Source organism: Parashewanella sp. 2210YD4-3, assembly GCF_056591735.1.
On record NZ_JBWQOG010000003.1, the window covers coordinates 230460 to 288130 of the forward strand.

The 57671-nt window shown below is 38.2% G+C and carries 51 protein-coding genes (2 of these 51 cut by a window edge); 17 read left to right on the top strand and 34 right to left on the bottom strand.

The window, feature by feature from the left end:
• The 8 genes from ccoP to ttcA all read left to right on the top strand — a co-directional run.
• A protein-coding gene (gene ccoP / locus AC1EU0_RS06315; RefSeq protein WP_480301563.1) for a cytochrome-c oxidase, cbb3-type subunit III crosses the window boundary here: on the top strand, nucleotides 1-105 show its 3' portion. The gene continues 873 nt to the left of window position 1, outside the view; the window shows 105 of its 978 coding nt (coding positions 874-978); its start codon lies beyond the left edge, outside the window; the stop codon is at nucleotides 103-105.
• A 186-nt stretch (nucleotides 106-291) separates the two neighbouring features.
• Nucleotides 292-771, top strand: a complete 480-nt coding sequence (locus AC1EU0_RS06320) for a FixH family protein (RefSeq protein WP_480301285.1) — start codon at nucleotides 292-294, stop codon at nucleotides 769-771.
• Nucleotides 772-781: 10 nt separating this feature from the next.
• On the top strand, nucleotides 782-3178 hold the full coding sequence (locus AC1EU0_RS06325; protein ID WP_480301287.1) for a heavy metal translocating P-type ATPase: 2397 nt from the start codon (nucleotides 782-784) through the stop codon (nucleotides 3176-3178).
• On the top strand, nucleotides 3175-3357 hold the full coding sequence (ccoS, locus tag AC1EU0_RS06330) for a cbb3-type cytochrome oxidase assembly protein CcoS (RefSeq protein WP_480301289.1): 183 nt from the start codon (nucleotides 3175-3177) through the stop codon (nucleotides 3355-3357). Before AC1EU0_RS06325 ends, ccoS begins: the two co-directional genes overlap by 4 nt.
• Nucleotides 3350-4045 carry a sulfite exporter TauE/SafE family protein gene (locus AC1EU0_RS06335; RefSeq protein ID WP_480301291.1) on the top strand — a complete coding sequence of 232 codons (696 nt, stop codon included), beginning with the start codon at nucleotides 3350-3352 and terminating at the stop codon, nucleotides 4043-4045. The genes ccoS and AC1EU0_RS06335 overlap by 8 nt, the downstream gene beginning before the upstream one ends.
• Nucleotides 4046-4155: 110 nt before the next feature.
• Nucleotides 4156-4902, top strand: coding sequence for an FNR family transcription factor (locus AC1EU0_RS06340; protein WP_480301292.1), 747 nt, complete (start codon nucleotides 4156-4158; stop codon nucleotides 4900-4902).
• 123 nt (nucleotides 4903-5025) lie between these two features.
• Entirely contained in the window at nucleotides 5026-5955 is a 930-nt protein-coding gene (gene uspE / locus AC1EU0_RS06345; RefSeq protein WP_480301293.1) for a universal stress protein UspE, read from the top strand.
• Between the two features lie 84 nt (nucleotides 5956-6039).
• A complete protein-coding gene (ttcA, locus tag AC1EU0_RS06350) occupies nucleotides 6040-6990 on the top strand; it encodes a tRNA 2-thiocytidine(32) synthetase TtcA (protein WP_480301295.1) in 951 nt (316 codons plus the stop codon).
• A 33-nt stretch (nucleotides 6991-7023) separates the two neighbouring features.
• Here ttcA and AC1EU0_RS06355 read toward each other — a convergent pair whose 3' ends face one another.
• The 5 genes from AC1EU0_RS06355 to AC1EU0_RS06375 form a co-directional block, all read right to left on the bottom strand.
• Nucleotides 7024-8055: a tyrosine-type recombinase/integrase gene (locus AC1EU0_RS06355; protein WP_480301296.1), complete on the bottom strand. Its 1032-nt coding sequence runs from the start codon at nucleotides 8053-8055 to the stop codon at nucleotides 7024-7026.
• Between the two features lie 178 nt (nucleotides 8056-8233).
• Nucleotides 8234-8734, bottom strand: a complete 501-nt coding sequence (locus tag AC1EU0_RS06360; protein ID WP_480301298.1) for a hypothetical protein — start codon at nucleotides 8732-8734, stop codon at nucleotides 8234-8236.
• Nucleotides 8735-8843: 109 nt separating this feature from the next.
• Nucleotides 8844-9464 (bottom strand): DUF2987 domain-containing protein, encoded by a 621-nt coding sequence (locus tag AC1EU0_RS06365; protein ID WP_480301299.1) that lies wholly within the window; start codon nucleotides 9462-9464, stop codon nucleotides 8844-8846.
• Nucleotides 9439-10278, bottom strand: a complete 840-nt coding sequence (locus AC1EU0_RS06370; protein WP_480301300.1) for a glucosaminidase domain-containing protein — start codon at nucleotides 10276-10278, stop codon at nucleotides 9439-9441. Before AC1EU0_RS06370 ends, AC1EU0_RS06365 begins: the two co-directional genes overlap by 26 nt.
• 175 nt (nucleotides 10279-10453) lie before the next feature.
• Nucleotides 10454-13249 (bottom strand): TonB-dependent receptor plug domain-containing protein, encoded by a 2796-nt coding sequence (locus AC1EU0_RS06375; protein ID WP_480301302.1) that lies wholly within the window; start codon nucleotides 13247-13249, stop codon nucleotides 10454-10456.
• 525 nt (nucleotides 13250-13774) lie between these two features.
• Between AC1EU0_RS06375 and AC1EU0_RS06380 the strand changes: the two genes are divergently transcribed.
• From AC1EU0_RS06380 to AC1EU0_RS06390, 3 genes are all read left to right on the top strand, one after another.
• A complete protein-coding gene (locus AC1EU0_RS06380; RefSeq protein ID WP_480301303.1) occupies nucleotides 13775-14644 on the top strand; it encodes a gluconeogenesis factor YvcK family protein in 870 nt (289 codons plus the stop codon).
• A gap of 104 nt (nucleotides 14645-14748) precedes the next feature.
• Complete coding sequence (locus AC1EU0_RS06385; RefSeq protein WP_480301305.1) at nucleotides 14749-16329, top strand: S41 family peptidase; 1581 nt, start codon at nucleotides 14749-14751, stop codon at nucleotides 16327-16329.
• Between the two features lies 1 nt (nucleotide 16330).
• Complete coding sequence (locus tag AC1EU0_RS06390) at nucleotides 16331-16708, top strand: hypothetical protein (protein WP_480301306.1); 378 nt, start codon at nucleotides 16331-16333, stop codon at nucleotides 16706-16708.
• Nucleotides 16709-16729: 21 nt separating this feature from the next.
• Here AC1EU0_RS06390 and AC1EU0_RS06395 read toward each other — a convergent pair whose 3' ends face one another.
• The 6 genes from AC1EU0_RS06395 to fadR form a co-directional block, all read right to left on the bottom strand.
• Nucleotides 16730-18298, bottom strand: coding sequence for a methyl-accepting chemotaxis protein (locus AC1EU0_RS06395; RefSeq protein WP_480301308.1), 1569 nt, complete (start codon nucleotides 18296-18298; stop codon nucleotides 16730-16732).
• Nucleotides 18299-18521: 223 nt separating this feature from the next.
• Nucleotides 18522-19907 (bottom strand): Na+/H+ antiporter NhaC family protein, encoded by a 1386-nt coding sequence (locus AC1EU0_RS06400; RefSeq protein ID WP_480301310.1) that lies wholly within the window; start codon nucleotides 19905-19907, stop codon nucleotides 18522-18524.
• Between the two features lie 117 nt (nucleotides 19908-20024).
• Nucleotides 20025-21779, bottom strand: a complete 1755-nt coding sequence (locus AC1EU0_RS06405) for an acyl-CoA dehydrogenase family protein (protein WP_480301311.1) — start codon at nucleotides 21777-21779, stop codon at nucleotides 20025-20027.
• Nucleotides 21780-21946: 167 nt separating this feature from the next.
• Entirely contained in the window at nucleotides 21947-22657 is a 711-nt protein-coding gene (gene hda / locus AC1EU0_RS06410) for a DnaA inactivator Hda (protein ID WP_480301313.1), read from the bottom strand.
• 65 nt (nucleotides 22658-22722) lie between these two features.
• A complete protein-coding gene (locus AC1EU0_RS06415) occupies nucleotides 22723-23799 on the bottom strand; it encodes a DUF2066 domain-containing protein (protein WP_480301314.1) in 1077 nt (358 codons plus the stop codon).
• Nucleotides 23800-24003: 204 nt separating this feature from the next.
• On the bottom strand, nucleotides 24004-24723 hold the full coding sequence (gene fadR, locus AC1EU0_RS06420) for a fatty acid metabolism transcriptional regulator FadR (protein ID WP_480301564.1): 720 nt from the start codon (nucleotides 24721-24723) through the stop codon (nucleotides 24004-24006).
• A gap of 310 nt (nucleotides 24724-25033) precedes the next feature.
• Here fadR and nhaB point away from each other — a divergent pair, with 310 nt between their 5' ends.
• Both nhaB and dsbB read left to right on the top strand, forming a co-directional pair.
• The gene (gene nhaB / locus AC1EU0_RS06425) at nucleotides 25034-26620 is read left to right on the top strand and encodes a sodium/proton antiporter NhaB (protein ID WP_480301315.1); all 1587 of its coding nucleotides are present in this window, start codon (nucleotides 25034-25036) and stop codon (nucleotides 26618-26620) included.
• 85 nt (nucleotides 26621-26705) lie between these two features.
• Entirely contained in the window at nucleotides 26706-27236 is a 531-nt protein-coding gene (gene dsbB / locus AC1EU0_RS06430; RefSeq protein WP_480301317.1) for a disulfide bond formation protein DsbB, read from the top strand.
• 4 nt (nucleotides 27237-27240) lie between these two features.
• Here the strand turns inward: dsbB and AC1EU0_RS06435 are convergent, their stop codons facing one another.
• From AC1EU0_RS06435 to AC1EU0_RS06445, 3 genes are all read right to left on the bottom strand, one after another.
• Nucleotides 27241-27681, bottom strand: coding sequence for a YcgN family cysteine cluster protein (locus tag AC1EU0_RS06435; RefSeq protein ID WP_480301318.1), 441 nt, complete (start codon nucleotides 27679-27681; stop codon nucleotides 27241-27243).
• A 74-nt stretch (nucleotides 27682-27755) separates the two neighbouring features.
• The gene (locus tag AC1EU0_RS06440; RefSeq protein ID WP_480301320.1) at nucleotides 27756-28736 is read right to left on the bottom strand and encodes a lytic murein transglycosylase; all 981 of its coding nucleotides are present in this window, start codon (nucleotides 28734-28736) and stop codon (nucleotides 27756-27758) included.
• 189 nt (nucleotides 28737-28925) lie between these two features.
• Nucleotides 28926-29204, bottom strand: coding sequence for a YcgL domain-containing protein (locus AC1EU0_RS06445; protein ID WP_480301322.1), 279 nt, complete (start codon nucleotides 29202-29204; stop codon nucleotides 28926-28928).
• Between the two features lie 111 nt (nucleotides 29205-29315).
• On the opposite strand from AC1EU0_RS06445, the gene minC reads away from it, so the two are divergent.
• The 3 genes from minC to minE are packed head-to-tail and all read left to right on the top strand — an operon-like array spanning nucleotide 29316 to nucleotide 31079.
• Nucleotides 29316-29984, top strand: a complete 669-nt coding sequence (minC, locus tag AC1EU0_RS06450) for a septum site-determining protein MinC (protein ID WP_480301566.1) — start codon at nucleotides 29316-29318, stop codon at nucleotides 29982-29984.
• Between the two features lie 21 nt (nucleotides 29985-30005).
• A complete protein-coding gene (gene minD / locus AC1EU0_RS06455) occupies nucleotides 30006-30815 on the top strand; it encodes a septum site-determining protein MinD (RefSeq protein WP_480301324.1) in 810 nt (269 codons plus the stop codon).
• Between the two features lie 3 nt (nucleotides 30816-30818).
• Nucleotides 30819-31079 (top strand): cell division topological specificity factor MinE, encoded by a 261-nt coding sequence (minE, locus tag AC1EU0_RS06460; RefSeq protein WP_480301325.1) that lies wholly within the window; start codon nucleotides 30819-30821, stop codon nucleotides 31077-31079.
• A gap of 46 nt (nucleotides 31080-31125) precedes the next feature.
• Here minE and rnd read toward each other — a convergent pair whose 3' ends face one another.
• The 20 genes from rnd to AC1EU0_RS06560 form a co-directional block, all read right to left on the bottom strand.
• Nucleotides 31126-32259: a ribonuclease D gene (gene rnd, locus AC1EU0_RS06465; protein ID WP_480301326.1), complete on the bottom strand. Its 1134-nt coding sequence runs from the start codon at nucleotides 32257-32259 to the stop codon at nucleotides 31126-31128.
• The gene (fadD, locus tag AC1EU0_RS06470) at nucleotides 32259-33938 is read right to left on the bottom strand and encodes a long-chain-fatty-acid--CoA ligase FadD (RefSeq protein ID WP_480301328.1); all 1680 of its coding nucleotides are present in this window, start codon (nucleotides 33936-33938) and stop codon (nucleotides 32259-32261) included. Before fadD ends, rnd begins: the two co-directional genes overlap by 1 nt.
• A gap of 146 nt (nucleotides 33939-34084) precedes the next feature.
• Nucleotides 34085-34963, bottom strand: a complete 879-nt coding sequence (locus tag AC1EU0_RS06475; RefSeq protein WP_480301330.1) for an alpha/beta hydrolase — start codon at nucleotides 34961-34963, stop codon at nucleotides 34085-34087.
• Nucleotides 34964-34981: 18 nt separating this feature from the next.
• A complete protein-coding gene (locus AC1EU0_RS06480) occupies nucleotides 34982-35638 on the bottom strand; it encodes a M50 family metallopeptidase (protein ID WP_480301332.1) in 657 nt (218 codons plus the stop codon).
• A gap of 21 nt (nucleotides 35639-35659) precedes the next feature.
• Entirely contained in the window at nucleotides 35660-36289 is a 630-nt protein-coding gene (locus tag AC1EU0_RS06485) for a protein kinase domain-containing protein (RefSeq protein WP_480301333.1), read from the bottom strand.
• A 23-nt stretch (nucleotides 36290-36312) separates the two neighbouring features.
• Nucleotides 36313-39771 (bottom strand): type VI secretion system membrane subunit TssM, encoded by a 3459-nt coding sequence (gene tssM / locus AC1EU0_RS06490; protein ID WP_480301335.1) that lies wholly within the window; start codon nucleotides 39769-39771, stop codon nucleotides 36313-36315.
• Nucleotides 39772-39774: 3 nt separating this feature from the next.
• Nucleotides 39775-40884 (bottom strand): type IVB secretion system protein IcmH/DotU, encoded by a 1110-nt coding sequence (icmH, locus tag AC1EU0_RS06495; RefSeq protein WP_480301337.1) that lies wholly within the window; start codon nucleotides 40882-40884, stop codon nucleotides 39775-39777.
• A 5-nt stretch (nucleotides 40885-40889) separates the two neighbouring features.
• Nucleotides 40890-42206 carry a type VI secretion system baseplate subunit TssK gene (gene tssK / locus AC1EU0_RS06500; RefSeq protein ID WP_480301339.1) on the bottom strand — a complete coding sequence of 439 codons (1317 nt, stop codon included), beginning with the start codon at nucleotides 42204-42206 and terminating at the stop codon, nucleotides 40890-40892.
• A 74-nt stretch (nucleotides 42207-42280) separates the two neighbouring features.
• Nucleotides 42281-42775 carry a type VI secretion system lipoprotein TssJ gene (gene tssJ / locus AC1EU0_RS06505; RefSeq protein WP_480301340.1) on the bottom strand — a complete coding sequence of 165 codons (495 nt, stop codon included), beginning with the start codon at nucleotides 42773-42775 and terminating at the stop codon, nucleotides 42281-42283.
• A 1-nt stretch (nucleotide 42776) separates the two neighbouring features.
• Nucleotides 42777-43754 (bottom strand): type VI secretion system-associated FHA domain protein, encoded by a 978-nt coding sequence (locus tag AC1EU0_RS06510; RefSeq protein ID WP_480301342.1) that lies wholly within the window; start codon nucleotides 43752-43754, stop codon nucleotides 42777-42779.
• Nucleotides 43755-43787: 33 nt separating this feature from the next.
• A complete protein-coding gene (gene tssH, locus AC1EU0_RS06515) occupies nucleotides 43788-46400 on the bottom strand; it encodes a type VI secretion system ATPase TssH (RefSeq protein WP_480301343.1) in 2613 nt (870 codons plus the stop codon).
• A gap of 12 nt (nucleotides 46401-46412) precedes the next feature.
• Nucleotides 46413-47408 (bottom strand): type VI secretion system baseplate subunit TssG, encoded by a 996-nt coding sequence (locus tag AC1EU0_RS06520; RefSeq protein ID WP_480301345.1) that lies wholly within the window; start codon nucleotides 47406-47408, stop codon nucleotides 46413-46415.
• Entirely contained in the window at nucleotides 47390-49171 is a 1782-nt protein-coding gene (gene tssF / locus AC1EU0_RS06525; RefSeq protein ID WP_480301347.1) for a type VI secretion system baseplate subunit TssF, read from the bottom strand. The genes AC1EU0_RS06520 and tssF overlap by 19 nt, the downstream gene beginning before the upstream one ends.
• The gene (gene tssE, locus AC1EU0_RS06530; RefSeq protein ID WP_480301349.1) at nucleotides 49164-49580 is read right to left on the bottom strand and encodes a type VI secretion system baseplate subunit TssE; all 417 of its coding nucleotides are present in this window, start codon (nucleotides 49578-49580) and stop codon (nucleotides 49164-49166) included. The genes tssF and tssE overlap by 8 nt, the downstream gene beginning before the upstream one ends.
• Nucleotides 49581-49582: 2 nt before the next feature.
• Nucleotides 49583-50950: a type VI secretion system contractile sheath domain-containing protein gene (locus tag AC1EU0_RS06535; RefSeq protein WP_480301351.1), complete on the bottom strand. Its 1368-nt coding sequence runs from the start codon at nucleotides 50948-50950 to the stop codon at nucleotides 49583-49585.
• Nucleotides 50951-50958: 8 nt separating this feature from the next.
• Entirely contained in the window at nucleotides 50959-52437 is a 1479-nt protein-coding gene (gene tssC, locus AC1EU0_RS06540) for a type VI secretion system contractile sheath large subunit (RefSeq protein WP_480301353.1), read from the bottom strand.
• On the bottom strand, nucleotides 52437-52949 hold the full coding sequence (gene tssB / locus AC1EU0_RS06545; RefSeq protein WP_480301354.1) for a type VI secretion system contractile sheath small subunit: 513 nt from the start codon (nucleotides 52947-52949) through the stop codon (nucleotides 52437-52439). Before tssB ends, tssC begins: the two co-directional genes overlap by 1 nt.
• A gap of 80 nt (nucleotides 52950-53029) precedes the next feature.
• Entirely contained in the window at nucleotides 53030-53545 is a 516-nt protein-coding gene (locus AC1EU0_RS06550) for an Hcp family type VI secretion system effector (RefSeq protein WP_480301356.1), read from the bottom strand.
• A 35-nt stretch (nucleotides 53546-53580) separates the two neighbouring features.
• Complete coding sequence (locus AC1EU0_RS06555) at nucleotides 53581-54981, bottom strand: type VI secretion system protein TssA (RefSeq protein ID WP_480301358.1); 1401 nt, start codon at nucleotides 54979-54981, stop codon at nucleotides 53581-53583.
• Nucleotides 54982-55002: 21 nt separating this feature from the next.
• Entirely contained in the window at nucleotides 55003-56262 is a 1260-nt protein-coding gene (locus AC1EU0_RS06560; protein ID WP_480301360.1) for a hypothetical protein, read from the bottom strand.
• Between the two features lie 398 nt (nucleotides 56263-56660).
• Between AC1EU0_RS06560 and AC1EU0_RS06565 the strand changes: the two genes are divergently transcribed.
• On the top strand, nucleotides 56661-57671 hold the beginning of the coding sequence (locus tag AC1EU0_RS06565; protein WP_480301362.1) for a type VI secretion system Vgr family protein. It continues 1029 nt past the right edge of the window; only the first 1011 of its 2040 coding nucleotides appear in the window; it begins with the start codon at nucleotides 56661-56663; its stop codon lies beyond the right edge, outside the window.

Below are 57671 nucleotides of genomic sequence, written 5' to 3' on the forward strand. Positions count from 1 at the left end.
GGCCGTAGTGGTGTTATGCCTGCTTGGAAAGATATTCTAGGCGAGGAAAAAGTCCACGTTATTACTGCATACGTTTATAGCTTATCTCACCAAGATAAGAAGTAACGTAGTTGAAGAGGCCTCGATTTTTCGAGGCCTTTTTTAAGCCTTTTCACAAATTAGAGTTCAGTTTTAATATCAAAAAAGACTAAATTGTGAGAGTATTTTTTGGTATTAAATCTCCCTCTAGGGATTTGTTGTATAAAGCTGTTGTTTATAAAGCTTTAAAGATTACGAGTTAAGAGTATAGAAATGGAAACACCTACAGCTTGGTACAAGCAATTTTGGCCTTGGTTTTTAATTATTCTCCCGCTAACAGTGGTTATTGCTAGCATCACTACTTTGTTCATTGCTGCAAAATACTCTGATACAGTCGTTGTTGATGATTACTATAAAAAAGGTAAAGGCATCAACCAAGATAAACATAGAGAACAAAAAGCACGTGCGATGGGGCTTCAGTTTTCAATTGAAGTTAAAAAGAATGAAATTCTCATTCAACAACATGGTGGCACAGCTTATAAAGCGGCGTTAATTGTTGATTTTTATCATCCAACCATTGAAGAAAGAGACTTCAATGCCCTCGCCTCTGCTGATGGTAACTCTGTTTACCGAATCGATCCTAAACAACCACTTAATGGCGATTGGGTTGTTCAAATTGAAGGCTTTGATAAATCTTGGCGCTTAAAGAAACGCATTACTCTAAAAGACGGCGTTGAAAGCTGGCTAAACTAGCTGAATTACTATGAGCCAAGATAAGCAATGCTATCACTGCGGGGAATCAGTCCCCGCTTCTGTCGATCTAACGACTGAAATAAATAACTGCTCTCAACCAATGTGCTGCATTGGTTGCCAAGCGGTTTCTCAAGCGATTATGGATGCCGGGCTTAAGAATTATTATAAGTTCCGCACTGAGCCTGGTACTAAGCAATCAGAACTCGTACCCGATGAACTCAATAGCTTTAGCGCTTATGATTTAGACGAAGTGCAGCAAGAGTTTGTACATTCTGATGATGCTGATATTCAAACAGTTTCTCTTTCTATTGATGGTATCACTTGCGCTGCTTGTGCTTGGTTGATTGAACACAAACTAAAGCAACTCAATGGCTTGCAAAAAGTCATGGTTAATTCAACCACGCAACGAGCCCTAATTTCTTGGGACAAAAATCAACTTAAACTCAGTGATATTCTGCAGCAAATTAGTGCGATTGGTTATGTCGCAGCGCCTTATCAAGTCGATGAACAGGAAGATAAATCTAAAAAATCAAGTAAACAGTTTTTATTAAGGCTTGGTCTAGCGGGCTTTTCGACCATGCAAGTGATGATGTTCGCACTTGCATTGTATACTGGTTACTTTACTGATTTAGATACCGAATTTCGTGACTACTTCCGTTGGGTAAGTATGATTTTCGCGGCGCCTGTTGCACTGTATTCTGCCCAGCCTTTTTATTTTAGTGCTGTTCGCTCTTTGCTTTCTGGTCGAATCAATATGGATGTGCCAGTATCCATTGCTATTGGCGGTGCTTTTATTGCTAGCTGCTTTGCCACCTATCATGGCGTTGGCGAAGTGTATTTTGAATCTGTTTCAATGTTTACTTTTTTCTTATTGCTTGGGCGATATTTCGAACAAAAAGCAAAACAAAAAGCGTCGGTTAGCTCTAGCAATTTGCATAAGTTAGTGCCATTAACTGCGGTTTTAGTAAAAGACAATGAACATGTCGAAATAGCGGCGAAACAGTTAAAAATTGGCGATATCATTCTGGTCAAACCCGGTGAAGTGGTTGCTGCTGATGGAGTTATCGTCGATGGTAATTCTAGTTTTAACGAGTCAATGTTAACTGGTGAGCACCTTCCTTTTGATAAAGGTCTTGAGCAGCAAGTGTATGCCGGCACGATTAACGTTGAACAGCCTGTAAAAGTTAAAGTTAATGCAATTGGAAACGAACAGTTCGTATCTGAAATCATTCGTTTACAAGAATTTGCATCGAATAATCGCCCTGCTATCGCATTGATCGTTGACAAATTATCACGCTATTTCTCTGCAGCTGTTTTAAGTTTGAGCTTAGTCACGTACCTTGTTTGGCATTTCTTTATCTCTGCTGATGATGCATTCTGGGTCACGCTATCGGTTCTTGTTGCCACCTGCCCTTGCGCTCTCGCATTGGCAACACCGACGGCCGTCACTTGTGCCACCGCGATGTTTACTAAACTCGGCATAATCACCCGCAAGTCAGGTGTATTTGAAACGCTGCCTAAGATTAAGCATGTTGTATTTGATAAGACTGGCACCCTGACCTATGGTCGCTTACAAATACATAGTGTTAAGATTCTTGATAATTCCGTAACTAAAGAGACCGTTCTCAATTATATTGCGGCGCTAGAGCAAGGATCTGAGCACCCTATCGCTAAAGCATTTAGAGAACACTTAGATCTAAAACGACATTCTGTGACTGATATTGAGCATCATGTTGGCAAAGGTATTAGCGGAAGCATAGATGGAAACCTTTTCTTTGTTGGCAAGTCTGTATCAGCACAAGATAAAACGTCGACTAAGCAAACGATCTCATTATTAAAAAATGAACAATTAATCGCTGAAGTTACTTTGTCTGATGAAATACGTGAAGATGCAAAATTAAGTATCGATCAGTTGAAGCAACACAAATTGAGTTTATCGATTGCAAGTGGTGATCAATCGGGTCATGTCCAAACTGTTGCGTCAACGTTGGGAATAACTGATGTGCATTCAGGCCTGACACCAAGTGAAAAGTTGAGCCTAGTAAAAGAGTTTCAATCAAATAAGCATAAAGTCGCTATGTTTGGTGATGGCATCAATGATGCCCCTGTATTATCTGGAGCCGACTTGTCGGTGGCCATGGGAAGCGGTACTGCAATCGCTAAAAATAGTGCTGATTTAATTCTACTTGGCGATAAGTTGTCTCGTTTTGTCGATGCGATTGAAGTTGCAAGTAGAACAACTCGTATCATCAAACAAAACCTTATGTGGGCGTTAGGTTACAACTTAGTTGTCCTTCCATTAGCAATGAGTGGTAATATTGCACCCTATGTTGCGGCCATTGGTATGTCTGCAAGTTCACTTATTGTAGTTAGCAACAGCCTAAGACTTTTGAAGGACTCAAAATGAGCATCATTTATTTACTTATTCCTATAGCAATGATCTTCGTGGCCATCGCTGTTGCTATTTTTTTCTGGGCTGTGAAATCTGAGCAATTTGATGATTTAGACAGGCAAGGTTCTTCCATCTTGTTTGAAGATGACGATACTCAATCTACTAATTCTAAAACAGACAAATCTAATGACTGACTATGATTTTGTTGCGGCTTTCATTGTTGGCTTAATGGGAGCTGCACACTGCTTTGGCATGTGTGGTGGATTGATGGCTGCACTTTCAAGTAATACTCCACAAAAAATTCAGGTCGGTGAAAATCTTCTACTAAAACAATTGAAACTGCTATTTAGTTATAACATTGGCCGTGTCTTGAGTTACACTACGGCAGGAGTCATATTAGGTGGCGCAGCGGCAAGTCTCAAAGGACTGTTCTCAATAGATCACTACTTGATTATTCTTAGGATTTTTGCTGGAATAATGATGCTCGTTACAGGCTTATATCTATCTTCGATTTGGCAAGGTCTAACAAAGGTGGAGAAAATAGGGAATTATTTTTGGCGATATTTAAAGCCAATGGCAACTAAGTTGCTCCCTATTGAAACAGTGCCGAAGGCCTTAATAGCCGGAATAGTTTGGGGTTGGCTGCCATGTGGGTTAGTATATTCGACACTGACATGGTCAGTTGCTAGTGGTTCAGCCATTAATGGTGGACTCATTATGTTTGCTTTTGGCCTAGGAACCATGCCCGCACTGTTAAGTATCGGGGTTGCATCCAGAACAATTTCCAGCTGGGTGCAGAAAAGAAAAGTTAGGTTGTTAAGTGGGTTGTTAGTAGCAAGCTTTGGTGTTCACACACTTTGGATTGCATTTAATCAACTTTAACCGCTACCTAACTGATTTGTATATTAGTAAAAATGTAATCCCTACCATTGCATTTTTAGTGTTACGTTTACATAACTATTAAAAGATTACAGAGAAGAATTGGAACAGCCATGGCTATAGAACTAAAGAAAAATCAAAAAGCTCACGTTGGTTGCACCATTCATTGCCATGATTGCAGCATGAGTGAATTATGCATCCCAGTTGCGCTTAATAGCAATGAGCTAGATCAACTAGATAGCATTATTGAAAGAAAAAAACCCATTCAAAAAGGCGAACAGGTTTTTAAATCAGGTGATGAACTTAAGTGTTTGTATGCCATTCGCTCAGGTACCATCAAAAGTTTTACTATTACAGAGCAAGGTGAAGAGCAAATTACTGGCTTTCATCTTCCTGGTGATGTCATTGGTTTTGACGGAATCAACCAAAACCAACATCAAAGTTTTGCGCAGGCTCTAGAAACATCTATGGTCTGTGAAATCCCCTACACGACCCTTGATGATCTTGCCGCTAAAATGCCAAAGCTTCGTCAACAAATCTTCAAGCTAATGAGCAGCGAAATCATGAATGATCAAGATATGATTTTATTGCTTAGTAAAAAAAGTGCAGACGAAAAGCTTGCAGCTTTCATTAGTACACTTGCCAATCGTTTTGGCAGCCGTGGCTTCTCGCAAAAAGAGTTTCGTTTGACTATGACGCGAACGGATATTGGTAACTACCTTGGCTTAACCGTTGAAACAATAAGTCGTATTTTGGGGCGTTTCCAAAAATCAGGTTTGATTGAAGTTAATGGAAAATACATCACTATTTTAAATTTCGATGAACTCAAAAAAATGGCGGGTACAGCAAGAATTGTTTAAATAGGATATTTTTGATTTAAGACAATAAGTTACCCTCCATTTAAGCGACAATATCATTAGGGCGTGCCCTTGCGAAATGATTTGTCGCTTAACTTTAATAATCTATTTGATATGGAGGGAATAATGCAAAAATTTAACAATTTACTAGTAGTCATCGACCCTACCTCAGAGCATCAAGTTGCGCTTGAACGTGCAATTGAACTCAGCCAGAAAAATAATTCAAAAATGACAATCTTTCATTCGGTGTTTGATTTGTCTTATGAAATGACCTCTATTCTTTCCATTGAAGAGCGTGATGCAATGCGCAATGGTGTACTGGACCAGCGTCGTGCTTGGTTAGATGATCTAGTTGATTCATATTCTACCGATGGCATTGAAATTTCAAAGCGAGTGATTTGGCATAACCGCCCTTTTGAAAGCATTATTGAACTCGCTATCGAAGAAGATTTCGATGTTATTATCAAAGGCACGCATGAACACGATAAATTAAAATCGGTCATCTTTACTCCAACAGATTGGCATTTAATGCGTAAAGCACCAGAGCCAGTACTACTTGTTAAAGAAAAAAATTGGTTTAGCGGTGGAAAGATACTGTGTGCAATCAACTTAGAAGAAGATGATAATCATCGCCACTTATCCCACTCTATTATTGAACACGCTCAATTTATAGCAAAACAATTTAACGCTGAAGTGCACCTTGTCAACGCCTTTCCCGGTACGCCAGTTAATATTGCTATTGAGTTACCTGACTTTGATATGGTTAATTATAATGAGTCAATGCGTGAGCAGCATCATGATGCACTTCTTAAAGTTGCTGAACAATTTGATATCGCAAAAGAGCACTGTCATGTACTAGAAGGTTTACCTGAAGATGTTATCCCAGAGTTAACCGAAGAACTTAGCGCTGAATTAGTGATACTTGGAACCATAGGAAGAACCGGCATTTCAGCAGCTTTGATTGGCAATACTGCAGAGCACGTTATCGATAATATTAATTGTGACCTGCTTACTCTAAAGCCAGATGGATTTGTTTCGCCATTATCACCAAAATAAATTAATTAAGTGACTCCTACACTTTACCAGCAATAGCTTTACTGGAATAATACGCGCCTTATGTTAAGCAAGGCGCGTTTTTTTATGTCACAAGAATCACAATCAATGACTGAATTATCAAAGAAGCAACAAACACGACAAAATAAACTTCAGAAAAAGTTACGTCGTGAAGTCGGAAGTGCTATTGCTGATTACAATATGATTGAAGATGGTGATCGCGTCATGTGTTGCTTGTCTGGAGGAAAAGACAGTTATGCAATGCTTGATATTTTGCTTAATTTGCAGCAACGTGCTCCAATTAGCTTTGAAATTGTTGCTGTAAATTTAGATCAAAAGCAACCCGGCTTTCCTGAAGATATTTTGCCTGCATACCTTGATGGCTTAGGCATTGCCTATCACATTCTTGAAAAAGATACTTATTCTATCGTTAAAGAAAAAATTCCTGAAGGTAAAACGACTTGTTCACTTTGTTCACGTTTAAGACGTGGAACTTTGTATGGTTTTGCTCAACATATTAATGCTACAAAAATAGCACTGGGTCATCATCGTGATGATATTATTGAAACTCTATTTTTAAATATGTTTTACGGTGGCAAGATGAAAGCTATGCCTCCTAAATTATTATCAGATGACGGAGCTAACGTAGTCATACGTCCTCTTGCGTACTGCCGAGAAAAAGACATTGCCGAATATGCTGAGCTAAAGAAGTTCCCAATTATTCCATGCAACTTGTGTGGCTCACAAGAAAACTTAAAACGCCAAGCAGTTAAAGATATGCTCAAACAATGGGATAAACAACACCCTGGTCGTATTGAAACGATATTTACTGCAATGCAAAACACTGCACCATCCCAAGGTGTTGATAGGGAACAGTTTGATTTTGTTTCTTTAAAACGTGATCCTAATGCTAAGAATACTGGCTCAGTTTCCGAAGCAGATCTCCCAGCATTTGACTTTACAGATGTGAGTAACAGTGGACATATTAATTTAGATATGACTCAGCGTATTGATGTAGTTAATACGTTTAAACCATAATTGCTTTTATAATATGCCCGATTTTTTCGGGCATTATTTATTATAAGTGGCCAGCATTCTTAAGTCCTTATGACCTGTTCGAGATTGTATTTTCATAATGCCTACGTTATCAATTCCTAACTGAGTAACAATGCCACTTCTTGCACTATGAGCTCCGAATTGGTGTGGGTCTATCCCTGCTCTTTTAAGATATTTTTTTAATATCCGATTTACATCAGGCGCACTGATCGACGGGAATTCAGTTTTTTTATTTTGCTTAAGACTTAGGCCATTCGTTGATAGACTTCTAAATATTGGTCCAGATGTTAAACCACTAATTTTCAACCAATCCATAACGTATTGATAAGGTGAAAAATCCTCATCATTAGGCAAGATTTTAGTTTCAGCTTTTCCTGCTTGATTAGCCTTTGTAAAACGTAAAGTAACGACTAAAGCATCATCTCTGAAAAACAAACTATCAGTAGTCAGCTTTACGATTTCACTTCTTCGAAATCCCCCTGCTCTAAGCAAAGTAATTAATGCTAGATCTCGAATTTTTACCAGGTGACGAGGTTCTTGTTTAATTGTCTTTATCAGTCGCTCTAGTTCAGAGTTTAGTAGTGGTTTTTTTTCATCGTACATCAAATTTCGATAATGATTACGTCTAAACCCTTCTAGTGATTTGATTATTTCAGGGTGCGTAGTTGGAGAACTAAATCCATGTTCAATATGAAAATGTCGAATCGCTGCGACGCGAATCGCAATAGCACTGTTACTCAATTGTCTAGCTGATGATTCACCGTTGAATGTACCAATATGATATCGAGTCATCTCTTGACCGAGATAAGCAAGAACTACTTCAGGTATTGCAGGTAAAGGAGCAAAACCATGGAGATCGCAGAACTCAGTAAAGCTTCTCCATGCCGATGAGTAGGATTTTATAGTGTTTTCTGCACGACGAAACACTTGTTGCGCAGAAGCTTTTTTTGCATTTTCTAACAGTGCCGTTGGCAGTTTATTCAGTTGAAGATCTGAATGCTCATTTTTGTTGGAATTTTTAACAGTTTTGGGTAGAAATTGCTGCATTTATACACACACCCAATGTTACGATCGATAATTGCAGTTATAGTATCTAAATACAGATCAACGATCAAACACTATATAGAATGGTTTAACCATTGTTTAATTCTAATTGGAATTTAGGGTTAAGTTACCTAATAAATGTTTAGGGAGTTAGTTATTTTGAAACCAAGATGAGTTGTAGTTACGAATCTGATACCGATTTGGCTAGCACAAGTAACTCATCTATGGTCTGCCCATAATCAGAGAATCCATTTTGTTGTTGGTAATCTTTTAATCGAGCAAGAATGTCATTTGGAATTTCAATGTGAGATTTTTTATTTCGTTTAAGAATTTGCTGATATTCTTTCCTAATATGTCTCCAGCCATCATCACTAAAGAATTGGTTAATATCTTCATTCACAGCAACAAGTTGTGGTATGTACTCCTCATTATTTTCAACACGTTGCAGAATATTTTTTAATAGCTTAGATAATGTTATAAAAGCAGTGCTTCTAATTTTATAGCTTGAGTTAGCATCAAAATATAAATGTTGCTTATCTGCATCAAGATAAACTTGGGCAACCTTTAGAACTAAAGGAATCATTACGCTTACTTCATTGGGTTTAATTAGCCATAGTTTTCGGCCTGCTCTAGGCGCACCAAAATGATACTGCCAAGGTTGTGGTTCATAGATTACTGACATTATTAACTCTCAACAAAATGGTATAACCATATTATTCACAATGAAGATTATTTGAGGTTTAGGCTTGCTAAGGCAAACCCTTAGCAAGTTGGACGAAAAGATAAAGGCTTTAGTGATTAAACCAAGGACTAATTCGCACTGGGTTGTTACTGAAATCTAACTGTTTCAATTTTTTTAACTCTGACTCAGTTAATACGAATTTATCCTCAACTTGTTGAGGCGCACCATTTATTTTTACTTGAGTAACCGATTGAAAATTGAAACTGATCCCAGAAATTCCCTTACTAAAGTACTTCATAGGGAATCCTTGGAGGTCGGTATAAACCGCATCCATCTCCGTAAACATTTGTTGCAGACTTTTTGCATCATAATGCTTTTGCTTGGTTTTTGAAGCAATTTGAACTTGAATGCCACAATTTGATGTATCACCAGCTAACTCTAGTTGAATCAAAGCCCTAGCTGATCTTAGCCTTTCGTCATAAGGAAGAAGTAATTGTTGATCTTTATTATAAATTAAAGGGTAAGACTTTCTTTCTGTAGTAATTTTTCCTGAAATGATTTTACAGTTTTTACTATCCGGAACATAAAAAGCCATTGTAATGAGGCTATAGTCTTCCTTATTTACTCGCTTTAATCTATCGTAAAATCCTTTGTAGTCTAATGAAACTTCGCCAGCGTAGGCGCCGATACTCGAAAGTAGCAAACTACTTACTAATAGTTTTTTCAACATTTTTTACATCCAAATATTGCTTATTGTGACGAAGCATACTTAATAATTCGTCTATGTAATCTTCTTGACGTTCAGAATAATTAATTAGGCCATACACTAATTTAGCGGCTGTAGGCTTATCACCTTGTGAACGCAAATCTGCTCGTATTCGTCTAAATAAGTCATAGGCTGAATTCGTATTTAAATTATTCATATATGATGCAATAGAAGCATCAACTGATTTAAAAACAGCAACTTCATGAGTTAAGCCTTCTTGTCGGGAATTAGGAACTAAACCACATCCTTTAACGAAGCACCATTGCCCAAAAAAGTTGAATCCTTCTTTTGCAAATCGAGATGTCCCCCACCCTGATTCGTTGGCGGCTTGAACTAAAACTAACGATTCAGGAATAGTGTCAACTCGACTTAACAAATCAGAAAAAGCTTGTTCATTAAAACGCTGAAAGCTGAAATTATATTTATTGGCGATTTGGGTTAATTTACTTTGAGTTCCACTATCTAAGTTATCACCAGTATCTAACTGCTTCTTAACTCTGAACAAAAAGTTTCTATCTGAGCGTATAAGCTGATTCTGTTTACGAACGGCTGGACGAATAAAGTTAAAAAAAGCTTCTTTGCGTTTAGAGACTTCTTGAATTGATGCGAAATCAGGAAATGGCTGTACTTGAGGTTGTATCTGATTTTTCTTGATAAGATCAGGTTCTTGATTTGTACCTGTGTTTTGAGTAGAAATTAAGACTACTCTTAACCCATAAAGGAGCACCACACTTGTACCCAATGCAAGAATATACTTCCCGACCTTTCCTGTTCTCAAGCATAACCCCTTAATTTTCTTATAACATGATTGCACATATTATATTTAATTTTATGCTATCCATAAAGCTAGTTACAATAGATTTAACTAAAGTAACCTACATCATATTGCTTTTGACTTGGCACAAAATATAAAAAGAGCCGCATAAAGCGGCTCATGTTCTATAAAATTGAAACTAAAATTTGCTGTCTAATTGCAAGTAGATGAATCGACCAACATTAGCGTAAACACCTTGATCATAGAAAGGCCAATCATTTGGTTCACTGAATACTGGTTGACGGTTAAATATGTTTCTAATACCGAAGGTTACAGAGTTATCGGCCATGAAGTGATAAGTGCTGCTCACATCAAATTGAAGATATGATGCAATACGTTGAGGTTTGCCAGGATCTTTGACAACTGTTTTGTCATCTTTATCTTTTTCAGTTTGTACTCCATAGTAGCCTAACAATTGACATGTACCCTCTAGAGTATTTCGTTGCTCATAGCTATTAAAACTCGGTAAGAAGCGCATATTCAAGGATACATCAATATCATCCATGCCATAGGAAACATTCCCATTCACTCGATATTTTCTCGCGGCATTGTCCTTAATGCTGTCACACAAAGGCTGAGTTGCTGATGATTGTGACTCTCGTTTTAAGTATTGTTCAATATTTAGGTTTGCGCTGATGTCGCCTGTTTCAATTTCTGAGCGCCAATTAACGTTATAACTGAGGCCTGTAGTGTTATTTTCACTTAAATTTTGTAAGTTACTTAACACATAATAATCATTAGAAACGCCACTGACTTTTCCATTGGGAGCACGTCTAACTAGTTTTATGGCTGTTTCATTACCATTTGCCTCCTCATTTAAAATTTCTTGAGTACTTAGGGAGTCAATAATATCCTCAACTTTCAAATTCCAATAATCGAGAGAGGCAGATAGTTCATCTGTAATTTGATATACAGCACCAAGGTTATAGGTATTTGATGTCTCAGGTTTTAAATTTGGGTTTCCGCCACTACGAGAATTGATTTCCTCTAATGGACAATCGGCGAATGAAATATTTCTGTCGTTACAATACTTGGTATCCTTTGCACGATTGACACCTTGCGATACTGAAGTAAATAAATCTGCTAGATTCGGTGCTTTGAACCCTGTGCCATACGATGCTCTTAAAAGTAAGTCATCGATAGGTCGATAGGATACTTTGGCTGAGAATGTTGCTTTATTCGCGTCATTTACTTGCCAGTCCGCTTTATCATACCTTGCAGCTAAATTGACATCCATTTTTTCAATCACAGGCAATGATAACTCAACAAATGCGGCCTTGTTTTCGTATTGGCCACCACCATTAGACCCAGCGCCACCAACGACTTGCCCTGCAACAGTTGCAGGATCTGATCTGTCTTGATAATCCTCTTTCCGCATATCAAGACCCAATGCAACGCCAACTTCACCGCCTGGTAATTCCAATCCAGTGTGGCCACTCACCGTCAAGGTTGAGAAATCAATGGTGTAATCGCCTTTACGGAAAATGGATGCTTGAAGATTGGAACATATAGATTTTAATGCACTGGAGTTGCAATCATTTTGAATGAAGGGATTTAGTTTTGAATCAGGTGCATTAAAGGCATTTTCCAATTGCTCTCTTAGTAATTGACCGCCCGCACCAACCTGTTCATTACTTAACCTAGAATGACCTATTGTCCAGTCTGCCCCCCAATTGTCGTTTATGTCGTAATTTGCAGTTAATACGGCTTCAAAAGTTTGATTGGTATTATCTTTCTGCCTGTTAGGAAAATCCAAGTAACGGCGACCAACTTGGAAAGTCGCATCTCCAGCTCTCATTGCATTGATGAGAGCATCGGCTTTGGCAGCGGCATCAGCATCTCCTTTAAACCTATCATTTATTAAAAAATCCCTGAGAAATGGATTAGTTGCAGTAATGCCTATAATTCCGGGAGCCGGTGCATTAGATGTGAGTGTATAAGCTCGAGTAAATCGGAACTCCCCAGTGAGCGAAAGGTTATCTGTGGCTTGATGCGTAATTTGGGTATAAATGGATTGACGATTTGACTTAGGTTGGAGTTGATAATAAGGAGCAAAATCAAATCTACAAACCCCTCTTATTTGATTTGCAGGGTCGCAATTTGACCAAGGAGCTGCACCGAGATCATCGTCAGTTAAACCGGGAATCGTCGCATCTTCTTTTTTGTTTATCCGAGTGAATCCTGGGATACCAAAACTTGAACGCCCTTCTCCACCTTCTTTTCCAGGTATGAAAGCCGTTTTGCCCATTTCCCTATCAGAAGCTTCGATAGGATCGCGCTTTAATGTTTCTGCTGCAAAGAGGATATTAGTATCATCGTTACTGGCACCGGCAACAATCGATGCATTCAGTTCGTTACCGTCGAAGTGATCACTGGCTGCACCATATTTAATCGATGTTTTAACCCCTTCCATATCTTTTTTAGTAATGATATTAATCACACCTGCAACAGCATCTGAGCCATATATTGCAGACGCACCATCAGGGAGCACATCAATACGCTGTACAGCTGCTATCGGTATTTGGTTGACATCAGTGAATATTCCACCTGCAGTATTTTTCGGCAAACGGTGCCCGTTTAAAAGTATCAGAGTATAGTCAGAGCTAAGTCCACGGAGGCCTACAGATGAAGCGCCAGCAGCCTGACTAAGTGTTGAAGATTCATTAAAACCTCCAGCTGCAGCATTAGTTCGTAAGAACTCTGATACGGTTGACACCCCTGTTCTTTCTATATCTGCGGCTGAAAATTCTTTAATTGGGTTAGCTGTTTCTAAATCTGTTCTTTGGATTCTAGAGCCTGTGACTTGGATTCGTTCGACATTATCACTGCCGTCATCTGCGGCATTAGCTGAAATAGTAATTATTGATGTAGCAATGGCTGCGCTAGATATTAAAGCAAGGTGCACAGCTTTGGCTAATTTGGAATTAGCTTGCATTTTGTTTCTCCCAGATACTACTTAATTAGGATTATCCTTTTGACTAATTACAAAAGTTATAAACGATGCATTCAGTCAAAAGCTTTAAGTGGTTTGGAGTCACAAACATTCGGCCAACTGTGACAGCAACCACAGAGAAGCGCAATATAATCACATTGTTGGAGCAGATTCAACAATGAAAAATCAAACAGAACAACAACAAAAACAGTAACTTGTGATATCAAGTTGTGAGAGTAAGTTTAAATAAATTAAGTTAAAGTTTGAACTTTGAAAACAGAAATATTCATTATTAAAAAAATTTTTGGTCTATTCGAAAGAATCATTTAGATTGCAAGTCTAGTTATGTGCAAAATGGTTTATAGAGTTAAAGTTTTGAAAAATTATAATCCTAGTAGTAAAAATAAATTAGCTGATTTGTTCAATATTAAATATGGAAATAAGTGATAGTGACCATTATAATCTTTTTCTTAGACGTATTAACTATTGGTATATAGTTAGTCAATGACCAAGGAAAGGCGGTTAGATTTGAAGTTGCCCAGTGAATATAAAGTTGTTGCTATTGGTGGTGGACATGGGCTTGCACAACTTTTAAAAGCTTTATCTTATCTTGAAAGCAACCTTACAGCTGTTGTTACGACTACAGATAATGGTGGTTCGAGCGGTCTAATTCGAAATTCATTTTCGACCATTGCTTGGGGAGATATACGAAACTGTCTTGTCAGCTTAGCGGATCCTAAATCCAATGAGGCACAGTTTTTTTCTTATCGCTTCCCAAAAACAGAATCTCTTAATGGTCATGTAATTGGCAATTTATTATTGCAACAGTATTCTCAGCTTACCAACCCACTTCATGCAATTGATTACTTTAGACAAAAATTGAATATCAAAGCGAATGTTTTTCCGATGCTAACTTCAGATAACGATTTAGTAGCGGTTTATCCTAACGGGGAAACGACAACCGGTGAAGTTCAGATTGACAATAACAACATGCTCCCTTCAGCAATAGCTCTATTAAAGCCTGCTAGTGGCCTCGAAGAAGTAACACAAAAAATAGCCGATGCTGATTTAATTGTCTTTTCTCCTGGAAGCTTTTTTACTAGTGTAATGCCAAGTATCTTGGTCGACGATTATTCTAGGGCAATTTCAGTTTCAAAGGCTAAACTGGTTTTGGTTAATAATGTAGTTCAAGAGAAAAGCGCTGCCGGCTACCTAACTTTTAAGCAAAAAAAGCAGTACCTTGAACGTTATTTGCATCAAAGAAAAATTGATGTTTTGGTTGAAAACTCACCATTACATTCGATATCTCCGGATACCATTTTACAACCGCTAACGGATATTGAAACTGGGCTACACTGCCCTTCATCATTAAACTTAGCTATCAGCAGTATTCATTAAGCAAGTATCAAAACTTTAATGAAACCGATGCAATCATCAAACTAAATGTTTTAAATAGTTTTTAAATATGTAGAATTGTTGTAAATAAAAGGAGAGTATTTACAATGAAACTATGCCATTTCAGTTTAATTTCAATTTTGACATTAAGTGTTTCTGCATGTGGTGGGGGTGGAAGCTCTGAATCCCAAAGTGAATCAAATAACGACACTTCCCCTTTAACTTGGCAGCAAGGGCAATTCTTAGCAGCATCAACTTTCAAAGATTATTGTGCTAAACCAAGAACGGGTAACTTTCCAGACAAACAAGGTACTGAGCAGCATGAAAAAATGTGGCTTCGTTCTTGGAACGATAACACTTACCTTTGGTATAAAGAAGTCACCGATAAAAATCCTGCCCCCTTTTCGGTAAAAGATTATTTTGCTCAACTAAAAACTACTGCACAAACACCAAGCGGTAATCCAAAAGATAATTTTCATTTTTCTAGATCAACTGAAGAATGGAAACGATTGAGTCAAGGTGGTGTATCTTTGGGATATGGAGCAGAAATCACATTGATTCGCCGTAGCCCTCCACGTAAAGCTGTTGTGGCATTTACAGAGCCAAATACACCTGCATCTAACAAAGGTTTAGCCAGAGGAGATGAAATTGTCGCTATCAATGGCGTTGATTTTGCTACTTCAGATAACCTTAACTTGCTTAACTCTGCTCTATTTCCAAGCAAAGATGATACGGCTTACAATTTCACATTACGGCGAGTGAATGGTAGTGAATACACAGTGTCTATGACGCCAACCCAAATCACTAGTGCGCCTGTGCAGAATGTTAAAACCATTGAAACAGAGTCAGGAAAAGTGGGTTATTTCACTTTTAACGGCCATATTCAGCCCGCTGAATCACAATTGAAATCTGCAATAGATCAACTTGCTAATGAAAATGTATCAGACTTAGTTGTTGATTTACGCTATAACGGTGGAGGATTTTTAATCCTCGCCAGTCAACTTGCTTATATGGTAGCAGGAAGTGAAAATACGCAGAATAAGACTTTTGAATTAAATACATTTAACGATAAACACCCCACAGTAAACCCTGTTACAGGTGACCCGATTAGACCTCTTGGTTTTGCCAATGCTGGTGTAGGTTTAACACTTGATAGAGGCACACCACTGCCTTCTCTTAACCTCGATCGAGTTTTTGTTTTAACAACAGACTCAACCTGCTCTGCGAGTGAGGCCTTCATAAATGGCCTGAGAGGTATCGATATTGAAGTGGTGCAAATCGGTGGTAAAACTTGTGGTAAACCTTATGGTTTTTATGCTCAGGACAATTGTGGTGAAACCTATTTTACCATTCAATTTAAAGGTTCAAACCATAAAGGGTTTGGGGACTATGCTGACGGTTTTGAACCTAAACAATCTCCCGTGCAAAATGGTACTCAAATAGCTGGTTGTTTAGTTGATGATGATTACAGTCATGCTCTTGGTGATAAAAATGAAGCGATGTTGAAAGCAGCTTTAAATTATCGCGCTGATAAATCATGCCCGAGTTTGCCAAGTAGTTTCGGTTATGCAAATCAAGGAATCCAGCTAGATGAAAGCGATGAAAAACGAGCAGTAAAAAATCCTAATAAAGATTTTTTAAGATTAGTCCTTCAAAATAAAATAATCACAACACCGATGGCTAACTAAAATGAAACTTAATATTACTTTAATAGTAATAATTTCAGTTCTGTGTTTATCCTCTTGCTTGCTAGCGCAAGAGGATAAGATGGTACCGGCAATGCTTGAACACGATCAGCAAAATCATGACCAACTTGAAATCGTATTAGCAAAACTACTTAACAGATCTGAAGTTAAATTAAACGTTGATGCATTTACCTCTTCTAATCGTATCAAGCTTTCAAGGCCCTTTTTTAGAAGAGAAAATGGTCAAATTATTGATGGTAGAAGTACAGAGTTGCCTATCGACATTCACTTATACAAAAAAGCAGAAAAGTGTTTGGTAAAAATAGAGGAATCATTTTATCCTCTTTCCAACATTTTATGTAAGGCCATACAGCCACAATAAATTGTGGCTGTATACTCTTGTTTATCTTACTAAAAAACGATTTATCAAGGATCGAACCTCGTTTGTTGTTTGTTCCAATTTAGTTGAGGCCTCTTTAGATGCATCAGATGATTTCTGAGTTTCTTCAGCGCTATTTGATATTTCTTGGATACGTTGATTGATATGCCCGACAACTTGACTCTGCTCTTCAACTGCTGCTGACATTTGCATTGACATATCAGTAATATTTTTAACTTCAGAAGAAATTTCCGCCAATGACTTCGAGGTATGCTGAACAACTTCGACCCCATCTTTGGCAACTTTCTCTCCTTCAATTGCAGCAGATACAGCACTATTTGCGTTTACTGATAACTCTTCAACTACCGCATGGATGTGCTGCGTAGACTCACGAGTTTTTGCCGCTAAGGCGCGAACTTCATCTGCAACGACACTAAAGCCTCTTCCATGCTCGCCAGCTCTAGCCGCTTCGATGGCTGCATTAAGTGCTAATAAGTTTGTTTGCTCAGCAATTGAGTTAATTAAATTTGCAGCTTGGCTTATTTGGCTTGTAGATTGCGCCAATTTATTAATCGTATTTGAGATTGAGGAAACTGATTGGCTTAATTCAGTGATCACTTTTAAAGATTGCTCAGCTAATTGCTCTCCTTCATTAACATTGCTTAAAGCTTGATTAGCACTTGAAGCGTTTTGGATGATCTTATCCGAAACTTCGTTAATTGCGTGGGTCATTTGATCAATTGCAGACGCAATTTCTTCTGTAACTTGTCTTTGTTCGTAAGCTTCTTTAGCTGTTGTGGTAGCTTTAGTCGCTGTAACAGAAGTCAGTTCATCAAGCTTAATAACAGAGTCGTTGATGCGAGTAAGTGCCGTTCGATTGCGAGCAAACTCGCAAGCAAGCACTAATTTGCCAGCGGAACTTGAAGGATCCCCTCCAAAATAGCTCTGAGAAACAATAGTATTAGCGTAAACACCAGGTACTAATTTTGTCAGCTGTAGCCATTCTTGTTGACGTTGATAGGCGACCCATATCAAAGACATCACTCCAGTAGCTAAAACCAAAGCGGATAATTTTAGATCATACTGCAGACCAGAGAATACAGTTGCTATACCAAACGGTATTGTGATCCCCATGGTACGTTTAGCAAATCTTTTACTTTGCTTAAAAATACTAACTGGGGTCTTATTGGTACTTAATCGATTGTATACTTCTGTTGCCCTAGCTTTTTCTTCAGGTGTTGCATTGACCCTTACTGATTCAAACCCTACGACACTCTTATTTTCGAAAATTGGGGTCACAAATGCGCTAACCCAGTAGTAATCTCCATTTTTTCTTCTGTTCTTTACGAGTCCCATCCATACATTACCGCTCTTTAAGGTAGTCCACATTTCTTTAAAAACCGATTCAGGCATGTGGGGATGACGAATGATGTTATGGGGCTGTCCAATTAATTCGTCTCTGGTAAAACCACTGACGTCTATGAAGGATTGATTACAATGTATTATGTTTCCATGCGTGTCCGTTGAAGAGATTAAACGTTCGTTTTCATTTATTAAATATTCATTATCCGTAATAGGCTGATTCGCTCTCATTTATTCCATCACTTCTTGTTGTTATTCACACACTGTCCTTTAGACAGTTATCGGCGTTATTTTAGAGAACTTTAAAATAATACCTTTACCCTGTCATAAAAGTGTAACACTTGACGCTTTTATCATACAAATAATAAAAGAAAGGAGATTGTCCAAATGACTAGAAAAGAGGCGCTAACTTAAATTAATCAGCCAAAGGTGGCAAAGTTAGCGCCTTAAGAGTTTAAGCAATAATCAAAAAACCAATACATGCTAAGGTAGCCGCTATCAAAGCATATGGTAATTGGGTGATAGCATGGCTTACTAGATTACAACCACAACCTTGTGCTGCAAGAACCGTTGAATCAGAATAAAAACAAGCTTGGCTACCAAAAGATGATGCAGATAAGAGAGCTCCTATTACTAATGGAATATTCGCATCCAATGAATAAGCTAAAGGCATGACAATTGGAATAGTAACTGCGAATATTCCCCAACTTGAGCCTGTAGCAAATGCGAGTACAGCCATTGAGACGAATACCACTGCAGGCAACAAATCGGCACTCATGTAATCACTTAGCGATTCAATTATAAATTGTGGTAATAACAATTGATCACAAACATCTTTAAATATAAATGCAGCAACTACTGTTCCGATGGCTGGCAACATGCTCTTAAAACCATCAAACATTTGATCCAACATTTCAGATAGTGTCATCAACTTTTGAAATGCATAATATGGTAGTGTCACACACAATGTGGCAAGCAAGCCTTTCCAAACATCAATATCAAAATAAATAGTGAAACCAATCAATAATAAAATCGGTACTAAGAAGTTGTGAAGCTTGCCTTTAGGTTGGGCATTTTTAAACTCATCTTCAATTGCTTTTACAGCATAATCATCAGAAGTATGAACATCTTCATTAGGATCAACTTCAATACTCTTACCTTGCTTTGCCATAAGCTCAGCTTTCTTCATCGGACCAAATGCTGGAATAACACCTAGAATAACCAAAAGAACAACTACGACTGATAACCATGCATAAAGCATATAGGGTATAGCAGAAACATAAACGGCGATCCCCTGCCCTGATTCTGCTACCCCATTATCAACAAGAAGACCACCAAAAAATACAGCCCAAGTTGATAATGGCACTAGCACGCAGATTGGAGCGGCAGTTGAATCAACCACATAGGCAAGCATTTCACGACTTACTTTAAACTTATCGGTGACCCTTTTCATTGACTCGCCAACCGTAAGCGCGTTCAAATAGTCATCTATAAAAATGACCACTCCTAATATAAATGCCATAAATAAAGAGCTTTTCGGACCTTTTGCAAGCTTTAAAGCTGAATAGCCAAAGGCGCTTGCGCCGCCAGTTCGGACTAATAGCGCTATCAAAGCACCGAACGAACCACAAACTAGAATTAACCATCCTATGGTTTCATCTTGCATCACTTTTAATGAAATATCAGAAAACGACGTTAAAATAGTTTCAATATCTGGATTAAGAATTATCAGGCCTGAAATAGCACCAATAATAAGCGCCAGAATTGGCATTCTTAACCAAATCGCTAAAACCAAAACTACCAGCGGTGGAATTAAGCTCAAAGCTGATGGCTCTGTCATTAATTTTATTCCTCTATTTTTGTTCTTTCATATTTAAAAGTCGAAAAATAAATGTGATGCAGGACAGAGTCAATAAAAATTTAAAAGCCGGTTATATTTAGTCACCGGCTCGTTCACTTAGAAGTAGTCTTCGGGAATATTTAGCATAGAAGAATCTAGGTTTTCCAATTGTTGAAAGTGGAAATTAGCTTTTGGGAATAACTGATCGAAATAGAAATCACAAAAATACGCTTTCTTTATACGGAAATCTTCTGAAACCTCATCGGAGTGATGAAGCATTTTTAACCAAAGGTAGCCATAAATACAATAACCAAACGCATCTAGATAATTGACAGAACAAGAACTCATTGCCGCAGGCTGGATAGCTACACGTTGTTGAATTGACTTTGCAGTATTAATCAACTGATCAAAACCTGTATTTAATTGTGAAACATAAGGGTTTGGAACATTAGTGAATGATGACATGTTAGTCCTTAACTCCCCTATGAATTCTTTTAAACAGGAAAGGTCATCAGCTAATATTTTTCGGCTTAAAAAATCGTTGGCTTGAATACCATTAGTACCTTCATATATTTGTGCAATACGCGAATCTCTGACTAATTGCTCAGCTCCTGTCTCCCAAATATAGCCATGACCACCGAAAACTTGTTGCCCTAAAATGCTACACTCTAACCCTCGATCGCTAAAGAATGCTTTGGTAACTGGCGTTAATAGTTGAGAAAACCTAGCAGATTGTTTACCTGATTGCTCATCGAGGTAATGAGCACGATCAAGTTGAAGACCAGTAAATAGTGCCAAAGATCTACCAGCGTCAGTTAATGTTTTAATAGTGAGTAACATCCTTCGAATGTCACCGTGCTGGAGAATCATACAAGATGGTACTTTTTCTCCTGTTGCCGATACGGTGCTACCCTGCTCTCTTTCTTTTGCATATTGACTGGCCAGTTGATAAGCCATCTCACCATTTGCAAGACCTTGTATACCAATTGACAAACGCTCATAATTCATCATGGTGAACATGCAAGCTAAGCCTTTATCTTCTTCCCCTATCAAGTACCCAACTGAATTATCGTAGTTCATTACACAAGTTGCAGAGCCATGAATCCCCATCTTATGCTCTACAGATATTGCAGCAACATTATTCGGCTCAGAAATATCTCCTTGCTCATTCACAAGTAGCTTTGGAACTAAAAACAAAGATAACTTATCACTATTTTTTATTTTGGCTAAGACTAAGTGAATGATATTACTTGTTAAGTCATGCTCACCTGCGGTAATAAATATTTTAGTACCTGTTACGCTATAGCTTCCGTCATCAAGATGTTTGGCATAAGTTCGAATGTGGCGTAAATCTGAACCTGCTCCAGCTTCAGTCATCGCCATTGCGCCAGACCATTCACCACTATAAAGTTTTGGAAGGTATTTCTGTTTTAAAGCTTCACTCGCATGAGCATTGATGCATAATCCCGCGCCTGCAGTCAATGAATTGTATAAAGCAAAAGCATTGCAAGCACTGTAATTCATTTCATCGACACACACTCCCAACATTTTAGGCATCCCCATGCCTTCATATTCTGGGTTACCACAAAAACCAACCCAGCCACCTTCTGCAAAGTCCTTGTAAACTTCCTTATAGCCATTTGGCGTTATAACCGTTCCATTATCGAAAGAAATGCTTTGCTTGTCTCCATTCGCATTTATCGGTTTGATTTGTTCGGAAGAAAACTTACTGGCTTCTTCTAGGATTGCCGTCGCTGTATCAAGGTCTAAATTATCTTGTATAAAGGGGAATTGCTGCCAATTTTCTTCTGCTTTAAATACATGCTTGAGCAGAAAATTCATTTCATTTAGAGGTGCATTATATGGATACATATTCTTCTCAACTATTATTCAAACGCTTGTTTTAATCTATTCCTTTTATGAATCAAAAACAAGCACATCAGATCAAGAGCTAAGAATATATACGGATAATCTTGCGGTTCAGTTTATAAATTATCAGAACTGATAAATATGATATTTTACGCTAGGTATGATTAGCTTTAGAGATGAAGCATTTCCTTAATAAAAGGAATGGTAAGTTTACGCTGATGTACCATAGAAGCTTTGTCCAATTTATCAAGTACATCAAATAACGTTCTTAGGTCACGTTGTAGGCGGTTCAATAAAAACTTACCAACATCTTCTGGCAATTGTAAGCCACGCATTTCTGCTCGACGTTGCAGCGCACTTAGCTTATCTGAATCTTCTAGAGGCAAAAGTTGATAATTTAGTCCCCATTGTAAACGGGAAGTTAGATCTTGGAGTAAGAAACCAGCTTCTTTAATTGGTTTGCTTGCACTAACAATTAAACACGAGTCTTGTGATTCTGCTACTCGGTTAAACAGATCAAATACACTTTCTTCCCAAATGGGGTTTCCTGCTATAGCATCAATATCATCGATACAAACTAAATTAACTGACTCTAAACCTTCAAATAAATCAGGTGAAATACTGGCGTGTATACCTAATGGAACATAAAAGCTAGTGCGCTCATTTTCGTTTGCATGAGCACAGGCGGCGTGAAGTAAATGAGTACGACCGGATTTGGCTGGCCCCCAGAGATATAAGGCGGACTGGTTATTACCAATTGCGGTATCATGTAACTTATGTATCAATTCGTCATTACCAACGGTTGGGTAATAACTATTAAATGTCTCGTCATCAGGAAGATAGACAGGTAAAGAAAGTTGTAATGGCGAACTATGATGCACTCAGTTTATCCTAATGCTGAAAGATCAAATCCATTGTAACATGGCAATTAGTAAAATCTATTCTCTCACTGACCTAACCAAAGGTAAGTTTGAGAAATAGATTCATCTTTAAACAGATCTTGGTCGTTATTTAAACTAATATTAGGATCTCGCTGAAAAACTCGCTGTAAGTCTTCCAAGCTGCCGTATAGTTCCAGTTCGAGCCAAAGATTATTACCTTTTATTTGTTCCACTTTAACTGACTTTACAATGGCGAGTTGGCTCAAGTACCGTTCCAACAAAGTTATTTGTTTCAAGTTAATAATTTGCTGGAATTGAATTGACACTTGCTGTTGCTGATCTTCAACAGAAATCGAATATTGTTCAGAATAATATGATGCAAGCTGACTTACTAAATCATCAGATAGTGATTCTAAGTCGCTGAATACTGAAGACTGTTTTACCATCACAGGTCGACGAACTCCATCTTGATCTTTTAAATATACTTGAAGTTGATAAGTATAACCGTCTGCAACTTGTTGGATGTTTGATAAAACAAGATAATCTACCTGATATTTATCAGAAACTTCTGGAAAAGCATCAATGAAATAGCCTTTAATATCTGATTCAGAAATCATACTAAGTTCTGATAGATCAAGTACAGGAAAAATCAGAGGCAATGCTTGAGACTCTGCTGCTTTTTTTATGTTATTTACTATTTGCTCAGAGCTTGAATCATTTAATATTTGCTGAGTTGAATTTGTATCAAAGGTTGTCCAGAGCAATGACAAGGGACGATTACGTTCCCAAATAGAAACTTTTGCGTTTCTCAATAGTTCCAGCAATTTCTTCTCATCAAAGTTAACGACAAGGGATAACTGTTCATCATTATTTAAATAAGAATATTGACGTAAGTATGTCATCGGACTAGATAAGGCAGCTTTTATCAACGGATTTTGCAATGCCGTTTTAGAACCTGTGTTTTTGAAGATAACTTCCGCAAAAGCTTCTCGAAGCGCTTTTCGTTTTTGCGAGTTACTTTGAGAAGTAACATTGATTTGTGCTTTTGTTAATCCATCAACTCGAACTTCTGCAGTTGCATTATCAAAAGAAAGCAATATAAATAAGCAAGCTGCTAAAAGTAAATAACGTTTACAAGTCATTGTTAGAATTAGAAGTTATTTTGAAGTAATGACAAATTCTAACATAGAGATTTAGATACTCAATCACTCATATCTAAAACAGTGAAGATTTAGCAGTAACTGCGAACTAAGATGTGGAAGATACATCTACATAGTAGGGATTTTACTTTGACACTAAAAAGCCCTTATATAAGGGCTTATATCATAATGAAACATTAAAGCTTTTTAGCTATTGTCGTGAGCGTATTCAGCAGGAAGATCATTTCGAATTTCTGACCACACCTTACCGCTTTTTATGCCATATTCACGCATTAAAAGAGGAACGGTTTCAAAATCACCCGTTTCTGCAACAGCCTTTAATTGATGATAAAAATCTAAAGCCAACTTTCTAGCTTCGTTAGAGGTAAAATAATAGCCTCCAACTCTGCTGTACAAGCCTTTAAAGCCATTCAAAATCAGTACATAAAGTGGGTTGCCACAGGAAAAAGCCAATTTATGATGTAAGTGAAAGTCAAATTCAGCAAAAGATTCAGCATCATCATTAATTTCAGATAAGTCGGCTAACACCTCTTTTACCATTTCTGGGTTGGTTCGAACTGCCGCACGAAAATAGATGGTGCTAATATTTGTTCGAGCAGATAACAGCTGATCAACCAATAAAGGAAAGCCATCTGGGTTTAAGTCAGCGATAGTTTCTAGAATATTTAATCCAGAAGTCTCCCAAAAGTTATTTACTTTAGTAGGCTTACCATGTTGAATCGTCAACCAACCATCTCTTGCTAAGCGCTGCAACACCTCTCGTAAAGTGGTGCGAGTAACACCTATTAATTCTGATAGCTCACGTTCTGCTGGTAGAATAGACCCTGGTGGAAATTTATTTTCCCAAATAGAGCGCACTATATATTTCTCTGCAAAACTCGCAGGCCCCTTAGCATTGATAATCATCAACCTACATTTCCAATAATTATTCGCATTGTTAGTAACTGATCATACCAGACACGAAGCAAATGAAAACAACTGTTGTGTAATGTTTTTTACGAAACGGTAGTTTTTTTATCGGAAAATTTGTTAAGGCCATGGTATTTTCCAATTGGAAGGCTTAGAATTTTGCAGTTCTGCTTTCTTTTTCTTCTTTTTGAGAACTGAGTAGATATATTTGATTTTAGTTTCGTCTAGACTGAATCCCCTGAAAAATAATAAGCTTTGGTCAATTTCCTAAATTCACCAAGATGAAAAAAATGTTAGAGAGGAACCTATGCCTGTGACAATCGGTCAGGCGTTTATTGGTAACTTCTTAGGGAACTCCCCTAAGTGGTACAAAATCGCGATAATTGCATGCTTGATAATCAATCCACTTGTTTTTTACTTTATTGACCCATTTGTGGCTGGTTGGTTATTAGTTATTGAGTTTATTTTCACTTTAGCTATGGCGCTGAAATGTTATCCACTGCAACCTGGTGGTTTATTAGCATTAGAAGCAATAGCCATAGGAATGACAACTCCATACCAAGTTCTCCATGAAATCGAAGCCAACCTTGAGGTAATTTTATTATTAGTCTTCATGGTCGCCGGTATTTATTTCATGAAACAGTTATTACTGTTTCTATTTACCAAGATCATCACCAAGATTCGAAATAAAATATTAGTATCCTTGATGTTCTGTGCTTCAGCGGCCTTTTTGTCTGCATTTCTTGATGCATTAACCGTAATCGCAGTAATTATTGCTGTCGCTGTTGGTTTTTACTCTATTTATCATAAAGTTGCCTCTGGAAAAAACTTTAGCGACAACCATGACCATACTGGTGAAGACCACCATTTGAATGAGCAAGAGCTAGAAGATTTTCGCGGATTTTTGCGTAATTTGCTGATGCATGCGGGTGTTGGTACTGCGCTAGGTGGCGTATGTACAATGGTTGGTGAACCACAAAACTTGATCATTGCAGATAAAGCGCATTGGGAATTCGTAGAGTTTGCAATCCGCATGGCGCCAGTGACAGTTCCAGTTCTTGTTGCCGGTTTATTAACTTGTATGCTTGTAGAGAAATTCAAAGTATTTAGTTACGGAGTTCAATTACCTGATGCAGTTCATAAAATTCTTTCAGATTATGATCAATACCAAGATAAGAATCGTTCCAATAAAGAAAAAGTAAAATTGATCGTTCAGGCTGTTGTCGGTATTTGGCTGATTGTTGGCTTAGCATTGCATTTAGCTAGCGTAGGTCTTATCGGTTTGTCTGTGATTATTTTAACTACAGCGTTCAATGGTGTAACTGATGAACACGCACTAGGTAAAGCGTTTGAAGAGGCGCTACCATTTACCGCCTTACTTGCCGTTTTCTTTGCAGTTGTAGGGGTTATTATTGATCAACAACTATTCGGGCCTATCATCAATTGGGCATTAGAATTTGAAGGCCATGGTCAATTAGTTATCTTCTATTTAGCAAATGGATTCCTCTCGATGGTATCGGATAACGTATTTGTTGGTACGGTTTACATCAATGAAGTGAAAGCCGCTTTATTGAATGGGCAAATAACTCGAGATCAATTTGATTTATTAGCAGTAGCAATCAATACGGGTACAAATTTACCATCAGTAGCGACTCCAAACGGTCAAGCGGCCTTCTTATTCTTACTGACTTCTGCAATCGCCCCACTTATTCGTTTATCATATGGACGTATGGTATGGATGGCGTTGCCGTATACTATTGTGCTTACAATCGTTGGTGCATTAGCTATTCAACTAGGTTGGTTAGAGAACTTAACCCAGCATTTCTATGATACGCACCTTTTGATGCATCATTCTGTCAAAGAATTACTGGACACAACCGCTACTGCTCATTAATCTGATACTAAGGTATTAATTTTAATGAATTAAGCCCCAATTATGGGGCTTTTTTTTGCCAATCACGTTATCTATGGAGTTATCAGTGAAGCATCTTGTACAATTTACTCAGCAGCGTTTATCTTGGGGCTTGTTAACCCTGAGCGCCTTGGCTCTCGAAGGGTGTGCACTTTATTTTCAATATGTGATGAAGCTTGATCCTTGTGTGATGTGTATTTATCAAAGGCTTGCCATTTTGGGAATTGCGGTAGGCGGAATAATTGGTTTAAGCAATCCTCAATCGAGATTATTACGTTGCCTTGGTATTGTTGTTTGGGGTGTTAGTGCTTCTTGGGGTTTAAAAATAGCCATTGAATTAGTACAGATTCAAGTTGAAAATAACCCATTTTCTACCTGTTCATTCCTTCCTGATTTCCCTTCTTGGATGCCGTTACATGAATGGCTACCATCAGTATTTATGCCTACGGGTATGTGTGGTGAATCACAATGGATGTTTATGGGAGTAACTATGGCTGAATGGATGATAGTTGTATTTGCCATTTATTTAGCTGCATTCGCGCTATTTTTCCAGCCATCTCTGAGTAAAACAATCAAAAAAGGATTAAGCTTTAAATAAGCCCTTATTCTATAGCGTCGAGTGGCCACATTACGATGTGGTCCTCAATATCTCGAACTCTTTCCTCATTAATTACTTTCCCAGAAGCAGACATTCCAAGCTTATGCATTTTTTTCTTATTGCCGGTAATCAGCGGGTGCCAGCTTGGTAATGGCAAACCGTTATACATACGCTTATATGCACAAGTATCTGGTAACCAATCTAACTCAGGCAAATTATCAATGGTGACGACTGTACAGTCCGGTACATAATTAAAACGAGTCGTGTATTGAGTACAATTACAATGTTTAGTATCCAGCAATTTACAAGCCGCGTTGGTGTAATAAAGCTCATCTGTTTCATCATCAATGATTTTATTTAAACAACACTTACCACACCCATCACATAGAGACTCCCATTCTTGCTGAGATAGGTCAGCTAATGATTTTTGCTCCCAAAAAGTCATACTTAACACCACTTATAAAAAAGGCTGAAGATTTTACTATAAATCTTCAGCCCTTGCAGAGGTATAACTCTAAATCAGAAGCCTTTAATTCTCTTATTGAGAAGCTCTGACATATACATAACTGAAAGTAAACGGTAGTCGTTCATTTGTGGCCATTTTTCCATTACATCAAAATTTTTATATGTAAGATAATATCGCCCTTTGGAATTAGAAACCTTTAAAAGCTTAGCTTGAATATCTGCTCGATTGGGAAGCGGACGACCATTAAACTTGGTCAGGCCTAGTTCTGACCAAAATTTAAAACTTCGAGCTTTCGAATAATCAAAGCTTTTATCCAAGCCTCGACTAAGCTTAACTTGCCTTCCCCAAGTGGAAGAGTGATCCCAGCCATGCTTATTTAGAAAGTTTGCAATGGTTGCAAAACTATCTAAATGATTATGCCAAACGTCTTTTTTGCCATCTTTATCCCAATCCACTGCATATTGGTTATAAAAACTGGGAGTGATTGACAGAAACCCTAAATTTCCTTGAAAGTCACTACTGATTTCTTCAAAAGATACATAGCCAGATTTCACAGACGCTACCGCCGCAACCAACTCTTGTTTTAATGGGCTAGTAGGATCACTATAAGCTTTTGATGCATAGACTGATAACGCGGGATAATCAGGTTTTGATTCACCAAAATTAGATAAAATACCCCACAGAGCAACAATAAATCTAGGTTGTACTGAATAGTGCTTTGAAATAGCTTTAAGTTGCTCAGAGTAATCTTGATGTTTACTATACAAAAGTTCTACAGCATCATTCTGAGCAACTTGTTTTAAATAATTTTCAAAAGAAACATTGAGTTTTTCAGGCTCAGAAGCTACACCCAACTTTTTAAACTGCTTGATGTGTGGAAGTAAAGTATCAATCTCTGCTTGAGACAAGTTTGCTGTTTTAGTTGAAAGTGTATTTTTTACATACTCTTTAAAACTGATATCGTTAGCAAAGCTATTAATGCTGAGCGTTAATATGCAAAATATTGACGCCTGTTTTACAAATGAACGAACCATTAGATGCCCTATTTTCCTTGTGTTACCACTGCTGCAAACTCGTATCTACTTTATTTATAAGCAATATAAGTTTGTATTGAACCGCACTTATTATGTTTGTCTAATATAAAGCGATTACTTCAGTCTTTATTAGAGTTTCAAGCTTAACGCCACCAGTTCAAAACAACAAGTGCTCAAATTAAAAGCTTGCTAATCTTCCACTCCTAAGGACTTTCTATGTTGCTCAAGAAGGTTCTCTGTAGGTGGAGGTAATTGCAGGTAAAACCCCTTTTCATTAATATCCGCTTTTACTGTTTCGATATCAGCTAAAGCCAGGTTTTCAACTTTAATAAATGGCAAAGCCATTACGAAAACGGGTGTGCCAAACATCTTCATTAAGGGTTCAGGAACTTCACTAAAATCACCTTTTTTAGGGATATAAAGATAGGTTTCAGGCTTAATACTACTTTTATATACAGCACATATCATATTCGGTTACTTACTGCTTGAAAGATAAAGTGCCACACTATACCATGATGCAATACAAATATAATCTGAATCAGCTGTATGCTGATGAATTTCAGGGGAAGAAAAGCCGGGATGCTGGAATCTAATCTCGAGTTAAAAGGTTCTTCTTTTACGCTATCTGTGCTTCATATTAAAAGCGCTGATCTTCAAAAGATAAGAATTGAATTAGAAGAAAAACTCGCTATTGCTCCGCAATTTTTTTTAGGAGCACCATTAGTTATCAATCTTGCTGCAGTAGCTGAAAATCAAATCGATTTATCGAAATTAAAGCAGCTATTGACCGATCACGGATTAGTTATAGTCGGTGTTACAGCGGGATCAGACTCTCAACTCAAGATTGCAAAGACTCTTGGACTTGCCTCAATAAAATCTGGTAAGACAATTGAATCGAAATCAATTAACGCCCCTAAATCAACCAAAATTGTTAGAAAGAACATTCGTTCTGGTCAGCAAGTCTATGCCAAAAATGCAGATTTAATTGTTGTGGGCGCCGTAAGCAATGGTGCTGAAGTCATTGCTGATGGAAGCATACATATTTATGGAACATTGAGAGGAAAAGCCATGGCGGGAGCAGCCGGCGATAACAACGCAGTTATTATCGCTAATAAAATGGAATCCGAATTAATTAGTATTGCTGGACAATATTGGCTTGCCGAGAATCTTGCTGAACACGATACCAATGAAGCATGCTGCATTAGGCTTGCTGAAGAATCATTACTATTTGAACCACTCACCTTTTAACAGGTATACAGGGAAAAAATAATGGCACAAATTATTGTAGTCACCTCAGGGAAAGGTGGCGTAGGAAAAACAACATCCAGTGCAGCAATTGCAACTGGTCTCGCCTTAAAAGGCCATAAAACAGTAGTCATTGATTTTGACATTGGTTTAAGAAACTTAGACCTGATTATGGGTTGTGAACGTCGCGTGGTTTACGACTTTGTTAATGTTATTAATGGTGAAGCTAACTTAAATCAGGCTCTAATTAAAGATAAGCGCTGTAAAGACCTATTTATCCTACCCGCTTCTCAAACTCGTGATAAGGATGCTCTCACTAAAGAAGGTGTAGGGAAAGTTCTTGCTGATCTAGCAAAAGATTTTGAATACATCATTTGTGATTCTCCAGCTGGGATTGAGCAAGGGGCAATGATGTCACTTTATTTTGCTGACATCGCAATTGTTACCACCAATCCAGAAGTCAGCTCTGTACGAGATTCCGACCGTATTCTTGGTATGCTTCAAAGCAAATCACGTCGTGCGGAACAAAATCTCGAACCTATTCAAGAATACTTATTGTTAACTCGTTATTCTCCTAAGCGTGTCGCAACGGGTGAAATGCTTAGCGTTGAAGATGTTAAAGAGATCCTAGCCATCGATTTAGTTGGTGTTATCCCTGAATCTCAAGCTGTATTAAAAGCTTCAAACTCTGGTACTCCTGTTATTTTAGATACTGAAAGTGATGCAGGTAACGCTTATTCAGATACGGTAGAACGTTTACTGGGTAACAGTGTTCCTCTTCGCTTCTTAGAAGAAGAAAAAAAAGGATTATTAAAACGGATATTTGGAAGCTAACTTATGGCACTTATTGATTATTTTAGATCGAAGAAAAGCCCGTCCTCGGCTTCATTAGCAAAGGAAAGGTTACAAATCATTGTGGCTCATCAACGTTCTGAGCGAGATACACCAGATTACTTTCCAAAAATGAAACAGGAAATCATTGAGGTTATTAATCGCTACATCACTATCTCAGAAGATCAAGTATCAGTGAATGTGGATCAGAATGATGATAATCTCTCAGTACTAGAGTTAAACGTTACTCTGCCTGAAGATAAATAAACGATGAACAAAAAAAGCAGCTATTTTAAATAACTGCTTTTTTTGATTAAACCTCAAGTTTTGAAAGACTCTCTTCCGTCAATCTACCTCTCCATGAAGTCAAAATTTTCGGTACTCTATCAGGCTGTTTCCAAAGCCACCCTAAGTATTCATGAACCATCTTCTTAGAAGCAATTTGTTCAGGTGGCAATGTGTTTTGCTCAGCAACTTGAGTTAACTGTTGTTTTACCAATTTGAAACTGGCTTTGTAGTCATCTCTGTATGCGATGGCATCGATTCGTTCTGGTAAATTATCAAAATCAGCTTGCTGAAAACAAGTTAAAACTTGTTTGCTATAACGACCACGTTCGATGTTTGACATCTCACGAACTTTACTAAAATCCTTAAGACTTTTAGGCCACATTTTAGCTAAAGCAATTAAAATATGATCTTTAAGAATGAAGCCAATAGCCGTATCTTTTTTAACCGCAGTCTTCAAACGCCAACTTGCTAATGGTTTCAACAACGCCAACTGTTTAGGGGTTAGCTGAAACGCATTCTTTACTTTTAGATAAGCATTATCAAAGTCATGATCATCCGTACGCCCTGCCGTTTGAATTTCACCTTCTTCAAACACCCATTCATATCGGTCTAATTCGATAAGCTTCTGTTTTAGTAGTGGAAAAATTTGATGCAAATAAAAAACATCATTTGCGGCGTAATCAAGTTGCTTCTTAGATAGCGGCCTTTTTAGCCAATCTGTTCTAGACTCACCTTTATCTAAAACGACATTCAGACATTGCTCCACCAGCCGAGCATAACCTAAACCATGATCAAAACCACATATTGAAGCCGCAAATTGGGTATCAAACAATGACTTAGGCTGAACTTTGCCATAATGAGCAAAAATATCTAAATCTTCGCTCCCTGCATGCAATAACTTAGTGATGGATTCATTTTCGAGTAAATTCCATAAGCCTGATAAGTTTTGACACTTTAAAGGATCAACCAAAGCTAATGTTTGACCATCATATATTTGTATCAAACCTAATTTAGCGTAATAAGTTCTCGTTCGTACAAACTCAGTATCTAAACTGATTACGTCGCTTTGTGAAAACTGCGCCATTAAATTATCAAATGCATTTTGATCTTCGACGAGTACATAGTCGAAACCTAAATCATTGTGCAACGTTGTAGACATTAACTAACCTGCTTGTTTGCTTCGTCACGTAACTCACGTCGTAAGATTTTGCCGACATTAGTTTTGGGTAACTCTTTTCTGAATTCGACAAATTTAGGAATTTTGTATCCAGTGAGATGAACTCGGCAGTGTTTGATCAAGTCTTTTTCTGTCAATTTGTCACTATTGGCAACAACGAATATTTTAACCGCTTCACCGCTGGCTTCATTAGGAACACCAACAGCAGCAACTTCTACAACCTTAGGGTGCAGTGCGACGACATCTTCAATTTCATTTGGAAATACATTAAAGCCTGAAACTAAAATCATATCTTTCTTACGATCGACAATATAGAAGAAGCCTTTTTCATCCATATAGCCAATATCACCAGTCGCTAACCATCCATTTTCATCGATGACATCTTTGGTTGCTTCTTCATTTTGCCAATAGCCTTGCATAACCTGTGGGCCTTTAACGTATATCTCACCTGACTCACCTTGTGGTAACACTTGACCTTCTGCATCTCTAATTTGAATATCGGTTCCAGGTGCTGGATAACCGATGGAACCATTGTAGCCATCAAGATTATAAGGGCAACAAGTCACTAATGGAGAAGCTTCAGTTAAACCATATCCTTCTAATAGCCTGCTTTTAGTAATGTTCTGCCATTTTTCAGCCACAGCACGCTGCACGGCCATACCACCACCAATAGACAAACCTAACTTAGAGAAATCTAGTTTTTTGAATCCTTCATCATTAACCAGTGCATTAAATAAGGTATTAACACCTGTGAGCACAGTAAAAGGATATTTTGAAAGTTCAGATACGAAAGCAGGAATATCACGAGGGTTGGTAATTAATAAGTTATTACAACCTTTTTCAATGAATAACAAGCAATTCACTGTTAACGCAAATATGTGGTAAAGGGGTAAAGCGGTTACTACTAATTCTTTGCCGTCTTTTAGGATAGGAGAATATGCCCCGCTCGCTTGTAAAACGTTAGATACTACATTGCTATGAGATAGCATTCCGCCTTTTGATAACCCAGTAGTGCCGCCAGTATATTGTAAAAATGCAATATCATCTGAACTGATATCAGGTTTTATGTATTGTTGTCGACGTCCTTTAGATAACACTTGTCTAAATGGTAACGCCTGTGGAAGGTGGTATTTCGGTACTAGTTTTTTAACGTATTTAACTACAAAATTGACGATAGTGCGTTTAGGCGGGCTTAATAAGTCACCTAAACCAGTAATTATCACACTTTTGATAGGCGTTTCATCAACTACTGTTTCTAACGTTTTCGCAAAATTACTTACAACAACAATTGTTTTTGCACCAGAGTCATTAAGTTGGTGTTTTAATTCTCTAGGCGTATATAGTGGATTGACATTTACCACTGTCATACCAGCTCGTAGAACACCAAACAAAGCAATTGGATATTGTAAAGTGTTTGGCATCATTAATGCTACTCGGTCACCTTTTTTCAAACCAAGTTCATTTTGTAGATAAGCTGCGAATGCTCTACTGCGCTCTTCTAATTTACGATAGGTTACCGTGGCCCCCATACTTACAAATGCGGGTTGATCGGCATATTTATTGACGGATTTTTCAAACATCTCAACAAGTGAAGAATATTGATTAGAGTTGATGTTTGCAGGAACACCTTCAGGTAAGTTATTTAGCCAAGGCTGATTCACAATTGTCTCCTAAGTTCTTTCGAAGAGACAGGATAAAAGTCATCCTGTAAAAAAGTATGATCGTTATTATTGTTATTAAACAGGTTATTATACGCTTGTTTGAATATACTGTATTCATATTCACATAAAAGGACATAAAATCCTAGCTATTCTGGTGATGACTGCTCAATCATAGAGCAAATATGAGCTGCAACGTGCCTAGGATTGTCCATATGAACATGATGTCCCCCTTTACTCATTACTATAGCTAATTGCCTAAAGCAGTCTTCAAACTTATTAGTCGAATATTTAAGCTCTGCAAAACCATTGTCACCTAATATCAATAATGAAGGGACTAAAATACTATCTATTAGATTTAACACTTGGGCTTCAGAATATCTCCACGCAGATCCTAATTTCAGTTTTGGATCGGTTTTCAAGCAAACACCATTATCTGATGGGGTGATATTTCTTGATAGAATAGACAAGCAAAATTGGTAATCAAGCCCTGTCAATTTATAACGAGTTTTCGCAATAGATTCTAACGATGAATAACTTTTAGCCGTTTTACTTGAATTAGTCAGGTCCCGATGCTGGGTAATTGATTGCCTTAGTCTCATTTTCGTTTGTTGTTCATTTTCAAATAATGGGCTTAAGGCTTCCACTAAATTTAAGCTAGCAACATGCTGTGGAAATAAGCTGGTATAAATAGCACCAATAATGCCACCGAAGGAATGTCCGAGGATGTGTATTTTGCTCATCGAAAATTGCTTGAACAAATGCAAAACTAGAGAATCTAAATCAAATACATAATCAGTTAAGTGTAAAGAATAGCCCTCTTGTCGATGTTGTGACTTTCCGTGCCCCGGCCAATCAATCGCAATTAAACAATAATCATCAAAAAAAGGTGCTAATGGCTCAAAACTGTTTGCATTGTCTAACCAACCATGTAAGGCGAGAATAATCGGTTTCTCTTTATCTCCCCACTGCCGAGCTGCAAGCTGAATATGTGGAAGGTTGTAAACAATTTCTTTGGCTTTATTCATATTTTTATCACCAATAAATCATCGGGTCTTAGATGAGTTATAAATCCAAAACAAAGCAATTGCTGCATTTACCACCCATAAGGCCACCCAAAATATACCCGGCAACCAAGTTAAATTAGCTAAATGTGCTGCATCCCCCTCATGGGTATAGCCAAACAATGAAAGAGAACTGAGTAATCCATTTAAAATTAGTGACATACCGAACAATTTGTATAAATGCCGAATCCATCTGACACTTTTAATGTATAAAGAAGCAATAAAGCATATTGCTATCATTAATAAGATCACTAATGTAAGTAGATCGGAAACGTAAAAAATAATTGTCAGTGCTACTATGGCAAGCATTGTCACAGCTAACATCTTAGTAATGATAGGTTTTTTCGGTTCTGCTATTTTGTATATCATTGTGCCAAACCATGGCGTCCCAAAGTATCCACTGAAAGCGATGATGGTGTGAATGCCTCCAATACTAAAGCAATAACCAGAGCCATCAGTAAATAGTTGAATCCTTTCCACAGTTCCTCCAGTTATCAGAGTGGCGATGCCATGGGATAACTCGTGATAAAAGGTGGCAAACCAAAAAAGCGGTAGCCCAAGAAAAGGGATTTGAACTAACAATGCGGCTATCGCAAGGTATAACCAAAACTGAACACTTTTTCTCTCAAACCAATCCATTTATACCAATCCTTTTTGGTATTAAAATTCTGTATTTACCGACCTCATAATGGAATCATATGGTAAATCAGCGGCTAACACCAATCTATAGGAATTAATGATATTAAAGATTTTTCGATTTAGATCATTTGATCGTCTGTGAGCAACGATTTGCTGAATGATTTGAAAAAGTCCCCACCAGTCTAGTGCCGTGGTTACTTGCTGCATGTTCGAGTCATGCATAACATAGCTGTAACTCACTGTGGAGAGTAACTTCAAGGGTAATGCAGAACCAAGCGGTAAACTACCTGCGAAGTCTATTAAAGTGAGCTTGCCTGTCATTCGGTCATAGAGAATATTAGATGGTTTAATATCACCATGAACGATTCCTCTAGTATGACAATGATGAATAACTGAAATTAATTGAGATAACAATCCACAAAATGTCTCAATGTCATTTTCAGTAAAATCTGTAAGTGGTATGGCATTAGCATTGTATTCAAGAGTAATCAATTGCTTATCAAGTTGCATTGCAATGCCTTTTTGAATATGCCTTGCTCTACCTAATTCTCCTGAACATTTTTCTAAAGCACGCCATTCATTACGCAAAAATTCTACATCAGAATAATGCTTTACGTAGTAACAGTCTCCTATCTCAACAACAGTCGACACACTTTGATTATCATTACTGTACATTATAGTTTTGGTAATAACTTGAATTGGTTAAACAGATGTAGTGCTAACACTTGGTTAGAGTTTCTCAAGGTATAACTGAAGGTCAATTTTTGCTTATCAATGCCGTAGTCTAAACGCCGAACCAGTCTTGAAGGTGTTTGTTTAACCTTTCCGTCAAAGAGTAACCGGAATAATGCCCATTGTCCTCGATAAGCTTTGGAGGATACACGGTTATCACCATTAAAGAAGCTGGCACTTAAATAACCACTAATCTTACTAGAGGGCCAACTTAAATCTGTCCACACTCTTGGGCCATGGTTATAGCTAAAAATATTCTCATCACCTCTTAATACGAACCCTGAAACATCAGAGCTCATTTCAGTAGGCTTAAAGCCGAGGTTTAAAGCAAGCTCTTGCCCTGAGCCAAAAAACATTCTGCTAAGCTGCTTGGTTTGGGTCAGTTTGTCTAGACTTTGTTGTCTTATCGGTAAAACGGCTCCATCAATTGTTTCAAGCTTTAATTTTCCCTGTTCCCATGAAACAAAAGGCTTAAGGTATGTATTAGTAAAGTCATCAACAAGCCCTTCTGGTCGAAAGAATTTTGAAAAGTCATCTAAGCTGACTTCACTACGCCCATTTTGAGTAAACGGAAAACGCCCTAAAATCGCTTGCGTGTAGAAAGAGTAGATATTCGCAGACCATTGCTGATTAACATATTGAATATCGTTTTGCACGACAGAGTGCCAAGATTGCACGGCAATATTTGTTGCCCAAGTACCTATTTGTGCAGGTGCCTTTGCAGCTTCACGCTCATAGTTTGTAAGTGGATCTTGTGAGCCTGCTGCATGCTCTTTAGCATAATTAAACATGATTTTGTCAGGCTCTGGGCTTGATAATGCCGTCTCAAAGTAAGTATTTAAATTATCAAGAGAACCAATAAAGCCAGTGACAGGTACTTTGTCGCCTTTTCGCCCAGAACCCTTTAAAAAGTTAGCGTATGATTCAAAAGCTTTATTAACGACAAATGATGGTTGTAAGCTCAACAGTTTATTACCTAAAGCACGATTTATTCTATTGGCTTTACCTAGTGCTTTAGATGCACTTTTCAAACCTAATTGTTTGGCCAGTTTTTGGTTACCTTTGGTATCCGGTTTTTCTTCAACGGCTAAACGGGTGTTAACCACAATAGCACCTAGAACATCCAAAATTGGACTTGTAACAGGCTCTCTTGCTTTATGTAAGGCATAGGAAAGATCTACAGCGGAAGAAAATTGTTTAATATGGATATTTTTGATCAGATCTTTCCAATGTTGAATGTAATCAGCAAAATACAGTTTTTGAACTTCCTTACTGAGATCATTCATCTCTGTAATGGATACTGAACTCATGTTGCCCTTAATCGCTCTGTAATCCTCCAACTGCGCTCTTAGCAACTTGGATTTAGGCGTTAGGTCTAACTCATTTAGCCCCTGTTTTGTAAAAATTTGTGGTATCAAGTATCCATGATAGCCACTGGTGAACCTGAATAAACTATCAAAATTATCTCCAAGCTGATTTCTAACATCTACTTGATTTCGATATTTAGGTAACCCTTTTATTCTTGTGTAAATTAATCGCTCAGGAGACATACCATCTAAGCTGTTGGTCGCGGTAGAAACTAACTTATGATTCGCAGATAGCGTTTGAGAATATTTACTTTTGAACAAATCAGACAGTAAGTTAGAAAGACCTGTAAGGTTATGAACCGATATATTATTTTGCTCTTGAAGTGTATTTAAAACATATTGCTTTAAATCTTCATAATCCAATCTCTGCTTATCAAACAGCATTTCATAATAACGAAGAACTTCAAATATTTTTGTAGGGTTATCAAAGCTAACATAGATATAAAGCTCTTTACTGATTAAATAATCGAGTTTAGGAAGCAGCTCTTTTTGAAGTTGATTTTGATATATGTGATAAATTCGCCTTGCAGTATCATCTTGCTGTGTACTCACTCGCTCATACCAAGGCGCATCTTCAATGCCCGTTACCGCAACTTTTCGTAATTCACTAAGCACAGATACTAAATGTGATAAGTTTTCATCTTTGGCATTTAGTCTTTTTATATCTTCTTGATATATCTTCAATTTAGATAAAGCTTCAGCTCGCCAAATTTCATCTGTATCCCAATTATTCTTTAGCAGAACAGAAGTGTAAGCAACTATCGCGCACACACCCGCGATTAGCAGGGTTTGTCCTACTATGTAGCCAAAGTGCCTTACGTGATTGACACCAACAATTTCATTCTCTGGGTAGATAATGTTTGTAAAAATTCGAGATGAGAAATAATTGCGCCTCCCGGGTATTGCTTTACGTCTTGCACTAGTTGCAAATTCTGCCGTTTCAGCAATAGATTGAGATAATAGGTCAAATTGACTTCCTTTTTGTCCGCACGATAACAGGTACACTCCTCTTATCCACACAGCATCTCTAACTCGATTTTCTTTGCCGATACCGATTAACAATTCAGTTAATAATTTAAAAAAGATCCTAAGTTGATAAGGTAAGGCAATAATTGACGCCGCTTTATCTGAATCGATATTTGAAAACAACTCAAATTGTTGATCAACAACACACTCAAGTAGCCTCTCTATTTGGTCTTCAAAGTCATCAGCGTCAAATCGCCGCTCTTGGGTTATTGGAAAGGTGATACCAAATGGGTTATCAATATCACAGCCGGAAAATATCTCAAAAAAATGCACAAAATCTGAAATGAGATCGGCTTTGGAAAGTACACAATAAACCGGAATGTTGAGCTTGAGAAAGTCGCTCATTGATAGAGTGGCTTCTTGGATGACACTACTCATTGATAAGCGTATTTTTTTGTCTCCCAGTAATAACCGATCACAACCGATAATAGAGATTATGCCGTTTACTCCTTGTCTCGGTCTGTGTGTTAGTAATTGCTGTGAAACTATTTTCCAAAGTTTATCATCGAGCATTTCGTTATCGAAAATTCTCGAGCCAACTTCAAGTGCCACGATTTGATCATTATGCCAAAAACGAATTAGCTGCTGACTGGCCTGCTCATCAAGTAATTTGTCGAGTAATGGTTCAAGGTTGTTTTGAAGTAAAAAAGAGCTTTTAGCATCTTTTTCACCTCCCATAACCAAATACCAAGGCTGATCGTAAAGGCTTTTAAGTTTACTTCCGCTTCTGCCTTTTAATTTTTTAACTGCTTGTTTGAAAAGCCTTTTAAGCGCCTTAGCATCCTGCTTTAATAAGAGAAATTGATCTCGATCGGGATGTTTTTGTTTACTTTTTCTTTCTCTTTTAATCCACCAGAAAGTAGCAAGACCGCCCAAGACCAGTGTAATAAGTATTCCTAGGTACTTTAACCAGTGATAAGCACTATCTGCGGGAATGTACCACCATAACAATCCGGTAAAAAGTACACTAAGTAAAACTGTTAGAATCACCATAAATTTTTTAAACATCGCTTATTGCACCTTTCTTATGGTGGCATTTAAGCCAAAACGTATGTTTAGTTCATTCGCGAGCTGCCTGATGGTTTCCAAATCCCCTGTCTGTGACAGAACCAACTCAACGCCATACTCAGTTTCGATTACCGAAGTATGGTAACCGGACTCTTCAAGAACACTACCTAATTGAGTTGCATCACTAGGGTTGGTATATACGCCAAGAAATACTTCCCACCTAACAGCGTTCATTTGATTTTGCATTGATTGCTCATGCGACATCTGACTTTCAGTTTCGGTACCAGATTTCGCTTTCCCATCAGAAACAGGAATGCTCTCATTCATTGCCACAAACTGGTCGAGTACAAACTTACTGCCTTTGAAATACCAATATTCAGTACTCATATAAATCACAAGTAAAATGAGCGAACCAGCCAATAATACCTTTCTAAAGCTAATCATCCGCCAAGGTTTCAATGCTTCAGGTAATTTGGGTGTTTGAGGAGGTGGTAATACGCTTTCTTCACGAAAATTCCGTATCAAAGAAAAAGTACGAGACTTGATTTCATGTAATTTTGTTTCATCGTTATGGCGATACTTTCCCTGAAAACCTAGCATCATCAACACATACTGGAGTTCAATAAAATCCACTAATTTTTGTGGTTGCAAACATGCCTTTTCAAGAAGCTGAAAGAAAACTTCCCCGCCATTTCTTTCATTAAAGTTCTTGCTTAGCAAAGAGTGATTAACCCAGCGCGAACGTTCACCCCACTGGGTGTATAAAATAGCTTCGTCAAAAGCAGCACAAAGAACAAAGCAACTTTTTTGAATAACACTGGGGTGATAATCAAGCATGACACCTAAGTTTTTAAAATGAGCAATAGCATCCAGCAAGCGTTGCCTAAAACGATCAATATCTTTGGGTTGCCCCTGCCTCGGAATTGTTACCAATATACCAATCAATTGTGTTGCGGCATTGAATAGCGGGCTCTTGTATGCGACGAGTCGTTCAATCAGCTTTTCTGTGCCAGTTAAATCAGGTGTTGGATCGTCATCTGCACTTTGAGCTTCAAAATTAGTATGCTCTCTACGAATAACGACTGTCGGTTCATCCGAAAAAATAGTTGCCATCACAATTACCTGATCACATGGAATTCGACTTCTGCATTTTCGATACATTCATCAATATGCAAAGCAATAGGTTCATCTTTTTTAATGATGGCCTGCCAAAGTTCCGATTGAGTGTTGATTTCGAAATAGGCCGCGTCATGTTTTGATTTGAGCTCAGTCGGCGCATAAGGCAAGTTACGTAAAGGTACGCCTGATAACGCATTCCTCACAAGTTCTGCAATAACACTATTACCTGCTAGCTTGGCGGCTTTGGGGAACTCATCACATAGACGAGAAGCACCGATACTGGATTTGACAACCAAAATGAATTGACCATCATGAAAAAGGCTTCGATCTTTAACAATTGTTCTGAGTAGCCTTCTTGTAGCAAACAAACTTTTGTTCCATGACAAAGTAGTGACATTGTCTATTTGAACCTCGCGAAGTAATACCAGTATCTCTGAAAAGACACGTGAAAAAATGCCGTATAAATCATTATGATTCCAAGAGCGAAACTCTTTTGGTAACTTACCTTCTAGCCCTTGAAACTGACCAGCCATAGAAACGCACTCTAAATACAGTAAGTGCGTTAGAAGATAGCCATTTTCATTCCAATGGCGCACTTTTGGAATCCACGCCCCCAGAGCTTGTAGCCATAAATAGTCTCTTGTAAGAGATTGAAAACTGCGACTGTCGCCCTCAGCTTTCAATCTTTCAGCAATTGTTTTTGCTCGGTATTGCATTTGAGCAAACAAGTCAGAAATGCTTTCTCTAAGGTAAGATGAAACACCGAAATGTAGACAAAAAGGCACAAAGGCTTCATTAAGAACCACTTCACCTTCTGATTTAAATTCTAAAATTTGTGCTATTGCCAGAAGCGTGTAATCTTTTAAGTCTTCACCTTCTAATTTTAAAGTTACGTTCGGAACCCCGACCTCAATATTTAATGCCTCTGATGATTCTTGACTAGTATCAAATACTTTGTGCTCTGCTAACCTATTCCTCATTCTTTCACCTTCACCTATCTCTACAACCCCGCTGCGGGCAATAGGTAAAGCCAAATAAACTTTTTTGTTCGCTGAATTTTCTGGCACTTCCAGTGTGATCCCATTCATTAATGAAAAAGGAGTGCCATCTGGAAAAATACCTTTAGCATGCTCGACATGTATCTTGCCAATATTAAGAAGAGACACTTTCATGGATAATTGATACAAGCCAAAACAATTTGGAGTTACCAAAGTTGCATACTCTCTGGTGTAGTTTTCCAAATATCTTTCTTGTTGTTGAAAGTGTTGAGGGCTTAAAAACATCCCCTCAGACCAAACTATTTTTTTTGTTTCCATCACTTACCTTATTGAGTTGCAATTAAAGTAAGTCCATATACTGTACATATACACAGTCACCCGTAATTTGGTAACTATTCGTCTTCAATTTCGCCAGAAATTGATAGGTTTAAGCCATCTAAATTGATATTGACAATGGCACCATGTGAAAGCAAAACCTTATAAATACCTTTGTTTTTCGCCTCCCGATAATCCGCAAAAGCAGCAATTACACCAATGAATTGGGTTTCTTTATTTAGTGGAAAAGTGAATTTTTTCGTTTGCCCAGGAAATATACTGGGTAACCTTCGAGCGGATAATAACCCTGCTTTAAGTGTCCCTTGAGGGTCAGAATACATACTGATGAAATCCGTTTGGGTAAAAGCTTCACTATCATTGAGTTGATATAACCTCAGTTCAACTGGAGATGATTTACCGGCTAAATTCGGATTGATATTTTTATGTGCAGTTACATTCACCACCAATTGAGGAGACGGCTTTATATCATCTCCAAATGGCCAGATCTCAGCTATTGTGCTGCAACCACTGCAACATAAAACACAAGAGAATATGATTAGTGCTCTTTTCATCTCATTTCTCATCATTGTTTCTTGGTCTCTTGAGCGCTTCTAGAAAATAAGCATGAAATTTAATTTGCCACGTTCTATTTTCCAATTGTCGACTGAAATAACGTTTATACATTTCCCAATACTTGGGCTTGCGACTAAAAAAGGATGGGACCGCTAGTTCGTCAAACATGCTTTGTAAGTGTGACGGTGACAATTCAAGTAGCAGCTTAGATATCGCCTCTTCCATCGCATTTTCGGTTTTTTGTTTGAAGTTCTCTTCGGTACTAATCAAGCTTGTAAGGGAATAGCTTTTTTCTTGTTTTTCTACATTACCTTTTATTGGTGATGGTAATTCAGTTGTCGTTAATGGCTCTTCGAAAAATGGATCATCTTCAACGTCAACAAATCCTATTTCTGCTTCTGCTTCAACATCATTAACTTTGATGCTAAGCCCATCATCAAAAGGGTCATCTTCAATCAAATCAGTTTGTGATTCTTGTATCTCAGGCTCAATTCTTTGTGTACTAGGTTCTTTGCTAACTTGCTGATGAGGCTGAAACTGTTGACTAGATAAATCTTGTGTTGGTTGTTCAATATCTTGCTGTTGATGGAATGGATCATCATCTAGCTCGTCATCAAGCGGCATATTGGCAAAATCTTTTACCGTTGCCTGCTCAGGGAGAAAACAAGACACCAGTAACCTGTAGTTACCAACTCCAAGAATATCACCATCATTTAAACTGGTTTGATTTCCTCTACCCAATGGCTGCTCTGCACCATTGATAAACAGACCGTTGGTGCTGTTATCCATCACTTGATAACCTTTAGCGGTTTTACGAATGATGGCATGCTGACTAGAAATTATTCTTGATACATCATTGAGCGTCATTGTTGAGTCGGGAGAGCGGCCAATTTCCCCACCATTCTCAGGAAAGCTCTTATTCCACTCAGAGATACACTCATTATCTGGTGAGCTAATGATTCGAATCGACAACGGCATAATGTCTGCTTCTCAATTAAGTAGAGCGGAGGATCAGTTAATCACAATATCAAACTGACCTGAGTCTAGCTTAATATCAATTTTATTTATCACTAACCCTTCCATCATTCGTTCAATACATTGATTTGCTAGATTCGGCATCAAACTTCGGTTAATGATTTGCTCAATAGCTCTAGCTCCCGTCTCTGGGGATTGATTTTGATTTACAATTTCCGCAATAACATCATCGTCGTAACTAAAGCTAGCTCCATAGCGTTGCGTGATATTTTTTTCAATGCGCTTAAATGACAATCGGGTTATATCAGCCAGCTCTGCATCGTTTAATGGATAGTACGGCACTATAATTGTCCGACCTAAAAATGCTGGCTTAAAGTATTTTTGTAATTCAGGGAAGATTGATTGGGTTAAAGATGAAATATCTGGCCTTTCATACTCACAAGCGGCAACCACTGCACTGTCCGCAGCATTTGAAGTCATAATGATAATGGTATTTTTAAAATCTATATTGCGCCCTTCACTGTCTGAAATACTACCTTTATCGAAGATTTGATAGAAAATGTCATGCACGCCAGGATGGGCTTTTTCCATTTCATCCAGTAATAATACCGAATAGGGATTTTTTCTTACCGCTTCAGTTAGCACCCCACCTTTACCATAGCCAACATATCCAGCTGGAGAACCTAACAACATTGATACTTTATGCTCTTCCTTAAACTCTGTCATATTGATCGTAATAATGTTTTGTTCGCCACCGTAGAGTTCATCAGTCAAAGCCAGTGCAGTCTCAGTCTTTCCTACGCCACTTGGGCCACACATCAAAAATACACCAATAGGTTTTCTGTTATCTTTTAACCCTGCTCGTGCCATTCGAATCGTCTGGGAAATTTCGGCAACTGGAGTGCTCTGTCCGATCACCCGTTCACCAATATGCGACTCTAGGCTCATTAATCGTTCAACCTCTTGCTTCATCATGTTGCCAACAGGGATACCTGTCCATAACGAAATCACTTCAGCGACGGTTTGCTTATTAACTTGAGGAAGAACTAACGGACGCTCACCTTGTAACGCACTCAATTTATCCATTTTTTCCTTTAACTCGGTCTTTTGCGCTTGTAAATCTGACTTTTCAGAATGTTGTAACGCATCACAGAGCTGAGTTTGCAGTTGTAATATTTCACTGGCTAAGACTTTTTCTTGCTGCCATTGTTGTGATATCTGCTCATGCTCTTGTTGCAATTGCGACAGCTTTTCTTTTACCTTATCAATATGTTCAGCTTCAATGGACCACAAATTTGTTTCATGAGTAGCTGTTTTTATTTCTTTTTCTAAATAATCAATCTGCTCTGCTAAGGCTTCCAGCTGAAATGGAGTAGCTGATTGACTAAGCGCAATACGAGAGCAAGCTGTATCTAGAAGACTTATGGCTTTGTCGGGTAGCTTTCGCTCGGGTAAATATCGAATAGACATTGAAACTGAAGCTTTGACCGCTTCTTGCAGAACTTTGACTTTATGATGATTTTCTAAGCTTTGTTTTATTCCAGCGAGCATCTGTACAGCTGAATCTTCTTCCGGTTCTTTTACACCAATTAATTGAAAACGACGTGTTAACGCGGCATCAGATTCAAAATACTGCTTATATTCAGCCCATGTAGTCGCGGCAATAGATCGGAATTCACCACGAGCTAATGCTGGTTTTAGAATATTCGCTGCATCATTTTGACCAGCTGCGCCACCAGCACCAATTAATGTATGTGCTTCATCAATAAACATAATAATAGGAACCGGTGACTGCTTTATCTCAGTGATAATGTCCTTTAAGCGATTTTCAAATTCCCCTTTTATGCTCGCGCCAGCTTGAATCGAGGAAAGATCTAATGCTCTTAGCTCAACATTAGCTAAGGACGAAGGCACATTCCCAGAGACAATTTGCTGTGCAAGTCCTTCTACAATGGCGGTTTTACCGACGCCGGGATCGCCAACCAATATTGGGCTGTTTTGTCGACGTCGACATAAAATATCAATGGCCTTTCGAATTTCGACGGTTCTTCCAGTAACTGGATCTAAGTTTCCATCTTTTGCCGCTTGTGTAATGTTTTTAGAATATTTATCAAGTGCTGGTGTATTACTGTCAATGCTTTGCTTTGTTGCTGCATGGTGTTCTATTTCGGCGCTGGTGGACACCTTAGAAGTCTTTAAAGATTGAGCTTTCAACCATTCTGAAGAAAGGTTATTAATCCACATGCTCAATGAGCCATTGTATGCTCCCTGCTCGATTCTTTGCTTTAGAACCAGTAATAAATGGTATTCATCCACTTTCATTTGGGAGTGATTTAGCGTGGCTAGCATCCACGCATCTTTTAATAGCTCAATTAAATATGACGATAGCGATGGTGAAGAGTCATTACCTTTACTAAAGCTTGCTAGCTCTTCGTTAACTTTGGTGATAAGAATATCTTTAGGAGTGCCACTGGCCTCACATGCCGCCAACCATCCCATTTTTTTCGCTCTAAAGAGCACATAAAACCAATGTTCAAGCTCAATACTAAAGTGAGTTCTAGCTAAACATTCTCCGGCAGCATCTTCCAATGTTGTTTTAAGTTCCGTTGTTAAGCGTTTGACTAAACTTTGTAATTCGACATTAATCATAACTATTCCGACTCATAGTAAAAGCGGATCAATAGCAAGCGGCATTTCAACAAATTGTTTTGATGTATTTTGACTTCCCATCCAAGCTGAACGTCCTAGTTTAGTCGCGTTACTTGCTGATGATAGTAAACGTGTTCTAGGTAAATATCGGCTATTCACCTTCATATATAGCTTGTACTTAATATTGATCCCCATATAGGTTTTCACCATATGGTCAATTGCAAGCGTTAACTTCTTATCACTATAAACTTCTAGATAATGGAGATAATTTCGTGGACATATTTTTATCTTAAGGCTCTGACCCACCATTGTTGCGACTTTACCAATAAGTGTCGTTTTACCTAGTTTTTGGTTTTGACCGTTACGACCAATTCTCGTTAATGAACATGGTGTGAGCGCTTGATGCTCCATATCAAAATAGTCAATTTCAAATTTTGACTCAAAATAATCTTCTAGCATCATCCTAAGTGCTATTGGGCAGGTCAACTTAAAACCTAATAAAGCCGTATATTGAATAAAGTGTTTTTGTGGAATAACGTTTGATTCCCCTACAACACCAGATAACTTAGCCAAGAGTTCACTGATGTTTGTCCCATGTGTTGGCCATGTAAATGTTTCTTCTTCTTTTAATCGCACTATTTGATGCTTGTTTTCGACCTGACAAAATAAATTTAAGTAACGGTTATTAAAGCCATTAAAAAAATCGATTGCTGCTTCATCGCTATACTCAAATCGCGCTTCTAATGCGGCTCGATACATTGGGCGAGGCATAACCCCATGACTTCCCGATAATGCCGATATACTGGTTTTAATTATCCAAAATTGTCGAGTGTTATGACTGACACTGGTGACCTGAGAATGATAATAAGCAGGTAATGATTCGCATCGGATTCTAATTCTAGGCCTCGCACCATCACTCGCCGCTTCGTGTTTAATTAATTGCCAAGCGCTCGCTAATTCTGCGCCATCCACAGATGATAATTTGTCGGTTAAAGAAGACCTTTGCATCCTGATCTCCTCGGAAACGAAATAAATACTTCATCCTGACTTTCTAGTTTTATTTCAAGTTGATTAAAACTATTAAAGCTCGCGAAGTATGAAAAAAATGTATCTAGTAGCGAACTAAATAATACTAATCCACCATTAATTTGATTTGCATCTAAGGTAACAATGATCTTAGTTCCATAAGCGAAGCATCCTTTTCCTGAGACTCTAATCGGAGAAACAATCTGTTCAAGTTCAATGTTGTTTATCGACTCGATATAAGCTGTGTTTTGTGTGCTTTGATTATGGTTATACAAATGGAAAACATCTTTAAGCGTTCGCTTGGGGTCATCGTTACCTAAAATGCTCTGATAATTAAAGTGTAAATGACACAATAGAGACCAAATTTCCTCATCCGCATCTCTACGTTTTAGTGCAATAGATGGCTTTCGTAATAACCTCATTGTCCCCGGAATAGTTAGTGAATCTCTGCAGCGAAGTTCGCTAGATAAAGGTAATGTACCCGCTTTCAAGCCGTTGGTTACCGTGACTTTAACCAGCCACGTTCTGTTATCACCGCTTGCTCCAAGATGTTTAAGGTCAGCAACTTTTAAATGGCTTTGAATATGACCATCTTCATGTGATTCTTGCACTAGTTGCCATCTTAATCCACATTGGTTTTCTAGGTATTTCTCACTATAGATAGCAGGAACTTTGACTAAATCTCCATCTGTTACATCAAAGACTTGATCGACAGAAAAAACCTCTATCCCCTCGATTTGACCAGAATCTAATATCAACGGATATTGCCGCTTCAAAAAGTCTATTGAAACCGGATCAGCGGTCATAGTATGCAAGTTAACAATTGGTACGCAGAACAAACAAAAATTATTGCTTGAGAGACCTCTGGCCATATCAACACTTAACTCACTAAGGAAAAGTCGTAAACAGATACGATTAGAATCTACCTGCTTTAGACATTCATGCAGATCAAAGCTAAACGCATTAAATCTCTCTGGAAAGGTAAAAAATTCAGCAAGAAGCCGAAAACCAGCGAATGAAGATACGTTATAGGGAAGTAGACTTTCTTCTAGCTCAAAGCCAACTGAGTTCATACGATTGCGACCTAAAACGTAATTTTTATCTCCAGTCGCAATACATATCTCAAGTGTCTTTTGAAATAAAATGTCATACAATCTCAACGCGGCATTGGCTTCACCTTTCAAATATAAATTTAATTCTTTAATATCTAAATCTGAAAACAGAATCGTTTCATCAATGGTCTCAATATCAATTTCAATTAGTGCCTTAGCTTGCTCAGCACCTTTAGGTTTCGGAACATCAAAAGGCGCAAAACCCACTCGAACCTTACTGAGTTTAATTGGATAAAGTGTAATGTCTTCTGTCGTTCTAAAAATGCACGAAGTCTGATTACCACTTTTTACATCAAACTCAGTGAGTGCTGGTATTAAATGGCTCGAATTGGCTGAATCATCGATCGCAAAGTTTAAAATTGAATATGAAGGAATCGGTCTGAGGTAATGTGGGAATAGTAACTGAATAAGACTTTCGGTAAGTTCGGGAAAACTACCATCCAACCGCTGCTGTAGCCGACCATTTAATAAAGCGATACTTTCTATAAGGCGTGATATTTGCGGATCATCCACTCCCTCCTTGCTTATTCCTAATGCGTTTGCAGCACCAGGATGCTGAATGGCAAACATAGCACCATCACGCCGAATGAACTGAAGCTCTTGTTCAAAGTAAGTTAACATTGTCTCAGACAAGGTTTGAATTCCTCACATCAAGCTGGTTGAAACTGAAATCCAATACCGAATCAAAAACCATTGTTTCAGAACCAAGCTCAGTATCTAAAACAGCTGAAATGCGAAACTTTAGGTTGTTAGTAAGTTTCTCATCTTCGCTCGGTTCAATAAGTACATGTTGAAGTCTGGGCTCATATAACTGAATCACTTCAGTTATATCAGCTAAAATCACCTCAATGTTAGCTTTACTCTGTGACCGAGTCGCATGACGAATCCCATAATGCACAATGGTGCCTTTTAAATGTTCGGTTTTTAATTTTTCTTCCCAGAGAGGGGCACGACAAGATATTAAAGAACAGACATTCTCTATAATTGTGTCTCTCATAGAGTCAATGTTGTTGCCCCACTTCTGCGTCAATTTAGCCATCATACTCATGCTGCTTCCCCAACGTCTTGGTTAGATAAGGTGGTACTCAACAGGACTTCTACATCCATCAACTCATATTGATACTGAGGTTGTAGGCGAATTTGGCAAAAATAGCGGGTTTTATCTAGCGGGTCAGCTTCTATTTTGACTTCACAAGACTTCAATGGATAACGGGCCATCACCGAATCTTCACCGTAATCAAGGCCACTAATGTATTTTTGTAACCAGCGTTCAATACGTTTTTGGCAGTCGTGGACACTGTCATATCCCCCTACCTGATCGCGAGTTTGGGTTTTAATATAATGACCAAAACGACATGCCATTAGGTTTGTTTGCAGCATACCCAAAATTCGCTCAGCATCAGATTTTGCATTCCATACCGACTGGTTGCTGAAAAAACCCTTTTGATCAGTCAGATAAAGACTGCTTAATGAAACAAAGCCATGTTCTGCCCAAAAACCATCTTCTTCACTATGAAGATCAATTTTGGTAACCACGGGTTCATCATTAACAGTTGTAGCTAAAGCACCACTAGCACCGTCCGAATTATAGGATCGCAAAAAGCCAAACCAACTAATTCTATCAAATTCTTTGATGACATTTGCTACTAACATAAAGGAGCAATTACCCCACAATGAATTTTTAGCGCTGTTGACTTCAGAAAATATGAATCCAGAATTATGGTTTTGATAGGGTGCTCTAAGGAAGAACTCTGGCATAACTAAATGCAAAAAACGTGATGAATTGTTATTTCTAAGTAAATGCCAAGATTGATAGTCTGGGCTTTCTAGAATACGGCCGATTCGGGCAGAATCTTGCATTTGACGCTTAGGATCGTCACCAAAAAAGAACTCATCTAGCCCCAAAAGAATAGGACATAGCGCTTGTTCCCCAAGCTCTGATAGCAACTGCAGTGTATACAGATCATCATAATCAGATATTGTTACATAATCCGGCTTAACGAGGTGGTCAATCAACAAAATTCCGTAAGGCGTTCCGCCAGCAGTATCAAGTTCTTGCGAATATATCTTTCGATACAAAGCCGTGTGCCTTATATCAAAGCTTAAGTTCATGTCGGCTGAAACTTGTTCCCAACTTAAGTCAAGTAGCCTAACCTTGACTCGTCGTTGGGACACATTCAGTAATAAAAGACTCTTTAGCCCAAGCCAGCCCGCTTCAAGCGCCTTAAAATGGGGATGCTGTATAACTTCGGATAGTTGAGCGCTGATCACTTTATCTAATTGCGCGATCAGTTTCGTCACTACCACTTTTAAATGGTCGCTATCATTTAAACTTGAAAGCCCATCAAGTTCAGCCCATAACTTAGCCGTTTGGGGTATTTTGTGAGTCATATTTTTAGATGATTGCGACATTCTTATACCTAGCTTGGAATATTTGCGACCATACGTAATGATGTGGTTAGTTCTTCCATCTGTAACCATGGTCTTAAATAGGCAACAGCAGAGTATGCTCCCGGCCTACCCGCTTGTTCTTCAACAGTCACTTTTGCTTCTACCAGCGGATGTCTTGCTTTGGCTTCATTACCAATTGCATTTGGATTAACGTATTGGTGAATCCAAGTATTAAGTTCTTTTTCTACATCATTTGGTTCAAGGTGGGAGCCAATTCGGTCTCGCCCCATTACTTTTAGATATTGAGCAATCCGACTACTGGCCATGGTATAAGGTAAGCGCGCAGAAATCGCAGCGTTTGCAGTTGCATCTGGATCTGTATAAGTTTTTGGTTTATGAGCAGTTTGAGCGCCCATGAAAACAGCGTAACTCGTGTTCTTGTAGTGAACTAAAGGTAAAAAACCTAGATCACTAAGTTCTTTTTCTCTTTCATCGGTTAAATTTACTTCTGAAGGACATTGCTGTAGTAAATCTCCAGAATCAGAGTAATAAGTGAAATTTGGTAGATTCTCTACTTTACCACCATTTTCGGTACCGCGAATGGCTGTACACCAGCCAAATTGAGTAAATGCTTGAGTGAGAAGTAAACCGTAGTCATACGCGGCATTGCTCCAAACAAAATCAGCATCAGACTCTACAATTTGCGAACCGTCAGGGCGAGTTTGTAATTCTTCATACTCAAAAGATTTAACTGGAATAGTCGCAGAACCATAAGGCAGCCGCGCTAACGTTTTTGGCAAGGTTAAAGCAACATACCTTGAGTCATCACTGGCTCTAAATGCATTCCAACTAGCATACGCAGGAGAGTCAAAACCAGCTGCAACAGGTTTACCTTCAGAGAATTTAGTAAAGTTATCGTAATCAAACATGCTGGCATTGGTAGCCGTAACAAATGGAGAATGTGAGGCTGCAGCTACTTCGGCCATATAGCGCAATAAAGCAACATCTTCATCACCGTACCCAAACTCAAAATCACCGATCAATGCGCCGTAAGGTTGGCCACCTGCCGTTCCAAACTCTTCTTGGTAAACCATGGTAAAAAAACGGCTGCGATCTATGGCTGGAGCATCTTCGAATTGTTCGAGCAACTCATCTTTGGTGTAATCCGCAAGCTTGATTTTTAAATCGGGTCCAAGCTCGCTATTTTTAACCAACTTTTGTAAACCTAACCAAGTGCCCTCTAGTTTCTGAAAATCCGAATTACGCATGACACCAGACAGCTGCTGAGAAATTTTACTATCAATTGCTGAAATAGCTTTTTGAATCGTCAGTGTAAGATTTTTATCCCAAGTAACGGTTCCGTCTAACGCTTGGCTGGTGAGAATGCTCAGTAACTCCTTTGTAGTATCAACTGGCGTTTGAGTCGTGGCTGATATAGCGCGTTCAAGTAAACTTTGTTGTTCGACTTCGCCCGCAGCCGATTCGGTGGCTTGTTGTTCTTCGGACATTATTCTTCTCCTCCGTCTTTACCCACTCCGAGCTCTTCTGCTAATCCTTGGATTGCATCGGTGCTCTGTAGTACTTCTTTTAGTAGACGTTCGAGATCTCTTGAACGATCAGCTTTACTGAGCAAGACTTTCAATTGGTTACGAGTTTCAACCAGTTTTTTTAGTGGGTCGATCTGCTCAACGACTTTTTCGGGCTGGAAATCTTTCATTGAGCGAAATTCAAGGCTGACCTCAAATTGACTGTCATCTTCTGCTAATTTGTTATCGACCTTATAGCTTAGAGTTGGATTAATCTGCCCCATAACGGTATCAAAATTATCTTTATCAACCCCGACAAATTCGCGCTCTTCCAAATCAACCTTATCAGAGTCAGGTTTATGACCTGAAAAGTCTCCAATAACACCAACAACAAACGGTAACTCTTTGGTTTCCACAGCACCGTTTGTTTCGACATCATAGGTTATGCTTACGCGATTTTTACTCACTCGTTTATGTTGTGCATTTAATGCCATAACAGTTACCTAGAATAAATTGACACAAATAATGAACAGAACCTTGCAACACCATTACAAGGTTCCAGAAGTTGATCTGATTAAGCACCTGAAAGCATTTTGCCCTGTGGTAAGTTGTATGTAACAATGCCGCCTTCTTTAACTTCACCACCTTCCATTTCGTAGTTATGTTTTTGAGAAATTTCTACATATGATAAAGCGATATTCTCATTAGGCTGCGAACCATCACTACCACTCACGTTATATGAAACTAAACGAGCTTGGCTAAGTTTGACTTGGAAATACAGTTTTGCTCCAGAACCATCCGCCTCTGGCTTGGTAAACGCAATTTCGACTGTTTTACCTTCTTTACCAGGATTAAATAGATAAGAAAGTAAATCTTCAGATGCACCATCTACCTGTTTAGATATATTCACTTCTGTCATTGCAACCATACCGGAGTCAGCATTATTGCCATTACCTATATCCATGGCGACATTTCTAACACCTCCCCAACTATAAGATCTCAAAGCAAACCAACCAGTGCCTTCTAAACCTTCTACCGTTGCGCCGCCTTGAACATCGACGCCATCAATACGCATATAGATACTTGCCATAGTAAATTCCTTACTTATGAATGATTACTGCTCAACTACCAACTGAGTGCCGTATTCTTTGTTGCTCCGTCTGATTTTGGTGGTTGACTGGATCTCGCATCAGCCCCAGTAGGTTCTGATGGTTGAATTTCTTGTTGTGCTTGCTGCATTTGCTGTTCTGAAACACCGCTTCGGTTAGCAGAACTGACTTGATTTGCTGTTGCTGGACGAGCCTCGTCAATTTCAGGCAGCACCACCTGCTCAAGGCGATCTAAGCCTGTGCTATCAAATATTTTGTCTACGAATCCCCCCTCTGGCTCAGTCATCATTTCTTTAATCACTTCTGGTAATGGCATGCACCCCCATCGAATGGCTTTTTCTAATAAGAATGAAACTGGGCTATGTGGCTCACTCTGTCTAAAATAATCAGAAAGTTCTCTTAATTGATGTAAAGCAATGTTTCTATTTAAACTATTATTTACAGCTACTTGAGCTAATGATTGAGAAGATTTACTGAGCATAACTATTGCTTGTTCATTATTACTAGGGAGTGAATCATTATGACTTTGAGTCATATATGCATCTTCCCCAACTGCATGCGATACTGAGTTATCATTACTTTCTGATGCAAGGGATGAATCAATCGGTTTATTAACCTTTATATTTGTTAAATAGATAATTGCCGATTCAATTTTTTTGATAATAGATTTAACAAAATTAAAATTTGGTGCTGTAACATTCGATTTTTGACAGTGTTCAAAGCTAGATTTCGATAAACTTTCAATGGCTACTTTTGCACGCTCAAGGCTTTCCAGCTTTGCTATTATTAGCTTTTTTTCACTATTTACGTACGCAGAGGCCTCTTGTTTTAAGATACTAACTTCACCTTTTCTTTCTTGACTTTGGTAATGAAAAAAACTGATTTCATTCAATAAAGGAAGCATCAAGAATGGGCCATAAAGCAAACTTCCTTCTTCACTATCTCCCAATAACTGAAAGAAAGCTTTAGACTTTGCTTCCGATTGCTCTTTTAACCTGCCAGTGTCATCTTCACTTTTTAACTTACTTTCAGGCAATACTGGATTTAAATTATCCCATTGCTCATTGACCAGTTCTGCGAACCACTCAAGAGTATTTGCAAAGCTTACTAATGAATTATCTAGAATAAGTTGTGCCGAAAGAAACCAGCCTATTAATTCAATATCTCTACTGGATTGCTTGAATATCGTTATTAGCTCTTGAGATAGTTCATTCCAATTATTAATGTTTTCATCTTGTAATGTTTCTAGCTCTGCACCATCAGGGTTTTGGCTTAGCTTCCTCAAAGAAGTTTGAGCTAAATTAAAAGAATTTCTTAAAGGTCGGAACGTCGCCCTATCAAGCTTTATGTATTCACCGCAATACTTTTCGGGACTAATAGGCTGCGTTAACTCTTGCTTAAGTTGCTCTGTAAACAATTTAATTAATCCTCGTATTGCTTACGATTGAGCATTAGTTTGATTCAGTGCTCCGGTTGCCATTGCACCAATAGCGCTAACACTAGGGGAAATGGGTTGCACTGTGAATTCATAACCGTCGAGAAGAGCTTTACCATCTGTCAACTCGGCTAATCTTGCTTTTACAACACCATCAGCGCTCGTAAAGTTAACACCATATCCATCAATATATTCTTGAACATATTTACCCGAAAGTGATTTAAGTTTTTCAATATAGGCAATGCCTTTATCAAATTGCTTTTGAGTTTTTATCTCGGCATTTTCATCAAGTAACTGCAAAAACTTGTTACTATGGGCAACAAATCCTGAGCCCATAACCAGAGCTGCAACTACAGGAGTTGTAATTGTGGTATTTTGGAACCATTCAGAAAATTCTTTATGATTATGAAGCATTGAAGTGGTTGAACCGCGATTATCCCATTCTTTTCTCGCTTTTCTGATGACATAATTGAGTACTGAAATCTGAACTAGGCGATCGACTAATTCCGTGATTCGATCTAATAAGCCTGTAACGATACTGACAATCATGCCTGCACCACCAACTGAATCCGCAGCGGCCTCAAGGCCTATACTGGTTGCACCATAAGCAATGGACTTTACACCTCCAGCTATACCCACTGCTGAATGTCTAGCCAATGCATTTGCTATTATTGATGGATGCCCTCCAAGTAGCTCTACACCACGCCCAGCGTAAAGCTGAGTTCCAAAATCAATCGACTTTAAAATGGCTTGTTTCACGCCTGAATAAATATCTAATACAGAGCTAGCATAGCCTAATCCAGGAATAACATCGGCTAAACTCTTACTAAAAGTTTGTGCTAACCAGACACCCATTTCAGTGATCCATTCAGCTCCGTATAACATTACGCCGTAGACAGATCGAACCTTACCAATAAGACGTTCAAAGAATGCTTGGATCATGCCTTTAATTTTGTCTACAAGCGCAGAAAGAGCATCACCGACCACAGTAATTGCACCCGTAACTTTTCTTCCCACTTTGGTCTTATTTAGCAAATATGTTGAAACTGTTTTGATATCATCTAAAGGCTCTGTACTGATAACATTCCCGCCAAACCAATCCTTAGAAAGACCAAAGTTTTTCTTTACTTCGGTATTTGCTAAGAAATACATGGCACCAAAACGTGCATCTTCCATATCTTTTAATTGGAATGCTGCTGATGTATCTGCAGTGTTACCGAACATTTTGTCTTTCATTTTTCGTTTAAATACTTTGAATTGCATGTCTCATACTCCACTACAACATTGCGTAAAAATGATTAAGGGCAAAACGAGCTAAGAAACGAAAGTGTTTAAGGGGCAAAAACTTATCTTTAAATGTTTAGGCTTATACTCAAATGAAGTTCTGATAATGATAAATTCAGCACCAATGATTAATTGCGCTGAATTCATAATTAGGGACTTAGGTAGATACAAACTATGATTTATAAATCTGTTTTTCATAGCAACACCTATATCACTCTGACAGTGACCATTAAAGGAATGTACTTTGTACTGCTAATTAAAATCGAGTTCAATACGAAAAAGAGATTACATATTCATCTTTCGTCATGCCAATACCAAATAATTTCGCTAGAGTAGAGCCTCTTTGATATGTTCGGCTTTAGAGGATTTCGTACCTTATGGCAGTCACAGAATTTGAAGTATCAGTTCGTCCGATGACCGCTAAGTTAAATGGTAAAGGACCTTACATTGCTACACAGCTTCGTTGCAGTGAGGCTATATCAGAAGGAACTCAGATAGATTTAACTGTTATCAGTAACACTGAAATTTCTGCTCAAGTTCTTGGTAAGGAATTAAGTGTTGAAGTGAAATACAAAGGTGAAATTCGTCAATTCTCAGGGTTAATTTCTTCGATTGCGATAGAAGAGTACAGCCTAGAAAAAAACATTTATTTTTATCGAGTTAACGCTGTTGATCCTATTACTTTACTCCAATTTAGAAGTAACCAGCAGCTGTTTCAAAGTATGGCGAGCAAGCGAATTTTAGAACAAATTCTTGAAGATTCAGAAATTAAAGCTTTTACGAAATTGTCGTTAGTTGGTTCAGGAAGAGAGCATGAATATTGCACCCAAATGGGTGAAACAGATCTGGATTTTTTCAAACGATTGATGTCTATTGAGGGGTGGTATTATTACTTAGATCACTCTGCCTCAAAGCCAACAGTAGTAATTTCTGATTCCAATAGTAACTTTAATTCAATCAGCAATAACTCTGTGAGCTATAAGGATCCATCAAACGATCCTGATCGAGTAATAACACAATGGCAGTTTAAAACATCAATAGGCACTGCCAGCTTATCTTTATCAGATCACACTCAAGAGCTTGCCGAAGTCTTTTCAAGTGATGAACGTAAAAGTAACCTTGATAACAACTTCAATGGTTTAAATGCTTACCATTACGGGCAAGGTTCAGATGATAAGAGTGTTATACGTGACTTTGCAAAATTGCAAATGGAGGCATTAGATACTGAAAGAACACAAATTAATTCAGTTTCAAACATTATTGCTATGTTCGCGGGTACAACGTTTAAATTATCGAATCACCCTGTTTCGGATGTTAACCAAGAATACCTGATCACCCAAATCAATCATATTATTGACCATGCAGAATCGGGGTCTCAGTTACAGTAC

Coding starts and splice junctions, on each gene's coding strand:
- AC1EU0_RS06320 (WP_480301285.1), top strand. CDS start 292: ATGGAAACACCTACAGCTTGGTACAAGCAATTTTGGCCTTGGTTTTTA.
- AC1EU0_RS06325 (WP_480301287.1), top strand. CDS start 782: ATGAGCCAAGATAAGCAATGCTATCACTGCGGGGAATCAGTCCCCGCT.
- ccoS (WP_480301289.1), top strand. CDS start 3,175: ATGAGCATCATTTATTTACTTATTCCTATAGCAATGATCTTCGTGGCC.
- AC1EU0_RS06335 (WP_480301291.1), top strand. CDS start 3,350: ATGACTGACTATGATTTTGTTGCGGCTTTCATTGTTGGCTTAATGGGA.
- AC1EU0_RS06340 (WP_480301292.1), top strand. CDS start 4,156: ATGGCTATAGAACTAAAGAAAAATCAAAAAGCTCACGTTGGTTGCACC.
- uspE (WP_480301293.1), top strand. CDS start 5,026: ATGCAAAAATTTAACAATTTACTAGTAGTCATCGACCCTACCTCAGAG.
- ttcA (WP_480301295.1), top strand. CDS start 6,040: ATGTCACAAGAATCACAATCAATGACTGAATTATCAAAGAAGCAACAA.
- AC1EU0_RS06355 (WP_480301296.1), bottom strand. CDS start 8,055: ATGCAGCAATTTCTACCCAAAACTGTTAAAAATTCCAACAAAAATGAG.
- AC1EU0_RS06360 (WP_480301298.1), bottom strand. CDS start 8,734: ATGTCAGTAATCTATGAACCACAACCTTGGCAGTATCATTTTGGTGCG.
- AC1EU0_RS06365 (WP_480301299.1), bottom strand. CDS start 9,464: ATGTTGAAAAAACTATTAGTAAGTAGTTTGCTACTTTCGAGTATCGGC.
- AC1EU0_RS06375 (WP_480301302.1), bottom strand. CDS start 13,249: ATGCAAGCTAATTCCAAATTAGCCAAAGCTGTGCACCTTGCTTTAATA.
- AC1EU0_RS06385 (WP_480301305.1), top strand. CDS start 14,749: ATGAAACTATGCCATTTCAGTTTAATTTCAATTTTGACATTAAGTGTT.
- AC1EU0_RS06390 (WP_480301306.1), top strand. CDS start 16,331: ATGAAACTTAATATTACTTTAATAGTAATAATTTCAGTTCTGTGTTTA.
- AC1EU0_RS06395 (WP_480301308.1), bottom strand. CDS start 18,298: ATGAGAGCGAATCAGCCTATTACGGATAATGAATATTTAATAAATGAA.
- AC1EU0_RS06400 (WP_480301310.1), bottom strand. CDS start 19,907: ATGACAGAGCCATCAGCTTTGAGCTTAATTCCACCGCTGGTAGTTTTG.
- AC1EU0_RS06405 (WP_480301311.1), bottom strand. CDS start 21,779: ATGTATCCATATAATGCACCTCTAAATGAAATGAATTTTCTGCTCAAG.
- AC1EU0_RS06415 (WP_480301314.1), bottom strand. CDS start 23,799: ATGACTTGTAAACGTTATTTACTTTTAGCAGCTTGCTTATTTATATTG.
- fadR (WP_480301564.1), bottom strand. CDS start 24,723: ATGATTATCAATGCTAAGGGGCCTGCGAGTTTTGCAGAGAAATATATA.
- nhaB (WP_480301315.1), top strand. CDS start 25,034: ATGCCTGTGACAATCGGTCAGGCGTTTATTGGTAACTTCTTAGGGAAC.
- AC1EU0_RS06435 (WP_480301318.1), bottom strand. CDS start 27,681: ATGACTTTTTGGGAGCAAAAATCATTAGCTGACCTATCTCAGCAAGAA.
- AC1EU0_RS06440 (WP_480301320.1), bottom strand. CDS start 28,736: ATGGTTCGTTCATTTGTAAAACAGGCGTCAATATTTTGCATATTAACG.
- AC1EU0_RS06445 (WP_480301322.1), bottom strand. CDS start 29,204: ATGATATGTGCTGTATATAAAAGTAGTATTAAGCCTGAAACCTATCTT.
- minC (WP_480301566.1), top strand. CDS start 29,316: ATGCTGGAATCTAATCTCGAGTTAAAAGGTTCTTCTTTTACGCTATCT.
- minD (WP_480301324.1), top strand. CDS start 30,006: ATGGCACAAATTATTGTAGTCACCTCAGGGAAAGGTGGCGTAGGAAAA.
- minE (WP_480301325.1), top strand. CDS start 30,819: ATGGCACTTATTGATTATTTTAGATCGAAGAAAAGCCCGTCCTCGGCT.
- rnd (WP_480301326.1), bottom strand. CDS start 32,259: ATGTCTACAACGTTGCACAATGATTTAGGTTTCGACTATGTACTCGTC.
- AC1EU0_RS06475 (WP_480301330.1), bottom strand. CDS start 34,963: ATGAATAAAGCCAAAGAAATTGTTTACAACCTTCCACATATTCAGCTT.
- AC1EU0_RS06480 (WP_480301332.1), bottom strand. CDS start 35,638: ATGGATTGGTTTGAGAGAAAAAGTGTTCAGTTTTGGTTATACCTTGCG.
- tssM (WP_480301335.1), bottom strand. CDS start 39,771: ATGTTTAAAAAATTTATGGTGATTCTAACAGTTTTACTTAGTGTACTT.
- icmH (WP_480301337.1), bottom strand. CDS start 40,884: ATGGCAACTATTTTTTCGGATGAACCGACAGTCGTTATTCGTAGAGAG.
- tssK (WP_480301339.1), bottom strand. CDS start 42,206: ATGGAAACAAAAAAAATAGTTTGGTCTGAGGGGATGTTTTTAAGCCCT.
- tssJ (WP_480301340.1), bottom strand. CDS start 42,775: ATGAAAAGAGCACTAATCATATTCTCTTGTGTTTTATGTTGCAGTGGT.
- AC1EU0_RS06510 (WP_480301342.1), bottom strand. CDS start 43,754: ATGCCGTTGTCGATTCGAATCATTAGCTCACCAGATAATGAGTGTATC.
- tssH (WP_480301343.1), bottom strand. CDS start 46,400: ATGATTAATGTCGAATTACAAAGTTTAGTCAAACGCTTAACAACGGAA.
- AC1EU0_RS06520 (WP_480301345.1), bottom strand. CDS start 47,408: ATGCAAAGGTCTTCTTTAACCGACAAATTATCATCTGTGGATGGCGCA.
- tssE (WP_480301349.1), bottom strand. CDS start 49,580: ATGATGGCTAAATTGACGCAGAAGTGGGGCAACAACATTGACTCTATG.
- AC1EU0_RS06535 (WP_480301351.1), bottom strand. CDS start 50,950: ATGTCGCAATCATCTAAAAATATGACTCACAAAATACCCCAAACGGCT.
- tssC (WP_480301353.1), bottom strand. CDS start 52,437: ATGTCCGAAGAACAACAAGCCACCGAATCGGCTGCGGGCGAAGTCGAA.
- tssB (WP_480301354.1), bottom strand. CDS start 52,949: ATGGCATTAAATGCACAACATAAACGAGTGAGTAAAAATCGCGTAAGC.
- AC1EU0_RS06550 (WP_480301356.1), bottom strand. CDS start 53,545: ATGGCAAGTATCTATATGCGTATTGATGGCGTCGATGTTCAAGGCGGC.
- AC1EU0_RS06560 (WP_480301360.1), bottom strand. CDS start 56,262: ATGCAATTCAAAGTATTTAAACGAAAAATGAAAGACAAAATGTTCGGT.